This is a genomic window from Janibacter indicus (assembly GCF_900176385.1).
GTDB classification, from domain to species: domain Bacteria; phylum Actinomycetota; class Actinomycetes; order Actinomycetales; family Dermatophilaceae; genus Janibacter; species Janibacter indicus.
The window spans coordinates 57672-114676 of the sequence record NZ_FWXN01000005.1; the positions used below are offsets into that span (position 1 = coordinate 57672).

At 71.9% G+C, this 57005-nt stretch carries 55 protein-coding genes (2 of these 55 cut by a window edge); 26 read left to right on the forward strand and 29 right to left on the reverse strand.

Annotation, left to right across the window (positions count from 1 at the left end):
- The 5 genes in view from B9B60_RS06940 to B9B60_RS06960 are tightly spaced (at most 10 nt apart) and all read right to left on the reverse strand, a layout consistent with a single transcriptional unit that may run on beyond the window.
- Positions 1–59, reverse strand: partial view of an ROK family glucokinase gene (locus tag B9B60_RS06940; protein ID WP_084450465.1) — the 5' portion only. The gene continues 901 nt to the left of window position 1, outside the view; the window shows 59 of its 960 coding nt (coding positions 1–59); the start codon lies at positions 57–59; the stop codon falls past the left edge of the window.
- Positions 56–376, reverse strand: coding sequence for a hypothetical protein (locus B9B60_RS06945; protein ID WP_084450466.1), 321 nt, complete (start codon positions 374–376; stop codon positions 56–58). The genes B9B60_RS06940 and B9B60_RS06945 overlap by 4 nt, the downstream gene beginning before the upstream one ends.
- Positions 369–1289 (reverse strand): ArsA family ATPase, encoded by a 921-nt coding sequence (locus tag B9B60_RS06950; RefSeq protein ID WP_084450467.1) that lies wholly within the window; start codon positions 1287–1289, stop codon positions 369–371. Before B9B60_RS06950 ends, B9B60_RS06945 begins: the two co-directional genes overlap by 8 nt.
- Before the next feature lie 7 nt (positions 1290–1296).
- Positions 1297–1743, reverse strand: a complete 447-nt coding sequence (locus B9B60_RS06955; RefSeq protein WP_084450468.1) for an SRPBCC family protein — start codon at positions 1741–1743, stop codon at positions 1297–1299.
- A 10-nt stretch (positions 1744–1753) separates the two neighbouring features.
- Positions 1754–2113: a hypothetical protein gene (locus B9B60_RS06960; RefSeq protein WP_084450469.1), complete on the reverse strand. Its 360-nt coding sequence runs from the start codon at positions 2111–2113 to the stop codon at positions 1754–1756.
- A gap of 159 nt (positions 2114–2272) precedes the next feature.
- Between B9B60_RS06960 and B9B60_RS06965 the strand changes: the two genes are divergently transcribed.
- Positions 2273–4063, forward strand: a complete 1791-nt coding sequence (locus tag B9B60_RS06965) for an AMP-dependent synthetase/ligase (protein WP_084450470.1) — start codon at positions 2273–2275, stop codon at positions 4061–4063.
- Between the two features lie 24 nt (positions 4064–4087).
- Here the strand turns inward: B9B60_RS06965 and B9B60_RS06970 are convergent, their stop codons facing one another.
- Together B9B60_RS06970 and B9B60_RS06975 are read right to left on the reverse strand one after the other, a co-directional pair.
- Positions 4088–4357, reverse strand: a complete 270-nt coding sequence (locus B9B60_RS06970; RefSeq protein ID WP_223277815.1) for a hypothetical protein — start codon at positions 4355–4357, stop codon at positions 4088–4090.
- 252 nt (positions 4358–4609) lie between these two features.
- The gene (locus tag B9B60_RS06975) at positions 4610–5647 is read right to left on the reverse strand and encodes a DUF2332 domain-containing protein (protein WP_200811176.1); all 1038 of its coding nucleotides are present in this window, start codon (positions 5645–5647) and stop codon (positions 4610–4612) included.
- A gap of 63 nt (positions 5648–5710) precedes the next feature.
- Between B9B60_RS06975 and B9B60_RS06980 the strand changes: the two genes are divergently transcribed.
- Positions 5711–7402 carry a DEDD exonuclease domain-containing protein gene (locus tag B9B60_RS06980; protein ID WP_084450471.1) on the forward strand — a complete coding sequence of 564 codons (1692 nt, stop codon included), beginning with the start codon at positions 5711–5713 and terminating at the stop codon, positions 7400–7402.
- On the forward strand, positions 7399–7677 hold the full coding sequence (locus B9B60_RS06985) for an Lrp/AsnC family transcriptional regulator (protein ID WP_072626174.1): 279 nt from the start codon (positions 7399–7401) through the stop codon (positions 7675–7677). The genes B9B60_RS06980 and B9B60_RS06985 overlap by 4 nt, the downstream gene beginning before the upstream one ends.
- 60 nt (positions 7678–7737) lie before the next feature.
- Here the strand turns inward: B9B60_RS06985 and trpD are convergent, their stop codons facing one another.
- Together trpD and B9B60_RS06995 are read right to left on the reverse strand one after the other, a co-directional pair.
- Positions 7738–8802: an anthranilate phosphoribosyltransferase gene (gene trpD, locus B9B60_RS06990; RefSeq protein WP_072624410.1), complete on the reverse strand. Its 1065-nt coding sequence runs from the start codon at positions 8800–8802 to the stop codon at positions 7738–7740.
- Positions 8799–9251: a response regulator gene (locus B9B60_RS06995; protein ID WP_084450472.1), complete on the reverse strand. Its 453-nt coding sequence runs from the start codon at positions 9249–9251 to the stop codon at positions 8799–8801. The genes trpD and B9B60_RS06995 overlap by 4 nt, the downstream gene beginning before the upstream one ends.
- Before the next feature lie 147 nt (positions 9252–9398).
- Here B9B60_RS06995 and ctaE point away from each other — a divergent pair, with 147 nt between their 5' ends.
- The 6 genes from ctaE (at position 9399) to B9B60_RS07025 (ending at position 15476) form a co-directional block, all read left to right on the forward strand.
- The gene (gene ctaE, locus B9B60_RS07000; protein WP_185222309.1) at positions 9399–10004 is read left to right on the forward strand and encodes an aa3-type cytochrome oxidase subunit III; all 606 of its coding nucleotides are present in this window, start codon (positions 9399–9401) and stop codon (positions 10002–10004) included.
- A 56-nt stretch (positions 10005–10060) separates the two neighbouring features.
- Positions 10061–10843, forward strand: coding sequence for a cytochrome bc1 complex diheme cytochrome c subunit (gene qcrC / locus B9B60_RS07005; protein ID WP_084450474.1), 783 nt, complete (start codon positions 10061–10063; stop codon positions 10841–10843).
- 40 nt (positions 10844–10883) lie between these two features.
- Positions 10884–12005, forward strand: a complete 1122-nt coding sequence (gene qcrA / locus B9B60_RS07010) for a cytochrome bc1 complex Rieske iron-sulfur subunit (protein WP_084450475.1) — start codon at positions 10884–10886, stop codon at positions 12003–12005.
- A gap of 2 nt (positions 12006–12007) precedes the next feature.
- Positions 12008–13711: a cytochrome bc1 complex cytochrome b subunit gene (qcrB, locus tag B9B60_RS07015; protein WP_084450476.1), complete on the forward strand. Its 1704-nt coding sequence runs from the start codon at positions 12008–12010 to the stop codon at positions 13709–13711.
- A 116-nt stretch (positions 13712–13827) separates the two neighbouring features.
- A complete protein-coding gene (locus B9B60_RS07020) occupies positions 13828–15093 on the forward strand; it encodes a multidrug effflux MFS transporter (RefSeq protein WP_084450477.1) in 1266 nt (421 codons plus the stop codon).
- Positions 15094–15095: 2 nt separating this feature from the next.
- Positions 15096–15476, forward strand: a complete 381-nt coding sequence (locus B9B60_RS07025; RefSeq protein WP_084450478.1) for a metallopeptidase family protein — start codon at positions 15096–15098, stop codon at positions 15474–15476.
- A 22-nt stretch (positions 15477–15498) separates the two neighbouring features.
- Here B9B60_RS07025 and B9B60_RS07030 read toward each other — a convergent pair whose 3' ends face one another.
- The 4 genes from B9B60_RS07030 to ctaC form a co-directional block, all read right to left on the reverse strand.
- Entirely contained in the window at positions 15499–16707 is a 1209-nt protein-coding gene (locus B9B60_RS07030) for a L,D-transpeptidase (RefSeq protein ID WP_223277813.1), read from the reverse strand.
- A gap of 121 nt (positions 16708–16828) precedes the next feature.
- Positions 16829–17230 carry a cytochrome c oxidase subunit 4 gene (locus tag B9B60_RS07035; protein ID WP_084450479.1) on the reverse strand — a complete coding sequence of 134 codons (402 nt, stop codon included), beginning with the start codon at positions 17228–17230 and terminating at the stop codon, positions 16829–16831.
- Positions 17227–18999 carry an aa3-type cytochrome oxidase subunit I gene (gene ctaD / locus B9B60_RS07040; RefSeq protein WP_084450480.1) on the reverse strand — a complete coding sequence of 591 codons (1773 nt, stop codon included), beginning with the start codon at positions 18997–18999 and terminating at the stop codon, positions 17227–17229. The genes B9B60_RS07035 and ctaD overlap by 4 nt, the downstream gene beginning before the upstream one ends.
- A complete protein-coding gene (gene ctaC, locus B9B60_RS07045) occupies positions 18999–19904 on the reverse strand; it encodes an aa3-type cytochrome oxidase subunit II (protein WP_434966851.1) in 906 nt (301 codons plus the stop codon). Before ctaC ends, ctaD begins: the two co-directional genes overlap by 1 nt.
- Positions 19905–20007: 103 nt before the next feature.
- On the opposite strand from ctaC, the gene B9B60_RS07050 reads away from it, so the two are divergent.
- Positions 20008–21201 (forward strand): cysteine desulfurase family protein, encoded by a 1194-nt coding sequence (locus tag B9B60_RS07050; RefSeq protein WP_223277812.1) that lies wholly within the window; start codon positions 20008–20010, stop codon positions 21199–21201.
- Between the two features lies 1 nt (position 21202).
- On the opposite strand, the gene aat is transcribed toward B9B60_RS07050, so the two are convergent.
- From aat to B9B60_RS07070, 4 genes are all read right to left on the reverse strand, one after another.
- Positions 21203–21946, reverse strand: coding sequence for a leucyl/phenylalanyl-tRNA--protein transferase (aat, locus tag B9B60_RS07055; protein WP_084450481.1), 744 nt, complete (start codon positions 21944–21946; stop codon positions 21203–21205).
- Between the two features lie 17 nt (positions 21947–21963).
- Entirely contained in the window at positions 21964–22953 is a 990-nt protein-coding gene (locus tag B9B60_RS07060) for a carbohydrate kinase family protein (RefSeq protein ID WP_084450482.1), read from the reverse strand.
- 71 nt (positions 22954–23024) lie between these two features.
- Positions 23025–23405: a HesB/IscA family protein gene (locus B9B60_RS07065; RefSeq protein WP_072624396.1), complete on the reverse strand. Its 381-nt coding sequence runs from the start codon at positions 23403–23405 to the stop codon at positions 23025–23027.
- A gap of 117 nt (positions 23406–23522) precedes the next feature.
- A complete protein-coding gene (locus B9B60_RS07070; RefSeq protein WP_084450483.1) occupies positions 23523–24689 on the reverse strand; it encodes a glycerate kinase family protein in 1167 nt (388 codons plus the stop codon).
- Positions 24690–24729: 40 nt separating this feature from the next.
- Between B9B60_RS07070 and nadA the strand changes: the two genes are divergently transcribed.
- The gene (nadA, locus tag B9B60_RS07075; protein WP_143445476.1) at positions 24730–25941 is read left to right on the forward strand and encodes a quinolinate synthase NadA; all 1212 of its coding nucleotides are present in this window, start codon (positions 24730–24732) and stop codon (positions 25939–25941) included.
- Between the two features lie 126 nt (positions 25942–26067).
- Entirely contained in the window at positions 26068–26730 is a 663-nt protein-coding gene (locus B9B60_RS07080) for a maleylpyruvate isomerase mycothiol-dependent enzyme family protein (RefSeq protein ID WP_084450484.1), read from the forward strand.
- A 28-nt stretch (positions 26731–26758) separates the two neighbouring features.
- Here B9B60_RS07080 and B9B60_RS07085 read toward each other — a convergent pair whose 3' ends face one another.
- Complete coding sequence (locus B9B60_RS07085; protein WP_084450485.1) at positions 26759–27799, reverse strand: glutathione S-transferase family protein; 1041 nt, start codon at positions 27797–27799, stop codon at positions 26759–26761.
- A gap of 97 nt (positions 27800–27896) precedes the next feature.
- Here B9B60_RS07085 and B9B60_RS07090 point away from each other — a divergent pair, with 97 nt between their 5' ends.
- Both B9B60_RS07090 and B9B60_RS07095 read left to right on the forward strand, forming a co-directional pair.
- Positions 27897–28265, forward strand: a complete 369-nt coding sequence (locus B9B60_RS07090; RefSeq protein ID WP_084450486.1) for a quinone oxidoreductase family protein — start codon at positions 27897–27899, stop codon at positions 28263–28265.
- Positions 28234–28401: a zinc-binding dehydrogenase gene (locus B9B60_RS07095; RefSeq protein ID WP_159451168.1), complete on the forward strand. Its 168-nt coding sequence runs from the start codon at positions 28234–28236 to the stop codon at positions 28399–28401. The genes B9B60_RS07090 and B9B60_RS07095 overlap by 32 nt, the downstream gene beginning before the upstream one ends.
- On the opposite strand, the gene B9B60_RS07100 is transcribed toward B9B60_RS07095, so the two are convergent.
- On the reverse strand, positions 28377–28874 hold the full coding sequence (locus B9B60_RS07100) for an O-acetyl-ADP-ribose deacetylase (protein WP_084450488.1): 498 nt from the start codon (positions 28872–28874) through the stop codon (positions 28377–28379). The two genes, B9B60_RS07095 and B9B60_RS07100, sit on opposite strands and share 25 nt — an antisense overlap.
- 565 nt (positions 28875–29439) lie before the next feature.
- Between B9B60_RS07100 and B9B60_RS16850 the strand changes: the two genes are divergently transcribed.
- Positions 29440–29706: a hypothetical protein gene (locus tag B9B60_RS16850; protein ID WP_143445478.1), complete on the forward strand. Its 267-nt coding sequence runs from the start codon at positions 29440–29442 to the stop codon at positions 29704–29706.
- Positions 29703–30425 (forward strand): hypothetical protein, encoded by a 723-nt coding sequence (locus tag B9B60_RS07110; RefSeq protein ID WP_084450490.1) that lies wholly within the window; start codon positions 29703–29705, stop codon positions 30423–30425. Before B9B60_RS16850 ends, B9B60_RS07110 begins: the two co-directional genes overlap by 4 nt.
- A 27-nt stretch (positions 30426–30452) precedes the next feature.
- Here the strand turns inward: B9B60_RS07110 and B9B60_RS07115 are convergent, their stop codons facing one another.
- Together B9B60_RS07115 and B9B60_RS07120 are read right to left on the reverse strand one after the other, a co-directional pair.
- Positions 30453–31049, reverse strand: coding sequence for a hypothetical protein (locus B9B60_RS07115; RefSeq protein ID WP_084450491.1), 597 nt, complete (start codon positions 31047–31049; stop codon positions 30453–30455).
- Between the two features lie 12 nt (positions 31050–31061).
- The gene (locus B9B60_RS07120; RefSeq protein WP_143445479.1) at positions 31062–32426 is read right to left on the reverse strand and encodes a dipeptidase; all 1365 of its coding nucleotides are present in this window, start codon (positions 32424–32426) and stop codon (positions 31062–31064) included.
- A 65-nt stretch (positions 32427–32491) separates the two neighbouring features.
- Between B9B60_RS07120 and B9B60_RS07125 the strand changes: the two genes are divergently transcribed.
- The gene (locus B9B60_RS07125; protein WP_084450493.1) at positions 32492–33064 is read left to right on the forward strand and encodes a DUF3043 domain-containing protein; all 573 of its coding nucleotides are present in this window, start codon (positions 32492–32494) and stop codon (positions 33062–33064) included.
- A gap of 9 nt (positions 33065–33073) precedes the next feature.
- Here the strand turns inward: B9B60_RS07125 and B9B60_RS07130 are convergent, their stop codons facing one another.
- The gene (locus B9B60_RS07130) at positions 33074–33292 is read right to left on the reverse strand and encodes a hypothetical protein (RefSeq protein ID WP_072624385.1); all 219 of its coding nucleotides are present in this window, start codon (positions 33290–33292) and stop codon (positions 33074–33076) included.
- A complete protein-coding gene (gene gcvT / locus B9B60_RS07135) occupies positions 33289–34395 on the reverse strand; it encodes a glycine cleavage system aminomethyltransferase GcvT (RefSeq protein WP_084450494.1) in 1107 nt (368 codons plus the stop codon). The genes B9B60_RS07130 and gcvT overlap by 4 nt, the downstream gene beginning before the upstream one ends.
- An 83-nt stretch (positions 34396–34478) precedes the next feature.
- Here gcvT and B9B60_RS07140 point away from each other — a divergent pair, with 83 nt between their 5' ends.
- The 5 genes from B9B60_RS07140 to B9B60_RS07160 all read left to right on the forward strand — a co-directional run bounded on the left by B9B60_RS07140 (position 34479) and on the right by B9B60_RS07160 (position 43535).
- Complete coding sequence (locus B9B60_RS07140; RefSeq protein ID WP_084450495.1) at positions 34479–35966, forward strand: leucyl aminopeptidase; 1488 nt, start codon at positions 34479–34481, stop codon at positions 35964–35966.
- A gap of 430 nt (positions 35967–36396) precedes the next feature.
- Positions 36397–37791, forward strand: a complete 1395-nt coding sequence (gene lpdA, locus B9B60_RS07145; RefSeq protein ID WP_084450496.1) for a dihydrolipoyl dehydrogenase — start codon at positions 36397–36399, stop codon at positions 37789–37791.
- Positions 37792–37878: 87 nt separating this feature from the next.
- Entirely contained in the window at positions 37879–40779 is a 2901-nt protein-coding gene (locus B9B60_RS07150) for a glycosyltransferase (protein WP_084450497.1), read from the forward strand.
- Between the two features lie 43 nt (positions 40780–40822).
- A complete protein-coding gene (gene sucB, locus B9B60_RS07155) occupies positions 40823–42631 on the forward strand; it encodes a 2-oxoglutarate dehydrogenase, E2 component, dihydrolipoamide succinyltransferase (RefSeq protein ID WP_084450498.1) in 1809 nt (602 codons plus the stop codon).
- A 1-nt stretch (position 42632) separates the two neighbouring features.
- Entirely contained in the window at positions 42633–43535 is a 903-nt protein-coding gene (locus tag B9B60_RS07160) for a TIGR01777 family oxidoreductase (protein WP_084450499.1), read from the forward strand.
- A 15-nt stretch (positions 43536–43550) separates the two neighbouring features.
- On the opposite strand, the gene B9B60_RS07165 is transcribed toward B9B60_RS07160, so the two are convergent.
- Positions 43551–45179, reverse strand: a complete 1629-nt coding sequence (locus B9B60_RS07165) for a serine/threonine-protein kinase (RefSeq protein WP_159451169.1) — start codon at positions 45177–45179, stop codon at positions 43551–43553.
- 75 nt (positions 45180–45254) lie between these two features.
- Here B9B60_RS07165 and lipB point away from each other — a divergent pair, with 75 nt between their 5' ends.
- From lipB to B9B60_RS07185, 4 genes are read left to right on the forward strand one after another with little or no spacing between them, the layout of a single operon-like run.
- Positions 45255–45935, forward strand: a complete 681-nt coding sequence (gene lipB / locus B9B60_RS07170) for a lipoyl(octanoyl) transferase LipB (protein ID WP_084450746.1) — start codon at positions 45255–45257, stop codon at positions 45933–45935.
- Between the two features lie 53 nt (positions 45936–45988).
- Positions 45989–47044 (forward strand): lipoyl synthase, encoded by a 1056-nt coding sequence (lipA, locus tag B9B60_RS07175; RefSeq protein WP_084450501.1) that lies wholly within the window; start codon positions 45989–45991, stop codon positions 47042–47044.
- Between the two features lie 37 nt (positions 47045–47081).
- Positions 47082–47804 (forward strand): DUF4191 domain-containing protein, encoded by a 723-nt coding sequence (locus B9B60_RS07180; protein ID WP_084450502.1) that lies wholly within the window; start codon positions 47082–47084, stop codon positions 47802–47804.
- A gap of 56 nt (positions 47805–47860) precedes the next feature.
- Positions 47861–49138, forward strand: a complete 1278-nt coding sequence (locus tag B9B60_RS07185; protein ID WP_084450503.1) for a M18 family aminopeptidase — start codon at positions 47861–47863, stop codon at positions 49136–49138.
- Positions 49139–49162: 24 nt separating this feature from the next.
- Here B9B60_RS07185 and B9B60_RS07190 read toward each other — a convergent pair whose 3' ends face one another.
- The 5 genes in view from B9B60_RS07190 to B9B60_RS07215 are tightly spaced (each overlapping or abutting the next) and all read right to left on the reverse strand, a layout consistent with a single transcriptional unit that may run on beyond the window.
- Positions 49163–50287 carry a phosphotransferase gene (locus B9B60_RS07190; protein WP_143445481.1) on the reverse strand — a complete coding sequence of 375 codons (1125 nt, stop codon included), beginning with the start codon at positions 50285–50287 and terminating at the stop codon, positions 49163–49165.
- Positions 50284–53259, reverse strand: coding sequence for an ABC transporter transmembrane domain-containing protein (locus B9B60_RS17300; RefSeq protein WP_200811177.1), 2976 nt, complete (start codon positions 53257–53259; stop codon positions 50284–50286). Before B9B60_RS17300 ends, B9B60_RS07190 begins: the two co-directional genes overlap by 4 nt.
- Positions 53256–54545: a glycosyltransferase family 4 protein gene (locus B9B60_RS07205; RefSeq protein WP_159451170.1), complete on the reverse strand. Its 1290-nt coding sequence runs from the start codon at positions 54543–54545 to the stop codon at positions 53256–53258. Before B9B60_RS07205 ends, B9B60_RS17300 begins: the two co-directional genes overlap by 4 nt.
- Positions 54542–55831: a glycosyltransferase gene (locus B9B60_RS07210; RefSeq protein WP_084450507.1), complete on the reverse strand. Its 1290-nt coding sequence runs from the start codon at positions 55829–55831 to the stop codon at positions 54542–54544. Before B9B60_RS07210 ends, B9B60_RS07205 begins: the two co-directional genes overlap by 4 nt.
- Positions 55831–57005, reverse strand: the 3' portion of a protein-coding gene (locus tag B9B60_RS07215; protein WP_084450508.1) for a glycosyltransferase family protein. It continues 61 nt past the right edge of the window; the window shows 1175 of its 1236 coding nt (coding positions 62–1236); the start codon falls outside the window, past its right edge; its stop codon occupies positions 55831–55833. Before B9B60_RS07215 ends, B9B60_RS07210 begins: the two co-directional genes overlap by 1 nt.

Here is a 57005-nt window from a genome sequence, read left to right on the forward strand (position 1 = left end):
ACGAGCGCCCCGGCGATCTTGGTCCCGCCGATGTCGATGCCGATGGCCGTCGTGCTCATGCCCCGCTCACTCCTTCGTCGGCCGCACCGGCCTCGTCGTCGTGGACCTCGACCCGCTCCCCGCGGGAGCGCAGGGGGACGTGCGGGGGCGCCTCGTCGAGCTCGACCCCGAGCGCTCCGCTCACGGCCGCCGAGCCGAAGGCCGCCCGGGTGAGCGCCTCGGCGAGCAGGCTGGCACCGGTCATGGCGCGCCGGGTCGTCGCGTCGTCGAGCCGGCGCAGGTCCTCGCCGAGGCCCTCGAGGTCGACCTCGGAGAGCACCCGCAGCAGCTGCACGACGACGTCCTCGGCGTCCGGTGTCTGCTCCTGGTCAGCCACGGGGCCACACCGCCTCGTCGGGGGTCATCGTCACGGTGAGGACCCCGCCGGCGACGCCCGCACGCGCGATCTCGCAGCGCCGCAGGACCGAGGGCAGCAGCACCCGTCGGCTGCGCCCGGCGCACCCGAGGACGAGCTCGTCGTCGTGCCGGACGAGGTCGAGGTCGGCCGCCCGCACGCCCGGCAGGTCGATCACCAGGTGCCAGGCGCCGCTGCCGTCGTCGAGCCGCTCGACGCGCAGCCCGTGGTCGGGGGCCGGGTCGGGCAGGTGCTCGACGCCCGCACCCCCGGGTGGGTGGACCGCGGTGAGGCGACGCCCCATGAGCGCGAGGAAGACCTCGGCGTCGGCTCGCCGGGCCGCGCCGACGGGGCCGGCGGGTGCGGCGAGGTGCAGGGCGGTCTGCGCCGGGTCGGCGAGCGCCGTGTCGAGAGCGTCGAGCAGGGCGGCTCCCTCGCGCAGCGCCGCGAGCACGGGGGCGTCGGGCTGCGGGAGCGTGCCGATGCCGTCGGGTGCCACGAGCACCTCCCAGCGCGCGATGACGGGGACGAAGGCGCTCATCGCTCGAGCCACCCGCTGGGGTGCGTCGAGCAGTCGGGCGACCTCGACGTCGACCTCGACGACGATCTCATGGTCGTCGGCCGCGGCCTGCTCGAGCTGGCGAGCCAGCCGCAGCAGCGCCGGCAGCTCGGCCGGCAGGATCCGCGCGATGAGGTCGGCGACGACGGGCGAAGGGAGGTCCAGTGCCGTGAGCAGCCGGTCGAGGAGGTCCTCGACCGCCACGACGACCGGGTCGGGCGCGCCGTGCTGGGGCGCGGGCCGCACGACCGCGTGGTGCGGGGTCAGTGCGGCGAGCACCCGGGAGGCGACGTCGGGTCCGTGGTCACCGCCACCGACGACGAGGTGGGCGCGCACGGTCCTCTCAGGCCTCGGCGCGCTTCTTGAGGTCACGCAGCGCGGTGTCGACGATGACCTTCTCGGCCTTGCGCTTGAGCATGCCGAGCATCGGCACCTTGAGGTCGACGGTCAGCTCGTAGACGACCTCGGTACCGCCGTCGGCCGTGGCGCTCAGCGTGTAGGAGCCGTCCATCGCCTTGAGCATCGTCGCCTCGACGAGGGTCCACGAGGCGACACCCTGACCGTCCTCGGCGACGTCCCACGTGTAGTCGAGGGTGTAGGTGTCCTGGATCGGGCCGGCGTCGAGGCTGAAGGAGGCGGTGTCGGGCCAGCCGTCGCCGTCCTCGGTGAGGATCTCGACCTGTCGGATCTCCTTGGCCCACTCCGGGTAGGCCTCGAGGTCGGCGATGATGTCGAGGACCTCGCCGGGCGAGGCGTCGACGACGGTGCTGGAGCGGGTGCTGTCGGCCATGCGGGCGAGACTATCGCGTGCGACCCTCGAGCCGGTCCTTGATGTGGTTGAGCCCGCTCTTCCACCGGCGCCGGTGCTCCCGAGACCACCGCGCGGCGCCGCGACCGTGCTCACCGTGGACGAAGTGGTGGACGATCGTGCCGCCGTGCCCGGCCTCCAGCCAGATCTCCATCCGCCCGACGACGTCGCCCTGCACGCGCCAGCGCACCCCCTTCGCCCCGCGGTCCTGCACGACCTCCCGGTGCAGCCCCGGCCACAGCCCGTCGAGCACCCCGGGGGCATCGAGCTCGGCCCGCACCACGTGCGGCGCGGCGCGGACGTAGGTCTCGTCGACGATGTCGACGAGGGGTACCTGACGACGCAGGAGCACGGAGAGTCCTTCCGGTGGCTCGGTCGTGGACGGGGGCGAGGAGAACAGTATGGCCACCATCACGGGCACGACCTCCTGACGCACCCCGTCGCGCGGGTAGGCTCCACGCGAGCCAGCCTCCCCGCAGGTGCAGCCGGACGGCGAACGAAGGAGATCCCCGTGAACGACAGCACGATGCCCCGCCTCATCGAGGGCAACCCCACCGACTCCCTGGCAGACCTGCCGGGCCGCAACGCGGACAAGGACCCGCAGCGGGTCGCCTTCAGCGTCAAGGAGTCGGGCGCGTGGCGTGACGTGACCGCCGCGCAGTTCAACCTCGAGGTGCGCGCCCTCGCCAAGGGCCTCATCGCCCAGGGCCTCGAGCCCGGCGACCGCCTCTCGATCATGGCCCGCACCCGCTACGAGTGGACCGTCCTCGACTTCGCGACCTGGGTCGCCGGCGGTGTGCCGGTGCCGATCTACGAGACGAGCTCCGCCGAGCAGGTCGAGTGGATCGTCAAGGACTCCGGCACCCGCTTCCTCGTCGTCGAGACGACCAAGCACGCCGCGGTCGCCGACGAGGCCCGCGCCAACCTCACCGGTCTCGACCAGGTCTTCATCATCGACAACGGCGACCTCGACACGATCGTCGCCGCCGGCGCGGACGTCACCGACGAGCAGCTCGAGGAGCGCATCGCCGGGCAGGACCGCGCGACCATCGCGACGATCATCTACACCTCGGGCACGACCGGTCGCCCCAAGGGCTGCGAGCTGACCCACGACAACTTCCTCGGCCTCACCGAGAACACCATCGCCAAGCTCGGCGACGTGCTCAACAAGGACGACGCGTCGACGCTGCTCTTCCTCCCCCTCGCGCACGTCTTCGCCCGCTTCATCGAGGTCCTCGCGGTCACCGCCGGCCGCCGGATGGGCCACAGCGCCGACATCGCCAACATCCTCGACGACTTCCAGGCCTTCCGGCCCACCTTCATCCTCGCCGTGCCGCGCGTCTTCGAGAAGATCTACAACAAGGCCAACGAGACCGCCGTTGCCGGAGGCAAGGGCAAGATCTTCGCCCGCGCCTCCGATGTCGCCATCGCCTGGTCCGAGGCCCAGGACACCGGCTCGGTCCCGCTGAAGATCAAGGTGCAGCACGCGGTCTTCGACAAGCTGGTCTACAGCACGCTACGGGCCAAGATGGGCGACAAGGTCGAGTACGCCGTCTCCGGCGGCGCCCCGCTCGGCACCCGTCTGGGGCACTTCTTCCGCGGCATCGGCGTGACGATCCTCGAGGGCTACGGCCTCACCGAGACGACCGCCCCCGCGACGGTCAACATCCCGGGCAAGGTCAAGATCGGCACCGTCGGCCCGCCGCTGCCCGGCGTCTCGCTGCGCATCGCCGACGACGGCGAGGTCCTCATCAAGGGCGTCAACGTCCTGCACGGCTACCACGACAACGAGAAGGCCACCCTCGAGGCGCTTCAGGACGGGTGGTTCAGCACCGGTGACCTCGGCGAGCTCGACTCCGACGGCTACCTGAAGATCACCGGCCGCAAGAAGGAGATCCTCGTGACCGCGGGCGGCAAGAACGTCGCCCCTGGTGTCCTCGAGGACCGCCTGCGCGCGCACCCGCTCATCAGCCAGTGCCTCGTCGTCGGCGACGGCAAGCCCTTCATCGCCGCGCTCGTGACGATCGACGAGGAGATGCTGCCGGGCTGGGCCGCCAACAACGGCCTCGGCGCGCTGACCGTCGAGCAGGCCCGCACCAACGAGACCGTCCTGGCCGAGATCCAGGGCGCCGTCGACGAGGCCAACAAGGCCGTCTCCAAGGCCGAGTCGATCCGCAAGTTCTCGGTGCTGTCCGAGGACTTCACCGAGGACAACGGCACCCTCACCCCGTCGATGAAGCTCAAGCGCAACATCATCATGCGCGACTTCGAGGACGAGGTGGAGGCGCTCTACGGCAGCTGACCGCCCGGCTGACCGGTGCGCGGGTCAGCCCGCGTGCCGGCGCAGGTCGTCGTAGTCCGAACGAGGCTCGTGCACCGCACGGGCCTCGTTTGCCGTCTCGGCGCTCACCAGGCCCGCGGCGATGAGCCGCGAGACCACCTCGCGCTCGCGCCGGTCGAGCGGCAGCAGCTGTGGGTCCGGGTCAGCGAGGGTGGCCGGGCTCCCCAGCGCCGTCACCATGCAGTCGGCGCAGCCGACGTCCCGGACCGGGCAGGTGCCGCAGTCGATCGTCAGCGGCAGTGGTCGACGGGTCATGTCCGTCACCTCCTCGTCGTCGCCGGGTCCCTCCCGACACCGACCACGCTAGGAGCGACCCCCGACAGCCCTCCCGACGCGGGTGGTGAGTGGGACCGACGCGGGAGCGGGCGAAGGGTGGGGCGGCGACGTCAAGCCGAAGTCCGGCACGACAACAGGCGGCCGCAGGAGGACGAAGGGACTTCGGCAGTGTCGCCCCACCCTTCGTCCGCGACCAACCCGCCTCCCTTCGTCCGCTCGCGTGTCTCCGCGTCAGCAGACGGTGAGGCGGCGGCCGTGACCGTGGGTCCAGCCGACGGCCGAGCCGTCGAGGCCGAGGCAGAAGTCGCTGCCCTCCCCCGCGCAGGTGGCGGTCGCGGTGACGTCGGGCAGCACGGAGGCGCCCTCGTTGGAGACCCAGTGGGCACGGCCGCCCGCGGCGCGGACGCGGGCGACGACGTCGTGGGCCAGCTGCTGCCACTGCCTCCGGCCCGCGTCGTCGAGGTAGGCGATGACCGCCGAGTGGAAGAGGACGAGGGTCGCGTCGGGTGCCTGGGACCGCGCCCGGTCGACGACCGCGTCGAGGTCGGCGAGCAGGTCGCCGCGGGTGATGTCGACGGGCGCGTCGGCGACCACCCGGCAGGCCGCGGCCAGCCGGGCCCGGCGGTCCTCGTGCTCCGGCCACACGAGCGTCTCGAGCCAGCGTGCCGTGTCCGGCACGGACAGGTCGAGCGGGTTGAGGTCGATGCCGCCGCGCCAGACGACCTCCGGGAGCGAAGGGGGGATCGCCGCCGGTCCACGCACGGTGCAGTCGAGGACGACCGGTGAGGGACCCGACGACGGGTCGACCCGGGCGACCTGCGCCCCGGCGTCGTCGAGGTAGCGGTAGGACCAGCGGTCCGGGTGCAGGCACAGGCCGGCGCTGGCACCGACCTCGAGGAGGGCCAGCGGGCCCTCGAGGCCTCCGAGCACCGGCAGCAGCGTCGCGCACCGAGCGACCTCGTTGGTCTGGGTGGACCGGGCGAGGATCGTCTCGCGCACCTGCGGCCACCGCGTCAGGAGGGTCTCGCGCAGGGCGCCCGGGTCGGCGTAGCCGGACGGCGTCACCGCACGGTGCCACCGGGCGGCCCCGAAGACGAGATTGGGCTGGCGCTTGGCGCTCGGCAGCTGCTCGAGCAGGGCGAGGACCTCAGGGTCGTCGGCGACGCCGGCGGCCCACAGCTCGAAGGTGCGCGACTCCCCCTTCGCCTCCTGCTGGGCGAAGTGCCGGTAGAAGTCGACCACGTCCGCCAGGTCATCCATCGCACGCATGCGGGCACCCTCCCACGCCGCGCCTCACGGACGTTGTCGGGGGCGGCACCTACGGTCGTCGGCATGGAGGTCGTCCAGGACAGGCTCGGTGATCTCGGCACACCGCTGGCCGAGGTCACCTTCGTCGTCGTCGACCTCGAGACGACGGGCGGGTCGGCCCGCGACTGCGGCATCACCGAGATCGGTGCGGTCAAGGTGCGCGGCGGCGAGGAGCTCGGCGAGCTGCAGACCTTCGTCAACCCCGGCGAGCCCATCCCGGCCTTCATCCAGTCGCTCACCGGCATCACCGACGCGATGGTCGCCGACGCACCCCGGGCCGGTGAGGCGGTCGCGAGCTTCCTCGAGTTCGCCCGCGGTGCGGTGCTCGTCGCGCACAACGCCGGCTTCGACATCGGCTTCCTCAAGGCGGCCTGCGCCGCCCACGACCTGCGCTGGCCCGGCCACACCGTCCTCGACACCGTGCGGCTGGCGCGGCAGGTCGTCTCCCGCGACGAGGTGGCCAACCACAAGCTGGGCACCCTCGCCCGTCACTTCGGCGCGAGCACGACACCCGACCACCGTGCCCTGCACGACGCCCGCGCGACCGTCGACGTGCTGCACGGCCTCATCGGGCGCCTCGGCTCGGTCGGGGTGCACACGCTCGAGGAGCTGAGCTCCTACACCTCCCGGGTCAGCGACGAGCTGCGCCGCAAGCGCCACCTCGCCGACGGGCTCCCGTCGGCACCCGGCGTCTACGTCTTCAAGGACGAGCGCGGCGAGCCGCTCTACGTCGGCACCTCCGTCGACATCCGCGCGCGGGCCCGCAGCTACTTCACCGCCTCCGAGCAGCGTCGGCGCATGGGCGAGATGGTGCGCCTGGCCACCGAGATCACCCCCATCGTGTGCGCGACGACGCTCGAGGCCCAGGTGCGCGAGCTGCGCCTCATCGCCGCCCACAAGCCGCGCTACAACCGCCGCTCGCGCCACCCCGAGCGGGCCTGGTGGCTCAAGCTCACCGACGAGACCTTCCCCCGGCTGTCGATCGTGCGCTCGGTCGGCCCCGACGACCTCGCCCATGCCGGTCCCTTCGGCACCCGCGGCTCGGCCGAAGAGGCCATGGCCGCGCTCCACGACGCCGTCCCCCTGCGCCAGTGCCTGACCCGGCTCTCCCCACGACGTCCGACCTCGGCCTGCGCTCTCGCCGACATGGGCCGGTGCTCGGCGCCGTGCACCGGCGAGGTGCCCGTCGAGGACTACGCGGTGACCGTCGCCGAGGCCGCCGCCGTGCTCGTCGGCGACTCCCGAGCCGCGGTCGCCGCGCTGCGCGAGCGGATGGCTGCGCTCTCCTCCCAGGAGCGCTTCGAGGAGGCCGGGGCCCTGCGCGATCGCCTGGCCGACCTCGTGCGCGCGGCCTCCCGCAGCCAGCGGGCCGCCCCGCTCGCCTCGACCGCCGAGCTGGTGGCCGCGCGGCGGACCGCCCGCGGCGGGTGGGACCTCGTGTGCGTGCGCCACGGCCGCCTCGCCGGCAGCTCCCACTCCCCCGTCGGCGCCGACCCGATGCCCTACGTCGCCGCGCTGCGGGCCAGCGCCGAGGTCGTTGCCCCGCCGACCGGCCCGGGCACCAGCGCACTGCCCGAGGAGACCGAGCTCGTCCTGCGCTGGCTCGAGGCCGAGGGCACCCGGCTGGTCGACATCGACGGCGAGTGGACCTGCCCGGTCGGGGGTGCCGCCGCGGCCCATCGCGAGCTGGCCCCTGCTCTAGGGTGGGCCTCGTGATCACCGCCATCGTCCTCATCCACGCCGACACCGCCCGCATCCCCGAGGTGGCCGAGACCGTCGCCGACCTCGACGGCGTGAGCGAGGTCTACTCCGTGGCGGGCGACGCCGACCTCATCGCGATGGTCCGCGTGCACGAGCACGAGGAGCTCGACGACGTCATCGCCGGCCGCCTCAACAAGGTCCCCGGCATCGTCGACACCTCGACACACATCGCCTTCCGCGCCTACAGCCGACACGACCTCGACGCCGCCTTCAGCATCGGCCTCGAGTAGTCAGGGACCGCAGCAGTCAGCCTGCGAGCAGTCGGGACCTCGAGCGATCCGGCAGGGGTGTCAGGCGCCCTGGCCCTCCGTGCGCGTGGCGCTCACCCAGCGCTGCAGCTGTTCGGCGGCCCGACCCGAGTCGAGGACGGCCTCGACCGTGTCCATGCCCGCCCGGATCGCAGCCACCGGGTCGCCGGGCTGCTCGTCGCCCTGCTGGGCCAGGCCGACCGCGGCCCCGGCGTTGAGCACGACGGCGTCACGGACCGGCCCCCGCTCCCCGGCGAGGAGCCGCCGCGCCACCTCGGCGTTGACGTCGGCGTCGCCACCGCGCAGGGACTCCAGCGGGCTGCGGGTCAGGCCCAGCTCCTCGGGTGTCACGTGCACCTCGCGGACCTCGCCGCCGGCGACCCACCAGACGTGGGAGCCGTCGGCGACCGTCAGCTCGTCGAGCCCGTCGTCGCCGCGGAAGACCAGCGCCCGGGTGCCGCGCTCGGCGAAAACCCCGGCCATGAGCGGTGCGATCCGGGCGTCGGCCACGCCCACGACGGAGTAGGTCGGCCGGGACGGGTTGGTCATCGGGCCGAGGACGTTGAGGGCGGTGCCGATGCCCAGGTCACGACGCGGGACGGCGGTGTGGCGGAAGGACGGGTGGAAGGTCTGGGCGAAGCAGAAGGTGATGCCGGCCTCGTCGGCCACCCGGCCGACGTCTTGGGGGCTCAACGTCAGGTTGACCCCGAGGGACTCGAGCACGTCGGCGGAACCGGACTTGGACGACGCGGCGCGGTTGCCGTGCTTGACGACCCGCACCCCCGTCGCGGCGATGCAGATCGACGACATCGTCGAGATGTTGACCGTGCCGGCCATGTCGCCGCCGGTGCCGACGATGTCGAGGGTCGGGCCCGAGACCTCGATCGGCAGCGCGTGCTCCAACATGACGTCGGCCAGCGCCCGCAGCTCGGTGACGGTCTCCCCCTTCGCCCGCAGGGCCACGAGGAAGCCGGCGATCTGCGCCGGGGCGGCGTCGCCCGACATCATCTCGCGCATAGCCCACGAGGTCTCGTCGGACCCGAGGTCACGCCCCGACAGCAGCTGGGTGAGGACGCCCGACCAGGTGGGGGTGTCCGCCGCGCTCATCGGGCGGCCACACCCCGGGCGAGATCGGCCACCGCGTCGGCGAGGGCGATCGCGTCGATGGGGTGGGAGACGGCAGCGTCGGCCATCGACCAGGTGGCGAGCCACCCGTCCTGGGGCCGCCCGGTGACGACGAGGACCGGGGGGCAGTCGTGGATCTCGGACTTGAGCTGACGGCACAGGCCCAGCCCGCCGAGCTTGGCCGCCTCGCCGTCGAGCACGAGCACGTCGACCTCACCGGCCTCGACGGCCTCGATGACGGCAGCCGGTGTGGCGCACTCGCGCCACGCGCTCACCTCGACGTCACGGGCCGGCCGGCGGCCCACCGCGGCGCGCACGGCGTCACGGGTGGTGATGTTGTCGCTGTGCAGGAGCACCCGCACGGAGACGGAGGGGCCCTCTCCGGCCGAGGCTGCCGGGGCGGAGGGGGTCGCTGACGAGGTACCGGTCATGCCCCAGAGCGTAGCGGTGACCCACCCCACGAGACTCGCGGAGGGGGGTGGCGCACATGCGCTCGCAGTTGAGGACATAATGGGCCCGTGGCCACTGCAACCTCCCTGCCTTCAAACGTGTCCGGGCACACCGCCGCCGACCCTGCGATGGGTCCGGTCAGCCGCCCCAACATGGTGTCCGTCGGCACCATCGTCTGGCTGTCCAGCGAGCTGATGTTCTTCGCCGCGCTCTTCGCGATCTTCTTCACGGTCCGGTCGCTGCGTCCGGACCTGTGGGAGCACAACATCGAGCTGCTCAACGTGCCCTTCGCGGCCGCCAACACCCTGATCCTCGTGATCTCGTCGGTGTGGTGCCAGCTCGGTGTCCTCAAGGCGGAGCACGGGCAGAAGTCGCGGACCGGGTCGCTGCTCAACATCGCCGGCTGGGGCATGCGTGAGTGGTACGTCCTCACCTACATCTTCGGTGCGGTCTTCGTCTCCGGTCAGGTCCTCGAGTACGCCACCCTCGTCTCCGAGGGCGTGACGATCTCGACCGACTCCTGGTCCTCGATCTTCTACCTGACGACGGGCCTGCACGGCATCCACGTCACCGGTGGCCTCATCGCCTTCCTGCTGATCATCGGGCGGACCTACACGACGCGCACCTACAGCCACGCGCAGCAGACCGGTGCGGTCGTCACGTCCTACTACTGGCACTTCGTCGACGTCGTGTGGATCGCCCTCTTCGCCGCCATCTACCTCCTCGGCGCGTGATCGACGTGCGCCTCCCCCTGCCCCGTACCCGTCGTTCCCAGAGGAGCGGACCCTCCATGCCCACCCTCTCTCGCCGTCACCCCGCGGCGATCGCCCTGCTGATCATGCTCGGCCTCTTCGTCACCGGCACGGCCTATGCCGCCGTCGCCCCCCAGCAGACCGAGGCCACGGTCACCAGCTCCGACAGCGTCGCCAACGGCAAGAAGCTCTTCGTGGCCAACTGCGCGACCTGCCACGGCGCCAACGGCCTGGGCATCAAGGACGCCGGCCCGAGCCTCGCCGGTGTCGGTGCGGCGTCGGTCGACTTCCAGATGGGCACCGGCCGCATGCCGATGGCCGCCCCCGGCGTGCAGGCCCCCTCCAACATCAAGGTGAAGTTCACCGACGAGGAGATTTCGGACATCGCCGCCTACGTCTCCACCCTCGGCGCCGGCCCGTCCGTGCCCGACGCGGAGTACACCGACGGCTCGAAGGGCGACCCGGGCAAGGGTGGCCAGATCTTCCGCGTCAACTGCGCCATGTGCCACAACAGCGCCGGCGCCGGTGGCGCCCTCACCCGCGGCAAGGACGCCCCCAAGGTCAGCGACGTCTCCGGCAAGCACATCTACGAGGCCATGGTGACCGGCCCGCAGAGCATGCCGGTCTTCAACGACACCAACATCTCCCCCGAGGGCAAGCGCGACGTCATCGCCTACATCGAGGCGCAGCAGGAGGCCGGCAACCCCGGCGGCAACCCGCTCGGCAGCCTCGGCCCGGTGCCCGAGGGCCTCTTCGCCTGGACCATCGGCTTGGGGCTCCTCGTGGGCTTCGCCGTCTGGCTCGGCCAGAAGTCCGCCTGACAGACCTGACAACTCGCCACACAGACAGGACCGACAACAGATGAGTGAGCACACCCCGACAGGGGCAACGCCGCAGGAGCCCTCCGGCTCCGAGCCGGCGCGCCTCGACCAGGGCCACGTGCAGGGCTCCGGTGGTATCCCGGAGCGGTTCAGCAACCCCGGGCTGCCGCCCCACGTGCTGCGCAACGCCGACCGTGACGACAAGGCGGCCAAGCGGGCCGAGCGTCAGGTGGCTGCGCTCTTCACGCTGTCGATCCTCGGCACGCTGCTCTTCGTCGTCTCGTACTTCATCGTCGACGTCGACGACACCGTGTGGGTGCCCTTCACCAACGAGATGAGCCTGGCCAACCTGCTCCTCGGCCTCGGACTGGCCTTCTCCCTCCTCGGCATCGGCCTCGGCGCGGTCCACTGGGCCAAGACGCTCATGCCCGACACCGAGGTCGTCGAGATGCGTCACCCGATGCGCTCCGCGGAGGCCGACCGTCAGGCCTTCGTCGACACGATGCTCGACGGCGCCGAGTCCTCGCAGCTGACGCGTCGTCCGCTGCTCAAGGCGACCTTCGCCGGGGCCATGGGCCTCTTCGCGCTCCCCCTCGTCGTCCAGCTCGTCGGCTCGCTCGGCCCGCTGCCCAAGAACGACCTCTCGGTCACCTTCTGGAACGGCGAGAAGGGCGAGGACGGCACCTACACGCCGAAGAAGCGGCGCCTGCACAGGGACCCCGAGGACACCCCGATCAAGCCGGGCGACGTCACCATCGGATCGGTCTTCCACATCCAGCCCGAGGGCCTGCTCGAGCGTCCCGACTTCCTCGACGAGATGAGCAAGGCCTCCGTCCTGCTCATGCGCCTGAACCCCGAGGACTTCCAGGACACCGACAAGGGCCGCAAGGCCCGCGAGTGGGGCTACCAGGGCATCGTCGCCTACTCCAAGGTGTGCACCCACGTCGGCTGCCCGGTCGGCCTCTACGAGCAGACGACGCACCACCTGCTCTGCCCCTGTCACCAGTCCACCTTCGACGTGACCAACGACTGCGAGGTGATCTTCGGTCCCGCCGGGCGCCCCCTGCCGCAGCTGAAGATCACCGTCGACAGCGAGGGTTACCTCATCGCTGACCAGCCCTTCCAAGAGCCGGTCGGCCCGAGCTTCTGGGAGCGTGGTTGATCGTGACCGCCAATGCCCGTCCCGCAGACGGCCTGCGCACCGGTGACGCACCGGCAGGGCCCTCCTACTCTCCCGGGGTGAAGAAGGTCGGCGGCGTCGCCGGCTGGATCGACGACCGCACCGGTGCCGCCAAGGGCATCGGCTACCTCATGAAGAAGGTCTTCCCCGACCACTGGTCCTTCATGCTCGGCGAGATCGCCATGTACTCGATGATCGTGTGCATGCTGACCGGGGTCTTCCTGACCTTCTGGTTCGACCCGTCGATGGCGCACACCACCTACGAGGGCAGCTACGCGCCGCTCAAGGGTGTCGGCATGTCCCGCGCCTACGCGTCGACCCTCGACATCTCCTTCGACGTCAAGGGCGGCCTGCTGATCCGCCAGATCCACCACTGGTCGGCGCTGCTGTTCATCGTCGCCCTGTCGGTGCACATGCTGCGCGTGTTCTTCACCGGCGCCTTCCGCAAGCCCCGTGAGCTCAACTGGGTCATCGGCTGCGTCCTGTCCCTCCTCGCGCTCGTCGAGGGCTTCGCCGGCTACTCCCTCCCCGACGACCTGCTCTCGGGCACCGGACTTCGCGCCGCCCAGGGCTTCATGGTCGCGGCGCCGGTCATCGGCAGCTACCTGAGCTACGCCCTCTTCGGTGGCACCTTCCCCGGTGACGACATCATCCCGCGCCTGTACTCCGTGCACATCCTGCTGCTGCCGGCGCTGCTCATCGCACTCTTCACGGTGCACATCGTCCTGGTCGCGCTGCAGAAGCACACGCAGTACCCCGGCCCCGGCAAGACCAACGACAACGTCGTCGGTTTCCCGGTCATGCCGGTCTACGCGGCCAAGGCCGGTGGCTTCTTCTTCATCGTCTTCGGTGGCATCGCCCTGATCTCGGCGCTGGTCCAGATCAACGCCGTGTGGGTCCACGGCCCCTACGAGCCCAACGCCACCACGGCCGGCGCCCAGCCGGACTGGTACATGGGCTTCCCCGACGGCGCGCTGCGTCTGCTGCCGGGCGGCATGGAGTTCGAGACCTTCGGCTTCACGTGGGCCTGGCCGGTCATCGTCGGTGCCCTGCTGGTCATCCCCGCCTTCTACGGCGGCATGATCGCCTACCCCTTCATCGAGGCGTGGATCACCGGTGACAAGCGCGAGCACCACCTGCTCGACCGCCCGCGCAATGCCCCGACCCGCACCGCCTTCGGCATGGCCGCGCTGACGCTCTACGGCGTGCTGATGTTCGCCGCGAGCAACGACATCATCGCGATCAAGTTCGGGATGTCGATCAACGACATCACCCAGATCCTGCGTGTGCTCACCTTCGTGGGGCCGGTCATCGCCTTCTGGGCGACCCGCCGGATCTGCCTGAGCCTGCAGCGGCACGACCGTGACCTCGTCCTCCACGGACGCGAGACCGGGCGCATCCAGCGCGGTGCCGGCGGTGACTTCCACGAGGTGCACGAGCCCCTCGACGAGTACACCCGGTGGACCCTCGTCCAGCACGAGGCGCCGGTCCCGCTCGAGCTGGAGTCGGCCACCGACGCCAACGGCGTCGACAAGAAGGGTGCCCGCAAGCGCAAGCTGCGCGCCAAGCTGCACGACTTCTACTTCGGCGGTGCGGTCCAGCCGGTCACGCCCGCCGAGCTCGAGGCCGCGCACCACGACCACGGCCACGAGGCCATCGAGTCGGGAGACAAGGTCTCCACGCACTGACCTCGGTCAGCGACGACGAAGGGCCCCGGAGGATCATCCCTCCGGGGCCCTTCGTCGTTCCCGCACCGTGACCCGGGACGAAGGGAGGATCCCCCCGGTGCGAGGATGGCCCGGAGATGCTCACCCGACCCGCCGCCGGTGCCCGACACCCGCGCCCCGCCCCGCTCGCCGTGACGACCGTCCTGCTGGCGCTCCTGGGCATGTTCGGTCCCTTCTCCATCGACACCCCCTTCCCCGCCTTCCAGGAGATGGGCGCCGACCTCGACGTCTCCGAGGCGTCGATGCAGCTCGTCGTCAGCGCCTACCTCGGCGCCTTCGCCGTGATGAGCCTCTTCCACGGACCGCTGAGCGACGCCGTCGGACGCAAGCCCGTCATGGTCACCGGTGCCGCCGTCTACGCCCTCGCGTCGATCGGGTGTGCCCTGGCGCCGTCCCTGCCGGTCCTGCTGGGCTTCCGGGTCCTGCAGGGCATGTCCGCCGGAGCCGGCACGATCGTCTCGCGCACCGTCGTGCGCGATCTCTTCGAGGGGGCACGGGCCCAACGGCTGATGAGCACCATCGCGATGATCTTCGGCATCGGTCCGGCCCTGGCGCCGATCGTCGGGGGCTGGCTGCTCCTCCTCGGGCCCTGGCCCCTCGTCTTCTGGTTCCTCAGCCTCTTCGGCACGGTGATCGCGCTGTCGGTGCTCGTGCTGCTCCCCGAGAGCCACCCGCGTGAGCGACGCACTCCGCTCGACGTGCGGTCGATCGTCTCGGGTGTCGTCGACGTGGCGCGCATGCGGCACTTCCAGGTCCTGTCCGCTGCCTCGGCCTTCTCCTTCGCCGGGCAGTTCCTCTACATCGGTGCCGCGCCGATCTTCGTCGTCACGCTGCTCGGCCAGGGACCGCAGGACTTCTGGGTCTTCTTCGTGCCGATGGTCGTCGGCATGGTGCTCGGCTCCTTCACCAACGGGCGGCTCGCGGAGCGGGTCAGCGGGGACCGGCTCATCGTCGGCGGTCAGACCGTGGCCCTGACCGGTGCCGTGGCCGGCGTGGCCCTCGCCGCCGTCCCCGCCACCGCCGCACTCCCCTGGGCCGTCGTCGGCGCGACGGCCATCGCCTTCGGCACCGGCATCTCGATGCCGGTCTACCAGCTCGCCCTGCTCGACGCCGTGCCGCACGCCCGGGGCACGGCCGCCTCGGTCTCGACCTTCCTCATGCTGATGCTCAATGCCACGCTCACCGGGCTCGTCGTCCCCGTCGCCGCGTCCTCGCTGCTGAGCCTGGCGCTGACGAGCCTGGGCCTGCTCTGCCTGGGGATCGTGCTCTTCCACGTGCACCGCCGGCACAGTCGCCCGGTGCGTGCCCAGCCCGTCATCCCACCCACACCGGAGGTGACCTGACCATGGTCGAGATCAGCGAGCACGACTTCGAGCTGGCCGTGCGCGACGCGCTCGACGAGGTCCCGCCCCAGCTGCTGGACCTGCTCGACAACGTGGCCTTCTTCGTCGAGGACGAGCCGGGCCCGGAGCACGCCGACCCGGGGCTGTCCGACGAGGACAACGCCGAGCTGCTCGGCATCTACCTCGGCACCCCGCTCACCGAGCGCGACGGTGGCTGGGCCGGCTCCCTGCCGGACCGCATCGTGCTCTTCCGCGGGCCCCTGACCAGGATGTGCGATGACCTCGACGACCTGCGCGAGGAGATCGCCGTCACCATCGTCCACGAGGCCGGCCACCACGTCGGCATCGACGAGCAGCGCCTGCACGAGCTCGGCTGGGGTTGAGCCTCGCTCACCTGCCGCGAGGTCAGGCCGTGGCGCTCTGCTCCTGCCACTGGGCGTAGGAGTACTGCCACACCCCGATGCCCTCGGTGGGCAGGAACTCACGACTCGAGCCGGTGAAGTCGACGGGGTCACCGGGCAGCGAGTTGTCGTAGAACCACTCGGCATTGCCCGGGGCCATGTTGACGCACCCGTGGGAGACGTTGGAGCTGCCCTGGGAGCCGACCGACCACGGGGCGGAGTGGACGAACTCGCCGGTCCAGGTCACCCGGACGTTGAAGGCGGTGTCGACCTTGTAGTAGCCCGGCTCGCCCTTGTCGATCCCGATGGTCGAGGAGTCCATCGTCATCTCGCGCTGCTTGTTGATGACGACCTTCATCCCCGAGCGCGTCTCGGTGTCCTTGCCCGGCTTGCCGCTGCTCACCGGGAAGGACTTGACCTGCTGGCCGCCCCGGCTGACCGTCATCCGGTGGTTGGCGATGTCGACCTTGGCCATCTGCTCACGACCGATGGTCATCGTGCCGGAGTGGTCCTCGGCAACCCACTTGTCCTTGCCCGTCTGGAATCCGGTGAGCGGCGCGTCGACGGTGACCTTGGTTCCGGGGGCCCAGAAGTCCTTGGGGCGCCACATCAGCTGTCGGTTGTCGAGCCACCCCCACGAGCCCTCGACCTGCGGGGTCGTCTTCACCGACACCGCCTCCTCGATGGCCTTGCGGTAGGAGGCCTCGGTGACCTCGGAGTCGAACTGGATGCTCACCGGCATGGCCACACCGACCGTCTGACCGTCATAGACGATGCCGTAGGTCGCCGTGACCTCCGGCTCGTGCGTGGTGAAGGTCGACTTCTGCGTGGAGGTGCCACCCTCGGGGCCCTCGGCGGTCACCGCCACCGTGTAGGTCGTGCCGGGCTTCATCCGCGAGCTCGACGTCCAGGTCTGCCCCTGGACCTCGCCTTCGACACTCGCCTCGCCCGGTGCGCTCACCCGCACCTCGTCGAGCGTGCCGCGCATGACCTGCACGCTGATCTCGTCGTCGGGCATGACGCCCTTGGCGCCTTGGCCGGGGTTGACCTTGACCTCGGCGGGGGGCAGGTCACGGGTCGTCGAGCTCGACGAGCTGCTCCGACCATCACTCGCCGACGGCGTGGCCGCGTCTCCCCCGGCGCAGGCGGCGAGGGCGAGAAGGGCGATGAGAGTGAGTGCGCAGATGCGCAGCGGTCGGATGATTCGACTCACGAGACGGTGCACCCCCAGTGCATGACGCGGGTATCGGCCCGGTGCCGGTCACCCGACCCCGGACGTGCTGAAGGGGCCCCGGACCGATGTCCGTGGCCCCTTCGGCCGAGTGTACGCCCCGTCAGTGGGCGTGCTCACCCTTGTAGTACTCGAAGACCCAGCCGCACAGGGCCCAGACGCCGACGAGCGCACCGAAGGCCGAGACCCACAGGCCGACCGCGACACCGAGGAAGACCAGGGAGCCGGCGAGGGAGAGCCACAGCGGCCACCACGAGTAGGGCGCGAAGGTCCCGTAGGGGCCCTCGGCCTGCTCGATCTCGCCGTCCTCGTCGTCATCGGGACGGAAGGGCAGCTTGCGGGCGGTGTTCCACAGGAAGAAGGCGATCATGAAGCCCAGGCCCGCGGAGAGGAAGAGCGTCACCCAGCCGACCGGCTCGACCCAGTCGGTGACGATGCCGTAGCCGACGGCCACGACGGCGAAGAAGGCGCCGACGACGGCGAAGAGCTGGATCTCGGACTTCATCGGGTGCCCTCACCGTCGGTCGTGGAGGTCGTGGAGGTCGTGGAGGTCGCCGACGTCACGGCCGCCGCACTCTGCTGGACGCGCGAGCGGATCGCGGCCGGGGCGTACTCGGGGTGGTTCATGTCGAAGGTCGGCCGCTCCGAGCGGATCGGCGGGATCGACGTGAAGTTGTGCCGCGGCGGCGGGCAGGAGGTCGCCCACTCGAGGCTGTTGCCGTATCCCCACGGGTCGTCGACCTCGACGAGCTTGCCCGTCGTCTGCGTCTTCCAGACGTTGTAGAAGAAGGGCAGGAAGCTCACCGCGAGGATCAGCGAGCCGACCGTGGAGATCTGGTTGGCCAGCTGGAAGCGGTCCTCGGGCATGTAGTCGGCGTAGCGGCGAGGCATGCCCTGGACGCCCAGCCAGTGCTGGATGAGGAAGGTCATGTGGAAGCCGATGAACAGCAGCCAGAAGTGGATCTTGCCCAGGCCCTCGTCGAGCATCTTGCCGGTGAACTTGGGCCACCAGAAGTACATGCCGGCGAAGAAGGAGAAGACGATCGTGCCGAAGAGCACGTAGTGGAAGTGCGCCACGATGAAGTAGGTGTCGGTGATCTGGAAGTCCAGCGCCGGGCTGGCCATGATCACACCGGTCAGACCACCGAAGAGGAAGGTCACGAGGAAGCCGATCGTCCAGATCATCGGCGTGTCGAAGACGAGCTTGCCGCCCCACATCGTGCCGATCCAGTTGAAGAACTTCACACCGGTCGGCACCGAGATCGCCATCGTCATGATCGCGAAGAAGGGCAGGAAGATCTGACCAGTGCCGTACATGTGGTGGGCCCAGACCGAGACGGACAGCGCCGCGATGGCGATCGTCGCGAAGACGAGCGTCTTGTAGCCGAAGATCGGCTTGCGGGAGAAGACCGGCAGGATCTCGGAGGCGACGCCGAAGAAGGGCAGCGCCAGGACGTAGACCTCGGGGTGGCCGAAGAACCAGAAGAGGTGCTGCCAGAGCAGTGCTCCACCGCTCTCCGCAGCGAAGATCTGACCGCCCCAGGCACGGTCGACGCCGAGGCCGATGAGGGCCGCCGCGAGGACCGGGAAGGCCATGAGGATCAGGATCGAGGTGATCAGGACGGTCCAGGTGAAGATCGGCATCCGGAACATCGTCATGCCGGGCGCGCGCATGCAGATGATCGTGGTGATGAAGTTGACGCCACCGAGGATCGTGCCGAAGCCGCTGAGGGCCAGACCCCAGACCCACAGGTCGCCACCGACGCCGGGGCTGTAGGTCGGGTCGGACAGCGGGGTGTAGGCGGTCCAGCCGAAGGAGGCCGCGCCACCGGGGGTGAACAGGCCCGCACCGGCGATGAGGCCGCCGAAGAGGTAGAGCCAGTAGGCGAACATGTTCAGTCGCGGGAAGGCGACGTCAGGGGCACCGATCTGCAGCGGCATGAGCGCGTTGGCGAAGCCGGCGAAGGCGGGCGTCGCGAACAGCAGCAGCATGATCGTGCCGTGCATGGTGAACATCTCGTTGAACTGCTCGGGGTTGTCCACCACCTGCAGGCCGGGGGCCCACAGCTCGAGCCGGATGACGAGCGCCATGAGGCCTCCGAGGAGGAACCAGATGAAGCTCGTGATCATGTAGAGGTTGCCGATGACCTTGTGGTCGGTCGTCGTGATGTGCCGGAAGAACTGGGATCCGGCCTTTTCACGGCGGGCGATGGTGCGCTCGGAGAGCTCGGTCTCCGAGGTGTTCCTGGCGAGTGCGCCGGATGCGGTTGACATCAGTTCTCCTCGGAGGTGCGGGCGGCGTCGTCCTCGGGCAGCAGGTCGCGGTCGCGCTCGAGGATCTCCTCGCGGTTGAGGCCGTTGTCGAGCAGACCGGTCTGGCCCTTGTCCTCGAGCTCCTGCATGTGGGCGTCGTACTCGTCGCGCTCGACGACCTTGACGTTGAAGAGCATCTGCGAGTGGTAGGCGCCGCACAGCTCGGCGCACTTGCCCTGGAAGGTCCCGGTCTGGTTGGGGGTGACCTGGAAGCGGTTGACCATGCCCGGGTTGACGTCCATCTTCTCGAGGAAGGCGGGCACCCAGAAGGAGTGGATGACGTCGCGGGAGGTCAGGACGAACTCGACGCGCTCACCGACCGGCAGGTAGAGGGTCGGCAGCTTTTCTTCAGCGCCCTCCTTGCCGTCGAGCTCGGCCATCTGGCCGGCCTCGTGGACGTCGTCGTCGACGTAGTTGAAGTCCCAGCTCCACTGCTTGGCCGCGATGTTGATCGTGGTGTCGGGCTCCTGGGAGACGTCCTGCAGCTTGGTCGTGGCGTCCTGGGTGTAGTAGAAGAGCGCACCCACCATCAGCATGGGGACCACGGTGTAGAGGATCTCCAGCGGGACGTTGTACTGCAGCTGGACCGGCAGCGAGCCGTCGTCGTCCTTGCGGCGACGGTAGGCGGCCATGCACCACAGGATCAGGCCCCAGACGAGGACGCCGACGGCGAGTGCCGCGACCCAGGCCCAGATCCAGAGGTTCTCGACGAGCGCGGCCTCCTCGGTGATCCCCTCAGGGAGGTAACCGTTCTTGGGGTCGGTGTTGACACCGACCGCGCTGCACGCGGACAGGGCCACGACGGCAATGACGAGTCCGATGGCACCGATTCCGCGGCGTGTACGCCGGGAGGGGCTCGAAGACACAGGCAAGGGGCACCTACTACTGGTCCGAAGTTTTCAGAAGACGTGGATCACGTTACCGCAGGACACCAGCCCGATAGTCGAAGGGGGGCACTAGTCTCATCGCGTGGCGCGAGAGGGAGATTCGGTCCAGCAGGACCCCGCTGACCCGACTCCCCCGACGGGGGTCGGCGGGCTGCTCGACGGGGTCCCCGGACCGCTCCTCCCCGAGGCCCTCCAAACCCTCCTCGCGGCACATGACCTCGCGTGGGCGGACAGCACGTCCCGCCACTCCGCAGGCCGTCGTAGCCGTGCCCTGCTCGACCGGGCGCGCGCGGTCCTCGCCGAGGGTCTCGGGGTGCGTCCTGACGAGGTCACGCTCCACGCGAGCGGCGACCAGGCGGCGCGCGCGGCGCTGGCGGCACTGGCACGCGGTCGCAGACGGTTCACCGCTCCCCCGGTCACCTCCGCCGTGGAGCACTCCGCACTCCTGCGCTGGCTGCGCGCCGGCGAGCCACCGCCCACCGAGGTCCCTGTCGGACCGACCGGCTCGGTCGACCTCGACGACTGGAGCGCGGCGGTCACCCAGGACACCCCCTTCGCCGTCCTCCAGTCCGCAAACCAGGAGGTCGGCACCCGGCAACCGCTGGCCGCGGCCCGCGCTGTGACCCTCGAGCACGGTGTTCCGCTGCTCGTCGACGCCCGGGCGAGTCTGGGCCGCGACGACGTGCCGAGCGACTTCGACGTGCTCGTCGGCGACGCGACCTCGTGGGGCGGCCCACGCCTCGGCGTGCTCGTCGTGCGCACCGGCACCCGGGTGGCCCCGCACCACCCCCCGAGCCCCCACGAGGGCGGCCTCGCGCTCGACCCGGTCCACGTCCCCACGGCCCTCGCGGCCGCCGAGGCCTGGCAGCAGACCGCTGCCGCCCGGCCGGCCGAGGAGGCGTCGGCGCGTCACCTCGTCGCCCGCATCCGGGAGGTGGCCGGGGCGATCCCCCAGGTCGACGTCGTCGGCGACCCCGACGACCGGCTGCCGCACGTGTGCACCTTCAGCGTCCTCTACGTCGCCGGCGAGACGATCGTCGACGAGCTGGCCCGGCGCGACCTGTCGGTGGCCTCCGGCTCCGCGTGCACGGCCGACACGCTCGAGCCGAGCCACGTCCTCGCGGCGATGGGTGCCCTGACCCAGGGCAATGTGCGCATCACCCTCCCGCTCGCTGCGGTCTCCCCCGCCCGCGAGGCGGCCGTCGAGCGGCTCTGCGCCGCCCTGCCCGAGGTCGTGGCCGACTGCCGCGCGCGACTCGGCATCACCGACCTGTGACTCAGATGCTGCCCCGGACCATCGCCGCGAGGTCGAGCGCCGGCGCCTGCAGGGCGTGCTCGAGCCGCGTGAGGTACTCGCGGCGGTGGACCTCGACGACCCCGAGCGTGCCGAGGTGGGGCGTGCGCCACTGGACGTCGATGATCCGGCGGGGGTCCCCGTCGGCGCCGACGAGCCGGTCGAGCCCGACGAGCGCCGCCTTGGAGGCATCGGTGACGTGGTGGAACATCGACTCCCCCGCGAAGAGTCCGCCGATCGCCACGCCGTAGAGGCCACCGACGAGCGCCCCGTCGTCGTCGCGCACCTCGACGCTGTGCGCCCACCCGAGGGCGTGCAGCTCGGTGTAGGCGCTGCGGATCGCGTCGGTGATCCAGAAGCCGTCCCGGTCCGGGTCGGCGCAGGCGGCGAGCACACCGGCGAAGTCCTCGTCGACGGTCACGGTGAACCGGCGCAGCGAGCGGCGCAGCGACCGGCTCACGTGGACGGTGCCGGGCTCGAGCACGCCGCGCCACCGGGGGCACCACCACCCCATCGGCGGGGTCCCCCCTTCGCCCAGACCCATGGGGAAGATCCCGTGACGGTAGGCGGCGAGGAGGGACGCCGGGTCGAGCCGACCGCCGACGCCGACGACCTCACCCACGTCACCGGGGGCGGTCTCGGCAGCCTGCAGCCCGGCGCGCAGGTACCCCTCCCACAGGGCCGAGGAGCCCGGCGGCTCGATCGGCGGGAAAGGGGCGGGGCTCATCGGCGCGACGGGTCGCGTCAGGGGCGCGGGCAGGTGATGTGCCCGGCGATGAGGTCGGCGCTCTCCTGCCCGTAGGCCTCGGCCAGGCGCTCGAGGAAGCGGCCGGTGCCGATCTCGTACTCCTGGGTGCCGACGGTCTCGATGACATAGGTCGCGAGCATCGAGCCGAGCTCGGCCGACTCCCGCAGGGGCAGACCCTCGGAGACCCCGGTGAGGAAGCCGGCGCGGAAGGCGTCGCCGACGCCCGTCGGGTCGGCCTTGGTCACCTCGCGCGCGGCCGCGACGACGATCGGCTCGTCGAGGCCGCGCCCGGTGATGCGCACGCCGTCCTTGCCCAGGGTCGTCACGCGGTAGCCGACGCGGGAGGTGATCTCCTCGTCGCTCCACCCGGTCTTGCGCTCGGTGAGGTGCGACTCGTACTCGTTGGTGATGAGGTACTCGGCGCCGTCGATGAGGTCGCGGATCAGCTCGCCGTCGCCGAAGGCCAGCTGCTGGCTGGGGTCGGCGACGAAGGGGATGCCGCGGGTACGGCACTCGGCGGTGTGGCGGCGCATCGCCTCGGGGTCGTCGGCGCCCACGAGGACGAGGTCGAGCGCGCCGACCCGGGCGGCGATGGGCGCCAGCTCGATCTCGCGGGCCTCGGACATCGCCCCGGCGTAGAAGGTCGCGATCTGCGCCATGTCGTCGTCGGTCGTGCAGACGAAGCGCGCGGTGTGCTGGGTCTCGGAGACGTGGACCGAGTCGCAGTCGACACCGTGGCGCTCGAGCCAGCTGCGGTAGTCGGCGAAGTCCTCACCGACGGCGCCGACGAGCACCGGCCGCTGGCCGAGGTTGGCCATGCCGAAGCAGATGTTGGCGGCGACCCCGCCGCGGCGGATCTCGAGCTTGTGCGCGAGGAAGCTGACCGAGATCTTGTCGAGCTGGTCGACGACCAGCGAGTCGGCGAAGCGACCCGAGAAGGTCATCAGGTGGTCGGTGGCGATGGATCCGGCGATGGCGATGGGCACCCGGCCACCCTACGACGAAGGGCCTCCCCGCCGGTCCGGCGGGAAGGCCCTGTGCGTCGCGAGAGCGTCGGTCAGCTGAAGCTGTCGCCGCAGGCGCAGGAGGAGCCGGCGTTGGGGTTGTCGATCGTGAAGCCCTGCTTTTCGATCGTGTCGGCGAAGTCGATGGTCGCGCCACCGAGGTAGGGGGCGCTCATCCGGTCGACGACGACCTCGACACCGCCGAAGTCGCGCACGAGGTCACCGTCGAGGGCGCGCTCGTCGAAGTAGAGCTGGTAGATCAGACCGGAGCAACCACCCGGCTGGACGCCGATGCGCAGGCGCAGGTCGTCGCGACCCTCCTGCTCGAGCAGCGACTTGACCTTGCCGGCGGCGACGTCGGTGAGGATGACGCCGTGGCTCTCGGCGGCGTCGGTGGTCTCGGGGGTGGTGGCCTGGGTGTCCTGGACGCTCATGCGATGTCCTCACGGCTCGGGGTCTCGATGGGTGACGGGGTCCGCCACGACGGGGTCAACACGGCTGGTGGGCTGGTTGTTCCCGCACGTCCACCATACGTCAGGGGCGAAGGGGGGTCACCGTCGCGGTGACCACGTGGCGGCCACCCGCTCGGCCCGGTCGGCGAGGGTGCCCACCGGGTCGGCCATGACCGGGGCGAGGTCGGCGTGCTTGTCCGCCACGGCGTAGCTACCCGCCAGGCCCATGGCCATGGCCTCGCGCCGCCCGATGAGGACCTGGCCGGCGAGCGCGACCGCGGGGGTGGCGTGGGCCGAGGCGAGCTCGGCGACCCCGGCGACGACCTTGCCCTGCAGGCTCTGCCAGTCGAGGCACCCCTCGCCGGTGATGACGAGGTCGGCGGCGGCGACGAGCCGCTCGAGACCGACGGCCGACAGCACGGTCTCGACCCCGCTCACCCGGCGACCGCCGAGGAGCAGCAGGGCGTAACCGACCCCGCCGGCGGCGCCGGCGCCGGGCTCTCGGTCGAGACGGCGCTCGCGTCCGGTGAGCAGGTCGGTGCCCGGGGGCAGCACCCGCCGGACGACGTCGGCGAAGTGCCCCAGCGCGCCCTCGAGGACCTGCGCCTCCTCGGGCGTGGCGCCCTTCTGCTCGGAGAAGACTGCGCTCGCGCCCTGCAGGCCGAGCAGCGGGGAGGCGACATCGGTCGCGGCGACGAGCTCGACCCCGGCGAAGCGCTCGCGCGCGGCGGCCAGCCCGGCGAGGTCCGGCTCACGGACGGCGATGAGACCCGCTCCCCCGCCACCCAGCGCCTCGCGCGGCCCGGCGCCGAGCGCCGCGAGCATGCCCGCGCCCGCGTCGTTGGTGCCCGACCCGCCGAGGCCGACGACGATGCGCTGCACGTCCTGGGCCAGGGCGGCGTCGAGCAGCTCGCCCAGCCCGTGCGTCGTGGTGACCCGAGGGTCACGCTCGGTCGCGTCGAGCAGGTGCAGGCCGATCGCCTGGGCCGACTCCACCCAGGCCGTGCGGGTCCCCCCTTCGTCGGTGGTGATGTGCAGGACCGCCGGCACGGAGCCGCCGCGGGGGCCGCTCACCGTGACGATCGTCGAGTCACCGGGGCGGCTGGTGGCGATGACGTCGAGGAAGCCGGGGCCACCGTCGGAGAGGGGCACGAGGGTCAGCAGGTCGTCGGGGGCACGCCGGCGCCAGCCGGTGGCCATCGCCTCGGCCGCCTGCGTGGCGGTGAGGGTGCCGGTGAAGCAGTCGGGCGCGATGAGCACGTGCACGCGTGGACTCTACCGAGGCGCTCGGCGCCGCTGTGGGATCATGCCTGCCGTGAGCGCCCCGACGCAGTCCTCGCCGAAGCCCCTCTCCCTGCTCGTCCTCGGGCAGGGCACCGACCCGCACTCCGAGCGGGGCGTCGAGTGCCCGGGCGACCTGCCCGCGCCCTCCGACCCCGACCTCGTGGCGCGCGCCCGCGCGGCCAAGGAGGCACTGGGCGACCGGGTCTTCGTCCTCGGGCACCACTACCAGCGTGACGAGGTCATCGAGTTCGCCGACACGACCGGCGACTCCTTCAAGCTGGCCAAGGAGGCGGCAGCGCGGCCCGACGCGCCCTACATCGTCTTCTGCGGCGTGCACTTCATGGCCGAGTCGGCCGACATCCTCACCAGCGACGAGCAGACCGTCGTGCTGCCGGACCTCGCCGCCGGGTGCTCGATGGCCGACATGGCCGCACTGCACCAGGTGCAGGAGTGCTGGGACGAGCTCGTCGAGGCCGGCGTCGCCGAGTCGACGATCCCGGTGACCTACATGAACTCCTCGGCGGCGATCAAGAGCTTCACCGGGCGCCACGGCGGGACCATCTGCACCTCCTCCAACGCGCAGACCGCCCTGACCTGGGCCTTCGACCAGACGGGCGGGGTCGACGGCACCGGCAAGGTGCTCTTCCTGCCCGACCAGCACCTCGGCCGCAACACCTGGGCGCGCGACCTCGGCCGCGACCTCGACGACTGCGTCGTGTGGAACCCCCACCTGCCGATGGGCGGCCTGACGCCCGAGCAGATCCGCGACGCGCGGATGATCCTGTGGCGCGGGCACTGCTCGGTGCACGGGCGCTTCACGGTCGACGCCGTCGAGACGGCCCGGCGCGAGATCCCGGACGTCAAGGTCATCGTCCACCCCGAGTGCCGTCACGAGGTCGTCGAGCTGGCCGACGAGGTCGGCTCGACCGAGCGGATCATCAAGGTGGTCTCGCAGGCGCCGGCCGGCACGAAGTGGGTCGTCGGCACCGAGCTCAACCTCGTCCAGCGCCTGGGCCAGATGTTCCCCGACCAGCAGATCAGCTTCCTCGAGAAGAACGTCTGCTACTGCTCGACGATGAACCGCATCGACCTGCCCCACCTCGTCTGGGCGCTCGAGTCGCTCGTCGAGGGCCGCGTCGTCAACCCGATCACCGTCGACCCCGACGTCGCCCACTGGGCCAAGGTCGCGCTCGACCAGATGCTCGCGCTGCCGGGCGAGACGTCGAAGGACTGAGGCGGCTCCGGCGTCACATCGGCCCCACGATTTCCGGGTCACCCGAGAAACCCTCTCCTCGCAGGAGTTCCAAACCCTTGCGAAGGGAGGGTTTCTCTTGTCGAGTGCCCCTGACAGGCTGGGCCGGTGGACGACACCCAGCTGCTCGCCCGGACCGCCGACAACCGGCGGCTCTTCGCCGATGTCCTCGACTCCCTAGGTGAGGGCCACGCTCGCGACGCCACGCTGTGCACTGACTGGGACGTGCGCACCCTCGCCGGCCACATGCTGCAGCCGGTGCACGTGCCGTCGTGGCGTTTCCTGCTGACGGCCGCCCGGCACCGGTCGATGGCCCGCGCCTGCGACGTGCACGCGGCCCGGCTCGGTGACCGTCCGCTCGCGCAGATCGCGGCCGAGCTGCGGCACCCCGCCCGCACCGGGTCGAAGCCCTGGTACATCGGCTGGGCCGGCCCCTTCACCGACTCGTGCATCCACCTGCGTGACCTCGCCGAGCCGCAGGGGCTGGACGCCACCGTCCCCCTGGAGCACTGGCAGGCGGCTCTGGAGATCATCGTCTCCCCGCGCGGCCACGAGTCCTTCGTCCCGACGCCGGGGCTCCTCGACGGCCTGCGGTGGGAGGCCACCGACACCGACTGGGTCCACGACCCCACGGACGAAGGGGGCGACCCCGGCCCCACGGCCACCGGCACCTCCGAGGCGCTCGCCATGGTCATGAGCGGCCGGCCGGCCTACCTCGACCGGATCGGCGGGGACGGGGCCGCGACGGTACGCGAGCGCCTGGGCGGCTGACCTCCCCTTCGCCCGCGCCGGCACGCGGTCAGACGGAGCGGACCATCCCGGTCTCGTCGAGCAGGGGGTTGTGCGCGACGGGAACCCGCTCCCCTTCGCTCGGCGGGCCGGGGGGCGTGGCCCCCGGGGCGAAGGGGGATCCGCCCAGCTCCTCGCGACCGTGCGGCTCCAGCCAGTTGGCCAGGTCCGGGCCCGCGGGCACGATACCCGTCGGGTTGATGTCCCGGTGGACCTCGTAGTAGTGGCTCTTGATGTGCACGAAGTCGGTCGTGTCACCGAAGCCGGGCGTCGTGAAGAGGTCGCGGGCATAGGCCCACAGGACCGGCATCTCCGACAGCTTGGAGCGATTGGCCTTGAAGTGGCCGTGGTAGACGGGGTCGAAGCGCGCCAGGGTCGTGAAGAGGCGCACGTCGGCCTCGGTGATGTGCTCGCCCATGAGGTAGCGGCGGGTCGACAGCCGCTCCTCGAGCCAGTCCATCGCGGTCCACAGCCGGTCGTAGGCGGCTTCGTAGGCGGCCTGGTCGCCGGAGAAGCCGCAGCGGTACACGCCGTTGTTGACCTCGGTGTAGACCCGCTTGTTGACGACCGCCATCTCCTCGCGCAGGTGCTCGGGCCACAGGTCGGGAGCCCCCTCGCGGTGGTGCTCGCGCCACTGGGTCGACAAGTCCTCGGTGATCTGCGGGAAGTTGTTGGTCACGACCTGGCCGCTCGGCACGTCGACCATCGCGGGGACGGTGATCCCCTTCGGGTAGTCGGGGAAGCGCGCGAGGTAGGCGTCCTTGATCCGCGGGATCTGCAGGACCGGGTCGAGGTGGCCGGGGTCGAGGTCGAAGGTCCAGCTGTCGGCGTCGTGCGTCGGGCCGGTGATCCCCATCGAGATGACGTCCTCGAGGCCGAGGAGGCGGCGGACGATGATCGCCCGGTTGGCCCACGGGCAGGCCCGGGAGACGACGAGGCGGTAGCGCCCCGGCTCCACCGGCCAGCCGCTCGACCCGTCCGAGGTGATCCGGTCCTCGATGTAGGTCGTGTCGCGGGTGAATTCCTTCTCGACGTAGCTGCCCTGTGTCATGCCACCACTTTAGTTGAAAGTTGAACTTATTTCCAGTGGTGACACCGGGGGCCTCCCCCCATGGCGCACCTCCCCCGTCGCTCGCCATGGTGGTTCCGTGCGAGCAGCGACCCGTTCACGGTACGGCGGACCCGACGTCCTCCGCCACAAGACGATCCCCGACCCCACCCCCGGCCCGGGCGAGCTGCTCGTCCGGGTCCACGCGACGACGGTCAACCGGACGGACACCGCCTACCGCTCCGGCCGGCCGTGGATCAACCGGCTCGTCTGCGGGTGGCCGCGACCGCGGGTGACGGTGCTCGGATCCGAGTACTCCGGGGTGGTCGAGGCCCTCGGCGAGGGCGTCCCGGTCCTGCACCTCGCGGCCGCCTCCCCCGTCACGCGGCGGCTGGGTCGGCGGCACGTGCGCTTCCCCTATCCCCGCGACGACAGAGGTGGCCGCCGACCTCGAGCGACTCCTCGCTAGCAGCGCGTACCGGCCGGTCGTCGATCGCACCTACGGCTTCGACGAGCTGTGCGCGGCCCACACCCACGTCGACACCGGTCGCAAGGTCGGCTCGGTCGTCGTCAGGGCACCTCAGGCCAAGCGCGCTGCCACCTGATCGAAGGTGGCCTCGTCGAAGGCGACGACCCGCACCTCCTCGACCGTGGTCCGCGCGGCCCTGATCGTCGCGACGGCAGCCGCGATCGCGTCGTCCTTGGGCCAGCCGTAGACACCGGCGCTGATGAGCGGGAAGGCCACCGAGCGCGCGCCCAGCTCGTCGGCAACCTCGAGGCTGCGCCGGTAGCAGGAGGTGAGGAGGGACCGGTCGCGTTGTCCCGCTGCGTGGTTGGGCCCGACCGTGTGGATGACCCAGCGCGAAGGGAGGTTCCCCGCGGTCGTCCACCCGGCGTCACCCGTCGCCAGGCCGTCGGGGAAGCGGGAGATGCAGTCCTCGAGGATCGCCGGGCCTCCCGCACGATGGATCGCACCGTCGACTCCCCCGCCCCCGCGCATGGCGGTGTTGGCGGCGTTGACGATCGCGTCGACCTGCTGGGTCGTGATGTCTCCCTGCACTGCGGTGAGCGTCGGCATGGGGCCAGTCTCCACCCGCTGAAGACCCGTGGAGATGTGGCGAGGTACGGGCGGAGGAGCGGGGACGAACTGCTTGGTCCCACCAGCGGGGACGAACGCATCCTTGCCATAACCCTTCCCTAGCCGGAATACTTGTGGCATGGAGTTGGATGACTACGTCCCGGTGGCCATGGCGGCGCGGCACCTCGGCCTGTCCGACCGTCGCGTCCGGCAGCTCATCGAGTCCGGCGCCCTGCCCGCCCGGAGGATGGGACACGCGCTCCTCGTCCCCGCGTCGGCCGTGGCGTCGATGAAGGTCCACCAGTCTCGTCGCCGCAGGCCCCTGTCCCCACGGTCGGCCGCGACCCTCCTTGGCGCTCTCGACGAGCTCCTCGGAGCTCCCTCTCCGTTTCTCGACGCTGCCACCGATCGCGATCGCTCACGGGCGCGGGCCCGCGCCCGCCAACTCGTCGACGATCCTGAAGCCATGGCGCTCCTGCGCGCTTGGATCCCACCTGGGGGTCGGCGTCTGGCTCTGGTCCACCTCGGATCCCCGGAAGCAGTTGCCGATGATCCGGGAGTGGCCGTGACGGGCATCAGTCACCCGTTGTCGGGGATGGCACCCGCAGGTGAGTTCGAGGGCCACGTCGCCCCCACCGAGGTCGACGACGTCGTGGCACGCCACCGGCTGGTGCCACCACCGACCGGTCAGCCGGCCAACGTCGTCCTCCATGTCGATGAGGCACCCGTGACCCCCGCCCGAGTGCTCCTCGCCCTGGCCGACTGGGCCTCGCCGCGAGAGGACGAACAAGCACTCCGGATGCTCCGCGGTGCGGCTGGCAGCGACTCATGACCGCCCTCGTCGTCGCGCCCACCCTCCTGCGCGCGCATGAGCAGTCGTGGCACGCCCTGCTGGAGCTGGCGCGGCGAGTTCCCGGCGGCTGGACGGTGATCGGAGGACAGATGATCCACCTCCACGTGTGGGAGCGAGGCGGCATCACGGCGAGGCCCACCGACGACGGCGACGCCGGGTTGGATGTGCGTGCCGATCCGGGTGTGGCTCGAAGAGTGACCGGTGCCCTCGCCGACATGGGTTTTTCTCCCCGCACCACGTCCCCCGACGGGCCACAAGTTCGGTGGACCAGGGGCGAAGCCACTGTCGACGTACTCGTCCCCGCCGCGACAGGAGCCGAGCGGCTGGATGTCGCTGGACGTCCCATCCTCGCGTCCCACGGGGTCCAGCAGGCCCTGGACCGCACGACCACTGTGACGCTTCGCGTGGGCACCGTCGAGGGCGCCGTTCCTCGACCGAGACTGGTGGGTTGCTTGGTCGCCAAGGCCGCGGCACTCGCCAACGACGACCCGCGACCAGCGCGACACCTCCACGACCTCGCCGTGCTGTTGCATCTGCTGCGGTCTCGCGATCTTGACCTCGACCCCCTGACACCACGCGACGTGCATCATCTGCACCCGGCTCTTCGGCGCTTGGACGATCCCTTCTCGGGCGTCAGCCTCACGCCAGATGCACGCGTGGCGATCGCGGTGCTCCGACAGGCTGCGCCCGGACCGTAGGGGCACTCCGTCGGACGATCCGGCGACTCACCCCCAGGCCTCCGCGTTGGCCATCACCGCGACGACCTCGTCGACCTCCCGCTGCCAGACGTCTTCGGGGACCTTGGGCAGGATGTCGTCCCACTCGACGGCGAAGGAGCCGATGACCTGGGGCAGTCGCGCCGGCCGGACCATCGCGAGGGTGTGCAGGTGGGCACTCCCGTCGCCCCACTTGCCGAGGTGGACGCGACCGGCGTTGGGCAGGGCGAGCATCGCGTTGTGCAGGCGGTGCACGAGCCGCCCCCACTCCCCCGCGAGGTCCTCGTCCATGTCGCCGAAGTCCATGTGCTCGCGGGTCTGCAACCACAACGCCAGCAGACCGCCGCGCCCCTCGCGATCGGCCGAGAGCACCCAGCGCTCGTTGCTCCAGACCACCCCCTCGTCGGGGTGGTCGCAGCGCCAGCAGTCGCCACCCCCTTCGCCGTCGCGGACGCGGTCGGCCACGGCCGGTGGGAGCAGGTCCTTGGCGACCACGCGACCACCATCGGCCACCCAGGGGAAGGCGGGCCACTCGACGAAGTCCAGCGAGGGCGCGTCGGTGCGCGTCCTCGCCAGCTCGAAGATCTCCTCGGCGCTCTGGGGCACGTCAGCTCCTCGTCAGCCGCGCATCGCGCCGAGGCGGGCCAGCAGCAGCGCCTCCGCGGTGCACACCTTTTCGAACTCGCCCAGGTGCAGCGACTCGTTGGCCCCGTGGGCGCGGGTGTCGGGGTCCTCGACGCCGGTCACGAGGATCGCGGCGTCGGGGAACTTCTCCGCAAATGCCTGGACGAAGGGGATGGACCCACCGATCCCGACGTCGACCGGGTCGTTGCCCCACGCGTCGGCGAAGGCCGCCCGCGCCTGGTCGTAGACCGGGCCCTGCGCATCGGCCGCGAAGCCCCAGCCCTGCTCGTCGAGCTCGACCTCGACGGTCGCACCCCACGGGGCGTGCTCCTGCAGGTGGCGCTGCAGCGCCTCCCACGCCTCGGCCGGGTCCTGGGTCGGGTTGAGCCGCAGGTTGATCTTGGCGCGGGCGCTCGCGGCGAGGACATTGCCCGCCTCGTCGACGGCGGGCGCGTCGATGCCGATGACCACGGCGGCCGGCTTGGTCCACAGCCGCGAGGGGATCGAGCCGGTGCCGATGAGCTCGGTGGCGTCGAGCAGCCCCGACTCCTCGCGCAGCCGCGCCTCGTCGTAGTCGATCTCGGTCGCGTCCTCGTGGACGAGCCCCTCGATCGCGACGTCACCCTGGTCGTCGTGCAGGGTCGCCATGAGCCGGCACAGCGTGGTGATCGCGTCGGGGCAGGCGCCGCCGAACATGCCGGAGTGCACGCCGTGGTCGAGGGTGCGCACGGTGACGACGGCGCGAAGGGAGCCGCGCAGGGTCGTCGTGAGCGCGGGCGTGCCGATGGCCCAGTTGAGCGAGTCCGCGAGGACGATCGCATCAGAGGTCAGGCGGTCGCCATGACGCTCGAGCAGCCGCGGCAGCGACTCGCTGGCGATCTCCTCCTCGCCCTCGACGAAGATCGTCACACCGACCGGCAGGTTGCCCGAGTGGGCGCGCAGCGCGGCGACGTGCGCCATGACGCCTGCCTTGTCGTCGGCGGCGCCGCGGCCGTAGAGGCGACCATCGCGCTCGACCGGCTCGAAGGGGTCGGAGTCCCAGTCGTCGAGGTCACCGGGCGGCTGCACGTCGTGGTGCGCGTAGAGCAGCACGGTCGGCGCGCCCTCGGGGCCGTCGACGTGCCCGATGACGGCGGGGCGTCCCCCTTCGCTCACGATCTCGACGTCGAGGCCCTCCGCGCGCAACAGCTCGGCGGTGCGCTCGGCGGAGGCCTGGACGTGGGCCTGGTCGAAGGAGTCGAGGCTGACGCTCGGGATCCGGGTGAGGTCCTCGAGGTCGGCGCGCACCTGCGGCATCAGCTCGCGCACGCGGGCGCGCAGGGTCTCGATCTGGTCTGCGGTAAGGGTGGTGTCGGTCACGCGGCAGACGCTATCGCGGACGACCGGCTCCGACCGACCGGCGCGGTGCACCTAGAGTTCTCCTCGTGTTCGGACGCAAGAAGGACGAGAAGCCCGCCTCCCCGGTGCAGGAGCGCCCCCACCGCGAGGGCGCCAAGAACCGGCCCACGCCCAAGCGGCGTGACCAGGAGGCGGCACGCAAGCGTCCCCTCGTCACCAACGACCGCAAGGCGGCCAAGAGCGCCGACCGCGAGGCCCGTCGTGAGGCCTCGATGAAGATGCGCGAGGCCATGGTCACCGGCGACGACCGGCACCTGCCCGCGCGCGACAAGGGTCCCGTGCGGCGCTTCGTCCGCGACAGCGTCGATGTGCGCTTCAACCTCGGCGAGTTGCTCCTGCCGCTCATGCTCGCGGTGCTCGTGCTCAGCCTCTTCGCCGGGACCTGGGCGACCTACGTCTTCCTCGGCGTCTACGTCCTCATCCTCATCGCCGTCGTCGACGTGTGGCTGCTGTGGCGCCGCACCAAGGTCAAGATCCTCGAGCGCTTCGGCGCCGACACCCCGCTGCGCGGCCTGGGCATGTACCAGAGCATGCGGGCCTTCCAGATGCGCCGCACGCGCATGCCCAAGCCGCAGGTCGAGCGCGGCGCGAGCCTCTGAGGCCCTCGCTCAGCCGGCCGACAGCGGCATCGGGCCGTAGACGACCTCGGCCTCGCGCAGCAGGCTGACCTGGGCCACGCCGGCGTCGGCGAGGTCCTGCCAGGACTCGGTGAACCACGCCTCGGCGTCGGCCTGCGTCGGGAAGGGCACCGAGTGCTCGGACGCCAGCGGCTGCCCCGCCTCGTCCTCGAGGCGCCAGCGGTAGGTCTCGGTGAACTCCTCGCTCATGCCTTGACCTGCACCTCGACGAAGGGGGGCTTGGTCACCGTGGCAGCGACCTCGCGGCCGCGCACGTCGATGACGACCTCGTCGCCCTCGGCGACCGACCGCTCGAGCAGCGCGAGCGCGATGCCCTGCTTGAGCGTCGGACTGAAGGTGCCGGAGGTGACCTCACCGACCTCGGCGCCGTCGACGAGCACCGCGCAGTGGCTGCGCGGGATCCCGCGGCCGGTGACGAGCAGGCCGCGCAGCAGGCGCGAGGACTTGGCCACGCGCTGGGCGACGAGCGCGTCCTTGCCCCAGAAGGACTCCTTGTCCCACCCGACGGCCCACGCCGAGCGCGCCATGACCGGCGTGATCTCGGGCGACAGGTCGTTGCCGTGGAGCGGGTAGCCCATCTCGGTGCGCAGGGTGTCGCGGGCACCGAGGCCGCAGGGCAGCCCGTCGAAGGGAGCCATGGCCTCGACGAGCGCGTCCCACAGCTCCAGGCCGGCGGCGGCCGGGGCGACGAGCTCGTAGCCGCGCTCTCCGGTGTAGCCGGTGCGGCAGACGGTGATGTCGTGCCCCTGCCACTGGGCGTCGTCGTAGGACATGTAGTCGTGGTCGACGGGCAGCCCCATCGACGTGAGCACCTCGTCGCTCTGGGGCCCCTGGACGGCGAGCACGACGTAGTCCTCGTGCAGGTCGGTGACCTCGACGCCTTCGGGCGCGGCCTCCTGGAGCATCGCGACGACGGTCGCGGTGTTGGCGGCGTTGGGGATGAGGAAGACGTCGTCGTCGCTGCGCAGGTAGGCGATGAGGTCGTCGACGACACCACCGGACTCGTTGCAGCACAACGTGTACTGCGCCTTGCCCGGGCCGATCCGGCCGAGGTCGTTGGTCAGCGTGGAGTTGACCAGCTCGGCCGCGCCGGTGCCGGAGACCCGGGCCTTGCCCAGGTGGCTGACGTCGAAGATGCCGACCCGCTCGCGCACGGCCGTGTGCTCGGCGACGACCCCGCCGCCGGGGTACTCGATGGGCATCTCCCAGCCCCCGAAGTCGGCCATCTTGGCGTTGAGCGCGACGTGGCGCTCGTGGATCGGCGAGGTGCGCAGGGCGTCACTGGCGGTCATGACCCAGACGCTACCGTCTCGGCATCCGGGATAGCCTGCCCGTGGTACATCCACCGTCCTCCCGCCCGAAAGGTGCCCTTCACGTGCCCTCGCTGATCCTCGGTTCCCGTTCCCTCGCCGCCTGGTCCGGCCGCACCCTCGTCCTGGGTGTCACCGGCTCGCAGCCGACCGCCGTCGCGAGCGCGGACCTGCCGAAGTCCGCCGCAGCGCACCTGGAGGCGGTCCTGCCGGCTCTCGAGGTGAGCACCACGGTCGGCGCCACCACCACCATCCCCGCGGTCCCCGGCCTCAAGGCCACCAAGGTCGTGCTCGTCGGGCTGGGCGAGGAGCAGGGCGAAGGGGGGACCGACTCCCTTCGTCGTGCCGCCGGCTCCGCCGTCCGCGCCGCGGGCAAGGGCTCCGTCGCCATCGCCCTCCCCCACGACGACGACGCCGACCTGGCCGCCATCGGCGAGGGCGCGCTGGCCGGTGACTACACCTTCACCGCGCACAAGTCCGCTGCGGGCGAGCAGGAGGAGCGGGAGGTCACCGTCTTCTCCTCGCTCGACCGCAAGGCCGCCCCCAAGGAGGTCCTCGAGACGGCCGCGACCATCGCGCGCAACGTCGCTTGGGCCCGCGACCTCGTCAACACCGCGCCCAACCTGCTCTACCCGCAGTCCTTCACCGAGCAGGTGCAGCAGGTGGCCAAGGCCTCCTCCGGCAAGCTCAAGGTCGAGGTGCTCGACGACAAGGCGCTCGTCGAGGGCGGCTTCGGCGGCATCGTCGGCGTCGGCCAGGGCAGCAGCCGCCCGCCGCGCATCGTCACCCTCTCCTACAGCCCGCGCGGCAAGAAGCCGCACGTCGCGCTCGTCGGCAAGGGCATCACCTTCGACACCGGCGGCGTGTGCATCAAGCCCTCCGCCAGCATGGCGACGATGAAGTCCGACATGGCCGGCGCCGCCGCCGTGGCCGCGACCGTCGTCGCCGCCGCCGAGCTCGAGCTCGACGTCGCGGTCACCGGCTACCTCTGCCTCGCCGAGAACATGCCCGGCGGCAACGCACAGCGCCCCGGTGACGTCGTCACCATGCGCAACGGCATGACCGTCGAGATCCTCGACACCGACGCCGAGGGCCGCATGGTCCTCGCCGACGGCATGTCCCTGGCCGCCGAGTCCGGCCCCGACCAGATCCTCGACGTCGCCACCCTCACCGGAGCCTGCGTCGTCGCCCTCGGCCCGCACATCTTCGGCGTCATGGGCAACGACGAGGAGCTGCGCACGGCGATCACCGAGGCCGCCGACCGCGCCGACGAGCCGAGCTGGCCGCTCCCGCTCCCGACGGCCCTGCGCGCCGGCCTCGACTCCCCCACCGCCGACATCGCCCACAAGGGCGACCGCATGGGCGGCGCCCTCACCGCGGGCCTGTTCCTGCAGGAGTTCGCCAAGGACGCCGACGGCGAGCTGATCCCCTGGGCCCACCTCGACATCGCCGGCCCCTCCTTCAACGAGGGCGGCGCCACCGGCCACCTGCCCAAGGGGGCCACCGGCGTCGCCGTCGGCACCCTCCTGGAGCACCTCGCCAACCTCGCCTGACACCCGGTCCCTGAGGAGGTCGCCCCGCGACCGTCTCGAAGGGCACCTCCGCGGGCACAGGGCTGGGGGTGGCCCTAAGAAGAAGTCCGGCCGCTGAGCATGACACGTCACGTCATGCGGGCAGCCGGACTTCTTCATGAGTCGGGCCGACCCCCACCCTGTGCCCGCTCCTCGGAGCCCTCACCTCGGGCCCGGGGCGGACCACGCCGAGCAGATACGGGGGTGGGGGTCGGCCCGACTCATGGGAAAGTCCCGACCCTGCTACGCCTCGTGAGATGCGTGCGGCAGGAGTCGGGACTTTTCCTTAGGGCCACCCCCAGCCCCCGTGTCTGCGGGCCCAGGCCCCGCGGCTGCCGACGTGGCCATGCGGACCCCTTACGCTGGGGCCGGTCCGTGACCCCGGACACACCCCCGTGCAAAGGAGCATCTCGTGGCAGACCCCGCGACCTCGACCCCCTTCGACCTCGTGATCCTCGGAGCCGGCAGCGGCGGCTATGCCTGCGCCCTGCGCGCCGCCCAGCTCGGGATGAAGGTTGCGCTCGTCGAGGAGGACAAGATCGGCGGGACCTGCCTGCACCGCGGGTGCATCCCGACCAAGGCGCTGCTGCACGCGGCCGAGCTGGCCGACGGCGCCCGCGCCGGGGCGGCGCACGGGGTTCTCACGAGCTTCGAGGGCATCGACACCGCGGCCCTGCACGCCCGCAAGGACAAGGTCGTCGGTCAGCTGTACAAGGGCCTGACGGGTCTCATCGGGCAGGCCGGCATCGAGGTCGTCGCCGGTCGTGGCCGACTCGTCGACGCCTCCACGATCTCGGTCCAGACCGCCGAGGGCGTCCGGACGGTCAGCGCGAAGACCGTGGTGCTGGCGACCGGTTCGTACGCTCGCACCCTCCCGGGCGTCGAGCTCGGCCCCCGCGTGATGACGAGCGACCAGGCGATGAACCTCGAGACGATCCCGCAGCGCGTCGCGGTCCTCGGCGGTGGCGTCATCGGCGTCGAGTTCGCGTCGATGCTGCGCAGCTTCGGCGCGGAGGTGACGGTCGTCGAGGCGCTCGACCGGATCGTCGCTGCCGAGGAGCCGTCGATCTCCAAGCACCTGACGCGTGAGTTCAAGAAGCGGGGCATCACGGCGAAGACGTCCACCCGGGTCGCCTCCGTCGAGGCCGACGACGAGCGCGCCGTGGTCCACCTCGAGGGTGGCGACGCGCTCGAGGTCGACCTCGTCCTCGTCGCCGTGGGGCGGGGCCCGCGCAGCGAGGGCCTCGGCCTCGAGGAGGCGGGGGTGACCGTCGACCGTGGCTTCGTGCCGACGGACGAACGGCTGCGGACCAGCGTCGAGGGCGTGCGTGCCGTCGGCGACCTCGTGCCCGGCCTGCAACTGGCCCACCGCGGCTTCGCCCACGGCATCTTCGTCGCCGAGGACCTCGCCGGGCTCGACCCGGCGCCGGTCGACGACGTGACGATCCCCAAGGTGACCTACTGCGACCCCGAGATCGCCTCCGTCGGGCTGGGGACGGACGCGGCGAAGGGGGCCGGTCACGACGTCGAGACCGTCACCTGTCCCTTGGGCGGCAACGGCCGCAGCATCATCCGGGGCACGACCGGGTCCGTGACCCTCGTGCGGGCCAAGGACGGTCCGGTGCTCGGCGTGCACATGGTCGGGCTCGGTGTGAGCGAGCTGATCAGCGAGGCCCAGCTGGCCGTCGGGTGGGAGGCCCACCCCGAGGACATCGCCCCCCTGGTCCACGCCCACCCGAGCCAGGGCGAGGCCTTCGGCGAGGCGGCCATGCTCGCCGCCGGGCGGCCGCTGCACGCGCACGCCTGATCCCGCGAGGGCGGCGGCGCGTCGGACGCATCCCGACGCCCGCCGTCCTAGTCTGGTCCGCACACCCTTCAGCGACCCCGGAGAGACATGAGCCCCGACCCTCGTTCACTGCCCCGCGCCGCCAAGCGCCTCACCAAGCAGACCGCAGCCAAGGTCGGCGGGGTCGACGAGGTCCGTGGCCGCCTCGACGAGACCAAGGAGCGACTGGAGCGTGCCCGTCAGGAGCGTGATCGGGCCCGTGAGCAGCGCGACGAGGCGCGCGAGCAGGTCTCCTCGCTCAAGGCCGAGGTGCGCCGGGCCGAGCAGCGTCGTGACGCCGCGAGCGAGCGTGCCAGCGGCCTCGGCTACGCCCACCGCGGGCTCCTCGCCGCCGCGGGCGGCCACCGCCTGCCGAGCGAGCTTGGTCCGGCGCCCGGCAAGGCACCCGAGGCCGAGGTCCGCAGGGAGCAGGAGCGCGAGCTGAAGTGGCTCAATACGCGCGCCAGGTTCGCCACGACGCTGGCGACCGGGCGCGGGTTCGAGGCCGCGGTGACCGACCTCGTGCGCGGCGCCCAGGGCTCGCCCCAGGTGACCGTCGCCCGGCAGATCGCCCAGTGGCTCTACGACAACGAGCCCACCCGGCAGGCGGGCGCGCTCGCGACCGGTCTCATCGCGCACCAGATGGGTCTGCCGAAGTTCGCCTGGGAGCGGCTGTCGACGCTGCCCGACGAGGTGTGGCTCGAGCACGCGCCGAGCGAGTACGTCCTCCTCGCGGGTCAGCACGACGCCACACTCGCCCGCTCGGCCGTGGAGCGCGCCCTGGCGCACACCGGGCCGCTGAGCGCGCACACGTGGCTCACCCTCACCCGGCGCGCCATGGGCCTGGGGCTGGGTGACCTGTGCACCCGTCTGGCCGAGCGCTTCGACACGGCCGCCGCCGAGGACCTCGCCGGCGGCGAGCTCTCCGAGGACGAAGCGACGGTGCTCGAGATCGACCGCACCTGGATGGCGCGCTGGGCGCCCCGCATCGCTGCCGGACCGGCCTCCCCTTCGCCCGCCGCCGAGGGCAATGTCTCGATCGGCGTCATCGGCTACGACCAGCCCGACCCGCGCAACACCTCGAGCAACATCGGGGACTACGTCCAGACCATCGCGTCGATGTCGCACCTCGTGCGGCACACCGGGGCGCGCTTCGACGACAGCGACCTCGGGCGCTTCGCCCGGGACCTGCAGGCGCGGGTCCCGGCGGACCTGCGGGTCGACTCGCCGGAGGCGCAGGTGAGCGTGCACCAGGTCGACCGCGACGCCTCGAGCTACTCACAGGTGCCCGAGGGCACCTGGATGATCGCCTTCGGCTGGTACGCCCACAAGCTCGGCGGCGTGCGCCACGACTTCCCCTTCCCGGAGCACCTGCGGCCGATCTACGTCTCCTTCCACCTCAACAAGCGGGCACTGCTCACCGACGAGACCATCGAGCACCTCAAGGCCCACGCACCGATCGGCTGCCGCGACCACTCGACCGTCGACCTGCTGCTCGGCCAGGGCATCCCGGCCTTCTTCTCCGGGTGCCTGACGACGACGGTGCGCTACGTGCGCCCCGACGAGACGCCCGCGCGGCCGGCCGATGCCCCGACCGTGTGGATCGACCTGCCCGCTCCCAAGGGGGCCCTGCGCGTGCGCAACGAGCGCCCCGACGTGCGCGCTGCCGGCATGGTCGACAACCTGCGCACGGCGCTGTCGAGCCTCGACGACTACGCGAGTGCCTACGGCAAGGTCGTCACCGGGCGACTGCACGCCTACCTGCCGGCCCGCAGCCTCGGGTGCGCCGTCGACTTCTCGCCGCGCAACCCCTCCGACATCCGCTTCGCCGGTCTGGCGCCGCTCACCGACGACGAGGTCTTCGAGATGGGCAAGGGCATCGCCGACCTGCTCGAGCCCGTCATGGCCGCGATCCTGCGCGGCGAGGACGAGGCCACCGTCCGGGAGGCGTGGACCGAGGTGACTGCCGAGCGCGTCGCCGCCGCCCGAGCTCGCCACGAGCAGGAGGTGGAGCTCCCTTCGCTCGTGGACATCGACGAGGCAGTCGCCACGATCCGCGCCGGCCGTGTCGACGTGCCGCGCACCCAGGACGCACCGGCCGGTGACGAGATGGAGATCGTCCTGGCCCTCGACGGCAACCTCAAGGACCAGTTCCTCGTCGTCGTCGACGGGCTCGTCGAGCACGCGAGCCGGCCGATCCACCTCAACGTCCTGGTCCGTGAGCACGAGCAGGCCGACTTCGACCGGGCGGCCGCGCTCTTCCCGACGGTGTCCTTCACGTGGTGGCCGTGCGACGAGGTGACCTACGGCGACATCCACGCGATGATCCCGCACATCACCGTCTCGACCATGGACCGCCTGGTGCTGCCCGAGCTGCTGACCGACGTTGACCGGGTCGTCTACCACGACATCGACGCACTGCCCGTGGCCGACATCGCCGAGCTCTACGAGACGGACCTGCAGGGCACGGCGATCGCCGCCCGCGACTCCGAGGCCAGCTCGATGCAGAGCGGCTACACCAACATCTTCAACCCCGCCTCGCTCAAGGAGCTGGCTCCGGGCATGGGGTCGGAGCTCATCCGCCGCGAGACCCGTCGGCACCGCTTCGACTTCGTCGGCTTCAACGCCGGGATCATGGTGCTCGACCTCGCCCGGATGCGCGCGGACAACTTCTGCGAGCGCTTCCTGCCGTATGCCAACAACTTCGGCATGCACGACCAGCACATCCTCAACGTCTACGTCGGCGCCGACCGGCTGAGCCTGGCCCCCGGGTGGAATGCCCGCCCCTCCCAGGAAGACGTCGTGGACCCCAAGATCATCCACTGGGCCGGCGGCCAGAAGCCGTGGGTCGACGGCTATGTCTCCTACCAGTCGTCGTGGCGCCGCCACGAGGACGAGCTGCGTCGTCGCGAGGCGGAGATCTCTGCCTCGCGACGCGGGCCCCGTGGACAACAGCACACCGACTCGTGAGAGTCTGTGACGAATCCCATCTCGATAGAAGGAGCAGAGGCGCATGTCTGAGCGGGTTGCCATGCCGGCACTGGGTGAGTCCGTGACCGAGGGCACCGTGACGCGATGGCTCAAGAACGTGGGCGACACGGTTGAGGTCGACGAGCCGCTGCTCGAGGTCTCGACCGACAAGGTCGACACCGAGATCCCGTCGCCCGTCGCGGGCACGATCCAGGAGATCCTCGTCGAGGAGGACGAGACCGTCGAGGTCGGTGCCGACCTCGCCGTCATCGGTGACGGTGACGCCCCGGCCTCCTCCGACTCGGGCGACGACTCCGCACAGGAGCCGGCCGCCGAGGAGTCTCCTGCCGAGGAGTCCGCCACCGAAGAGGCCCCTGCCGAGGAGCCCGCCACCGAGGAGCCCGCCGAGCAGGAGGCACCGGCCGCCGAGGCCTCGTCCTCGGGCGACGGCGAGGGCACCACGGTGGCCATGCCGGCCCTCGGCGAGTCCGTCACCGAGGGCACCGTCTCGCGCTGGCTCAAGGCTGAGGGTGACACGGTCGAGGTCGACGAGCCGCTGCTCGAGGTCTCGACCGACAAGGTCGACACCGAGATCCCCTCCCCCGTCGCCGGCACCCTGACCAAGATCCTCGTCCAGGAGGACGAGACCGTCGAGGTCGGCGCCGACTTGGCGATCGTCGGTGGCTCCGGTGGCGGTTCCGCCCCGGCTGCCGAGGAGCCGAAGGAGGAGCCGAAGGCCGAGGAGCCCAAGGCCGAGGAGTCGAAGGCCGAGGCCCCCAAGGAGGAGCCGAAGCAGGAGGCGCCCAAGGAGGAGCCCAAGGCCGAGGCCCCCAAGGAGGAGCCGAAGCAGGAGGCGCCCAAGGAGGCCCCGAAGCAGGAGGCGCCCGCCGCCTCCGGTGGTGACGCCGCCGCCTACGTGACCCCGCTGGTGCGCAAGCTCGCCGCCGACAACGGCATCGACCTCTCGCAGGTCGAGGGCACCGGCATCGGCGGCCGCATCCGCAAGCAGGACGTGCTCGACGCCGCCAAGGCGAAGAACCAGCCGCAGGAGGCTGCTGCTCCGGCCGCTGCCGCTCCGGCTGCGGCTCCCGCTGCTGCGGCTCCCGCGGGCGTCCCGGCCGGTCTGGAGTCCAACGTCCCGCAGTCCAAGCGCGGCACCCGCGAGAAGATGACCCGCCTGCGCAAGGTCATCGCCGAGCGGATGGTCGAGTCGCTGCAGGTCTCCGCCCAGCTGACGACGGTCGTCGAGGTCGACATGACCAAGGTGGCTCGCGTGCGCGACGCCGCGAAGGCCGACTTCGCCCAGCGGGAGGGCACCAAGCTCTCCTTCCTGCCCTTCATCGCCCAGGCCACGGCCGAGGCCCTGAAGGCGCACCCGGGCATCAACGCCAGCGTCGAGGGCGATGAGATCGTCTACCACGGTCAGGAGAACCTCTCGATCGCGGTCGACACCGAGCGCGGCCTGCTCACGCCGGTCGTCAAGAACGCCGGTGACCTCAACGTCGCCGGTCTCGCCCGGGCGATCGCCGACGTCGCCGACCGCACACGCAACAACAAGATCACGCCGGACGACCTGTCGGGCGGGACCTTCACCATCACCAACACCGGCAGCCGGGGTGCGCTCTTCGACACCCCGATCCTCAACCAGCCGCAGGTCGCGATGCTCGGCACCGGCGCCATCGTGCGTCGCCCGGTCGTCATCACGACCGACGACGGTGGGGAGACGCTGGCGATCCGGTCGATGATGTACCTGGCCCTCACCTACGACCACCGGGTCGTCGACGGCGCCGACGCGGCCCGCTTCCTCGGGACCGTCAAGGCCCGTCTGGAGGAAGGCCGCTTCGAGGCCTGAGATGACCTCACGACAACAGCGCGTCGCCATCACCGGAGCATCCGGGCTGATCGGCGGCGCGCTGTCGTCGTCTCTGGAGGCTGACGGCCACGAGGTGGTCCACCTCGTGCGACGCCTGCCGAAGGGGGACCACGAACGTCCGTGGGACCCGTCGCGTCGGCAGCTGGACCCGGCGGTCCTCGCCGACGTCGACACCGTCGTGCACCTCGCGGGCGCCGGTGTCGGCGACCGACGCTGGACCCCGACCTACAAGATGCTCATCCGCACCTCACGGGTGCACGGGACGGACCTCGTCGCCCGCGTCGTGGCCGCCGGCGCCGGACCGACCCGGCTCGTGACCGCGTCGGCCGTCGGCTTCTACGGCGACCGGGGCGACGAGGTGCTGACCGAGGCCTCTGCCCCCGGCCGCTCCTACCTCGCCGGTGTCGTGCGCGACTGGGAGGCGGCGGCCGCCCCGGCCCGCGCAGCCGGGGTCCCCGTGGCCCACGCGCGCACCGGCATCGTCCTGGCGACACATGGCGGGGCGTTCGTGCCCATGCTGCGCGTCGGCCGGCTGGGGCTCGGCGGGCCACTGGGCTCGGGCCGTCAGTGGACGCCGTGGATCTCGCTCGACGACGTCGTGGGTGCCTACACGCGCCTCGTCGAGGACGCCTCGATCGTCGGCCCGGTCAACCTCGCCGCGCCCCACCCCGTCCGCCAGCGCCACCTGGCGCGTGAGATCGGGCGGCGGCTGCACCGGCCCGCGATCGTGCCGGCCCCCCGGGCCGCGATGCGGGTGGCGCTCGGCCAGTTCGCCGACGAGGCGCTGGCCTCAGCCCGTGTGCTGCCGCAGCGGTTGCAGGAGCTCGGCTTCGAGCATCGGCACCGGGTCGTCGAGGACGCTCTCGACGACCTCATCGCCTGACCCGGGTCGCACCGCTCACGGCCCGTCGGGTGCCCGCACGTCGCGCACCCGCCACCGCTGACCGTCCCAGGCCAGGACGAGGTCAGCCTGCTGACCCCGCCGGGCCGGGCGCTGCTGCCGCGACCCGTCGCGGGCCACGACCTCGTAGGCGCTCTCGTCGACGACGGTGCTCAGCACCGCGGTCGAGCCGCTCGTGCGCTGCAGGCTGGCCGTGCGCACGGTCATCTCGACGCCGCGGTAGCGGTGCCCGCTCGACTCGAGGCTCTCGATGAGCTCGTGGTCGCGCACGGCGGCCGGCGACCCCGGCTCGTCGAGCGCTCGGAGCACCACGGGGTCGAGGTCGGTGACGACGGACTGGCGCATCGAGGTCAGCTCCTGGGCCAGACGCACCGGTGCCTCGCGCGGTGCGCCGCGGTCGGTGAGCACCTGCTGGCCCGAGGGAGAGGTGACGGCGGCGGTCGACGGGGCGGCACCCCCTTCGTCATCGGCGGCAGCCAGCTGGCGCCACGGGACGACGACCGCGAGGGCCAGCGTCAGCGCGACCACGACGGCAGCGGCGACCCGGCGACCACCCGGCGTCTCGGCCGCCGATCGGGCGATCGCCCGGGTCTGCGAGGCCTCGTGGTCGACGGTGAGGTCCACTGGCTCGTCACGGCGACGTGGCGCCGCGTGACGACCCCGACGCGAGGACGCCGGCGGGACCTCGACATCGCTGTCGACGGGCGGTCGTCGCTGCCACCACCGGCGGCGGGGCTCGGGCTCGCCGGCGGAGGCCAGCTCGAGCTGCCACCGCGGTGTCTCGACCGCGTCCTGGGCGGCGGCCTCGCGGATGCGCCGTGTCAGACCCGAGGCGACGTCGCCGGGAGAGGTCATGCGCAGGGGTTGGGCGACGGCCGCGTCGAAGACCGCGACCGCCACCTCGTCGGCCTCCGGTCGGGCCGCCGGGTCACCGGCAAGGCAGGACTCGACGGCCTCGACCAGCTCGGCGTCGCCGGCCAGGTGCGAGCGCAGGTCGAGCCGGTCGGCGACGTGCCCGGGAGGAGCCCCGACGAGGCAGAGCCAGGCGAGCGCCCCGAGCGCGTGGACGTCACTCGCCCGGGTGGGCTCCTCGCCGTCGAGGACCTCTGGGGCGACGTAGCCGTCGGTGCCGTGCACGTCGCCGGGGGCTTCCCCGGTGAGGCGGGAGAAGCCCAGGTCCGCGAGGACGGGACGACCGGTGCTGTCGAGCAGGACATTGCCCGGGCTGAGGTCACCGTGGACGACACCGAGATCGTGCAGGCCCGCGAGGGCGCGCGCGATCGGGGCGATGACGGTGACCGTCTCCCCCGGCGTCAGGTGCCCGCGCTGGGCCACGACCTGACCGAGGCTGCCGCCCGAGAGCAGCTCGAGGACGAGCGCGGTCGCTGGACCGTCGTCAGTGTCGACGTCGAGGACCTCGTGGAGGGTGACGACGTGCTCGTCAGCCGCGTGCTGGAGCAGCGTCCACTCACGCAGCGCGTCGTCGTCGGCCCCACCCCGCAGCAGCTTGACCGCCACCAGCTCGTCGTCGACCTCGCGCCGGGCCCGCCAAACCGTCGACGTCGAGCCGGTCCCGAGCAGGCGGGTCAGGCGGTAGCCGGGGACCTGGGGCGGGATCTCGTCCATGCGCCCCAGCCTGTCCCAGATCGCCGGTCCGGCCGCCGAGATATCCACAGGGTGCCGCGGCGTAGGCTGGCGGCCATGCGTTTCGAGGAGCTCGGCTTCGCGCCAGACACCGTCGACTACCTGACCGCGTGGGAGCACCAGAAGCGGGTCCATGCGGCCGTCGTCGCCGGCGAGCTCGAGGACACGACCCTGCTGCTCGAGCACACGGCCGTCTACACCGCCGGCAAGCGCACCGAGCCCCGCGAGCGACCGATGGACGGCACGCCCGTCATCGACGTCGACCGCGGCGGCAAGATCACCTGGCACGGCCCAGGCCAGCTCGTCGGCTACCCGATCGCCCACCTGCCGGGCCGACGTGACGTCATCGCCCACGTGCGCCGTCTCGAGGAGATGATGATCCGGGTCGCCGCCGACGTCGGCGTCACCGCGACCCGGGTACCGGGGCGCTCGGGCATCTGGGTGCCCGGCATCGACGGTGCCCGCGACCGCAAGCTCGGCCAGATCGGCATCCGCGTCTCGCGCGACGTCGCCATGCACGGCTTCAGCCTCAACGTCGACTGCGACCTGTCGTGGACGCAGACGATCGTCCCCTGCGGCATCCCCGATGCCGACGTCTCCACACTGGCCCTCGAAACCGGTCGCGAGATCACGGTGGCCGACATCCTCCCTTCGGCCAGAGCCCACCTGCTCGAGGTGATGACCGAGGACCTGCCCCTGACCACGGGGGCTGCATCGGCACAGCGGGTGGAGGCGTAGTCTGGAGTGACTCCGGACACCACCGGGGTCACCGAGATTGCCAGGAGAGCTGCGTGACCGTCGCACCCGAAGGACGTCGTCTGCTGCGCGTCGAGGCGCGCAACGCCGAGACCCCGATCGAGCGCAAGCCGGAGTGGATCCGGACCACCGCCAAAATGGGCCCCGAGTACAACCAGATGCGTGGCCGCGTCAGTGGCGCCGGCCTGCACACGGTCTGCCAGGAGGCCGGCTGCCCCAACATCTTCGAATGCTGGGAGGACCGCGAGGCGACCTTCCTCATCGGCGGTGACGTGTGCACCCGCCGCTGCGACTTCTGCGACATCGCGACCGGCCGCCCGACGAGCCTCGACATGGACGAGCCGCGCCGCGTCGCCGAGTCCGTCCAGGAGATGGGCCTGCGCTACTCCACCGTCACGGGCGTCGCCCGCGACGACCAGCCCGACGGTGCCGCCGCGCTCTACGCCGAGACGATCCGACAGATCCACGCCCTCAACCCCCACACCGGCGTGGAGATCCTCCCGCCCGACTTCGGCGCCAAGCCGGAGCTCGTCGGCCAGGTCTTCGACGCCCGCCCCGAGGTCTTCGCCCACAACCTCGAGACCGTGCCGCGCATCTTCCGCAAGATCCGGCCCGCCTTCACCTACGAGAAGTCGCTCAAGGTGCTGTCCATGGCCCGCGAGGCCGAGCTGGTCACCAAGTCCAACCTCATCCTCGGGATGGGCGAGGAGGACCACGAGATCGAGGAGGCGATCCGCGACCTGCACGAGGCGGGCTGCGACATCCTCACGATCACCCAGTACCTGCGCCCCTCCAAGCTGCACCACCCGATCGACCGGTGGGTCAAGCCCGAGGAGTTCGTCCACTGGAGCGAGCTCGCCGAGGGGATCGGCTTCAAGGGCGTCATGGCCGGGCCGCTCGTGCGCTCGAGCTACCGTGCCGGACGGCTCTACGCGACCGCGATGCGCAAGTGGGGTCGGCCGATCCCCGAGCACCTCTCGCACCTCTCCGAGGCCATCGACGAGCCGGCCCGCCAGGAGGCGGCCACGCTCGTCGCCACGTCGCGCGCCCAGGCGATCCTCGACCAGCCGGCCACCGGCACCGAGGGCTGACCGGGGCACCCAGCGAGAGCAACTAGACTCTCTCCTCATGGCCAAGAAGAGCGACCAGCCCGCCAAGCCGAAGCGCGAGAACCCCTTCAAGCGGATCGCCTCGGTCTACAGGACGATCAAGGCGATCGACCCCCAGGTCACCCTGTGGATGCTCCTCGCCTTCGTCGTCGTGCTCGGCGTCGGCACGCTCATCGGCCTGCTCGTCGGCCACGTCATCCTCGCCCTGATCGTGGCGATCCCCTTCGCGCTGCTCGCGGCGATGATCGTGCTCTCCCGTCGCGGTGAGCGCGCGGCCTTCGCCCAGATGGAGGGCCAGCGTGGCGCCTCCATCGGCGGCCTGTCGGCGCTGCGTCGCGGCTGGTACTACGACCAGGAGCCGGTCGCCGCCGACGCGACAAAGCCCAGCGAGATCAACACCGCCGCCGTGGTCTTCCGCGCCCTCGGTCGCCCGGGCATCGTCCTGCTCGGCGAGGGGCCCAAGCACCGGGTCGACAAGCTCTTCGTCAAGGAGACCAAGAAGGTCTCGCGGGTCGCCCCCGGTGTCCCCGTGCACACCTTCATCGTCGGCACCGGTGAGGGCGAGCTGCCCCCGCGCAAGATCCGCATGACGCTGACCAAACTGCGCCCGGCGCTGTCCAAGGAGGAGATGTCGGTCGTCAACAAGCGGCTGAAGTCCCTCCCCGGCATCCGTCAGGGCGTCCCGGCCGGCGTCGACCCGAGCCGTGCCCGGATGAACCGCAGCGCCCTGCGCGGCCGCTGACCCACCCGCGGCGCCGGCCCGCGGCGCCACCACCGTCGACCCTCGGGAGACCGCTCGTGACCGCTGCCGCCACCGCCCACGCCGAGGACCTCGCCGCCTTCGTCGACGCCTCCCCGTCGAGCTACCACGCGGCCGCCGAGGTGGCCCGACGCCTCGAGGACGCCGGCTTCACCGCTCTCCTCGAGACGGATGCGTGGCCGCAGGCCCCCGGGCGCTACCTCGTCGTGCGCGAGGGGGCGGTCATCGCCTGGGTCGTGCCGACCTCAGCGACGGAGACGACACCGGTGCGCATCTTCGGCGCCCACAGCGACTCCCCCGGCTTCAAGCTCAAGCCGCAGCCCACGACCGGGCGCCTCGGGTGGCTGCAGGCGGGCGTCGAGGTCTACGGCGGCCCCCTGCTCAATTCGTGGCTTGACCGTGAGCTGCGCCTGGCCGGCCGGCTCGTCCTCGACGACGGCACCGTCGTGCTCGCCGACTCCGGCCCGCTGCTGCGGCTGCCACAGCTGGCGATCCACCTCGACCGCCAGGCCAACGAGCGCTTTGCGCTCGACAAGCAGACGCAGACCCAGCCGGTGTGGGGCGTGGGTGCCACGGAGTCCGCCGACCTGCTCGCCGAGCTGTCCGCCACCGCCGGTGTCGACGCCTCGCGGGTCCGCGGCTACGACCTCGTGACGGCCGACAGCGCCCGCGGCGCCGTCTTCGGCAAGGACGACGTCTTCTTCGCCGCGGGTCGACTCGACGACCTGGCGAGCGTCCACGCCGGCACGGTCGCGATGGCCCGGATCGGCGACGACCTCACGGCCGACCACATCCCGATGCTCGCGGTCTTCGACCACGAGGAGGTCGGCTCCGCGACCCGCTCCGGTGCGGGCGGTCCCTTCCTCGAGGAGGTCCTCGAGCGCATCGGTCTCGCCCTGGGTGCCGACCGCGGTGAGCGGATGCAGGCGCTGGCCTCCTCGTGGTGCGTCTCCAGCGACGTGGGCCACTCGGTGCACCCCAACTACCCCGAGAAGCACGACCCGCAGGTGCGTCCGGTCCTCGGCTCCGGGCCGATCCTCAAGCTCAACGCCAACCAGCGCTACGCGAGCGACGGCGTCGGCTCCGCGGCGTGGCGCGGCTGGTGCGCCGACGCCGGTGTGACGAGCCAGGACTTCGTCTCCAACAACACCGTCCCGTGCGGGTCGACCATCGGCCCCATCACCGCGACCCGACTGGGCATCCGCACGGTCGACGTCGGCATCCCGATCCTGTCGATGCACTCGGCGCGCGAGCTCGCCGGCACGAGCGACCTGCTCGACCTGTCGCGGGTGGCGCAGACCTACTTCGGCGGCTGATCCCCTCGACGGGTCACCGGCGGGTCACCAGCCGGTCGGCAGGTCCGCCGGCCGGAAGGCGTAGAGCGCCCGCAGCCGTGCTCGGGTGAGTGCGCGATAGCCGGCCGCCGCCTGCGTGGTGCGCTCGTCGGGTCGATAGCCGGCGAGCACGCCCGCCTCGACGTCACGGGCACTCCCCTGGTCGGTCCAGCCCTGCTCGACCCGCAGGTCGAGGTGGGCCAGCAGGTTGCCCAGGTCGAGCGCCGGGTCCCCGAGCCCGAGGGTGTCGACGTCGAGCATCCCGACCTCGAGCCCCCCGTCGGTGCCGACGCCGACGAGCAGCTGCTTGTCGTGCAGGTCGCGGTGCAGCAGGCTGCGGCGGCCGACCCGTCCCGCCCCGACGACGACGGCGGCAGCGCGGGCCGCGTCCTGGTGGAGGACCTCGAGTCGACCTGCCGGCAGGGCGCGATAGCGACGGGCGAGATCGAGCAGACCACGGGTGGCGTCGACCTCCGCGCCGAGGTCGTGCCCGGCGACCCCGTCGACCTCGCCGGCGTCGTGCAGCCGGCGCACGGACTCACCGACCGCCACGCCCACCGCCTCGCCGACCGGCTCGGCCACGTCGGCGGCCGGCCCGTCGACCACCGGCCCGTGCAGCAGGTCGTGCAGGGTGCGTCCCGGCAGGTGGCTCAGCGTGATCGTGCCGCACCCCTCGTCCCAGCCGGTGACGACCGGGGCACGCAGTCCCGGCACGTCGGCGGCCACCTGCATGCGCCGCACGAGATCACCGGACCGCCGCGGACGCACCGCCTTGGTCCACAACGGACCCGCGGCCGACTCCCCCCGCACCACGGCCCGCCGCTCCGGCCGGTGCACGACGAGCTCGGCGCCGCCGGCGACGAGCCGGGCGAGCGAGACCAGACGAGCGTCCGCGCCCCCGTGCTGCAGGACGAGGTGCTCGCCCCGCCTCTCGACCAGGCCGGGCGCCACCGCCTGCGTCGCTCCAGCCGTGCGCGCGGCCGCAGCGCCGTCGGGCAGCCACTGACCGATCACCCGTCGACCTGCCTCACGCAGATCGAGGTGCAGCCGGTCGGGCCGCGGGTGGGCCCGCTCGAGCTCCAGCCCGAGGTCGGCGCAGCCAGCGACGACCTCGTCGAAGTCCGTGCTCACCACCGCCACCTCCCCAGCTCCTCCGCGGCCCCCAGCACCTGCGCGGTCAGCTCCGGCCACATCGGGTGACCGGCGCGGAAGGGCTCCAGCGCTCGAGCCAGCAGCTGCAGGGCGATCCGCGGCCCGAGGTCGTCGCCGAGGCCGGTCGGCCCCGTCGCCGAGTGTCCGGCGACAAGGGGTGAGGCGGCCTCGGTCACCACACCCGGTGCCGCCTGCGCGCAGAGTCCGTCCGACAGGCGGTCGAGGACGAGCACGGCGAGCAGGCTCGCGATGTCGTCGAGCGGGTTGCCCCGGCCGGCCCGGTCGAGGTCGATGAGCCCGAGGTCGTGACCGTCGGCCACCACCTGGTCGAGCGAGAGGTCTCCGTGGACGAGTCCCACCGGCCCCGGGCGAAGGGAGCCGCGCGCGGTCGACTCGATGTCGGCAGCGGCGTCGGCGGCACCCGGCAGGACGGGCTCCAGCGCACGCAGCGCACGATGGGTGCCCACCGGCGGCTCGACGCACGGAGCCGCGCGGTCCACCCCCTTCGTGTGGAAGGCGCCGAGGCAGGCACCGAGGCGACGCAGCGCCGGCTCGCCCACCGGCGCGCCGAGAGTGCTGCCGGGCAGGTGCCGCAGCACGATCAGACCGGCGTCGTCGCTTTCGAGCACCTGCGGCAGGCGAAACCCCGAGCCGCCGCCACCGTCGGCGAGCACGGCGGCGTGGCCGGCAAGCGCCCGCGCGTACCCGCTCCTGGCGTAGACCCGCAGGACGTGGGGACCGCTGCGCCCGACCCAGCGACGGGCCGGCTTGTGGGACAGCGTGTGGGTACCGCCCGGCCAGGCACGGACGCGGGTGGTCAGGGCCTTGAGGTGGCGGTCGGTGCGCGCGTCGACGACGAGCAGCCCGGCGTCGGGATCGTCGAGGAGCACGTCCTCGGCGCTGACCCGGCGGATCGCCTTGTGCCGCTTCTCCTCACGCGCCGGGCCCCACGCATAGCCGATGGCCGACCGGCCGTCGACGTCGAGCAGCGCGGTCGCGCTCGTCCCCGGCTTGTACCGCAGGTACCCCCGGGTCACCGGCGTCCCGAGACGCTCTGCCAGCTCGTCGGTCCCCAGCAGCAGGCGAAGGGAGCCCACCGCCGGGTCGTGCGCAGCCAGCCGCGCGTGGGCGTCATGGGCGGGCACCGCTCGCCACCTCCTCCAGCTCGTCGGCGTGCCGCGCGAGGACCTCGTCGGGGCGACCCGGCCGCCGTCGATCCACAGCACCCGATCGGCGGCGCGGGCCGCGTCGAGGTCGTGGGTGATGACGATCGTCGTGCGCCCTGCGGTGAGCCGGTCGAGGGCGGCGGTGACCTCCTCCTCGGTGGCACCGTCGAGGCCGGTCGTCGCCTCGTCGAGGACGACGACGGGCGCGTCCCTGACGACGGCCCGGGCGATGGCGATCCGCTGTCGCTGACCGCCCGAGAGGGTCGTGCCGCGCTCGGCGACGACGGTGTCGTAGCCCTGCGGCAGCGCGATGATGAACTCGTGCGCACCAGCGACCCGCGCCGCCTCGACGACCTGCTCGTCGGTCACCGACACCGCCCCGCCGGGGGCGCCCATGGCGATGTTGTCGCGGATGCTCGTGGCGAAGAGCAGGCTCTCCTGCAGGACCATCGCGACCTGGCTGCGCACGTCGTGGACCTTGAGGTCGCGCAGGTCCCAGCCGTCGAGTCGCACCGTGCCCGAGTCGGGGTCCTGCATGCGCAACAGCAGGCCGGCGAGCGAGGACTTGCCGGCGCCCGACGGACCGACGATCGCCACCCGCTCCCCCGCGGCCACCCGCAGGTCGACCCCGCGCAGCACGGGGTGACCGGGCACGTAGGACAGCCAGACGTCCTCGAGCTCGACGTGGCCGCGCAGCCGGCGTCCGGAGCGGGCCCAGGAGGCGTCGCGCACGCGGGGCTCCTGCTCGAGCAGGTCGACGACCCGCTCCGCGGACGCGGCCGCCTGGGCGATGCGCCCGGTGTACTTCGCGAGGTCCCGCATCGGCTTGAAGGCCGCCTTGAGGTAGGTGACGAAGACGACGAGCTCGCCGGGGGTGAGCGCCCCCGCGAGGACGCGTTGGGCGCCGACGTAGAGCACGAGCGCGGTCGCCACGCCGACGAGCACGTCGGTGGAGCGCTCGAGGCCGGCCGACAACTTCTTGGCCTTGACCCCGTCCTTGAGCGTCTTGACGTTGTCCGAGGCGAAGCGCGACTGCATCTCGGGCTCGAGCGTGTAGGCCTGCACGACCTTCATCGACGAGAGGGTCTCGGTCGCGAGCGTCGCCAGGTGACCCTCCGCCTTGCGCTGCTTGCGCGAGACGGTGTGGATGCGGCTGGTCGCGGTGCGGCCCGTGAGCAGGAAGACCGGGAAGACGACGAGCATGCACAGCGCGAGCTGCCAGTCGAGCACGAGGACGACGACGAGCATCGCGGCGAGGGTCGCGAGATTGCCGACGAGCGGCAGGGCCGCGGTGACGGCCACCTCCTTGAGCCGGCCGACGTCGCTGGTGATCCGCTGCACGAGGTCACCGGTGCGGGCCCGGTCGTGGAACCCCAGGGAGAGCCGCTGCAGGTGGGCGAAGGCGTCGGCGCGCACCGAGGTGAGCAGCCGGTTGCCGGCGAGCGCGAAGCAGACCGTCATCGCATAGCTGGCGAGGGCGCGCAGCAGCACGACGACGAGCAGCCCGAGGCAGGCGAGCACGAGGACCTGCTGGAGGTTGTCGGGCTGGTCCTGCGACAGGTCGGCACCGAGGTGGCCGATGACGCCGTCGATGACGAACTTCATCGGCCACGGCTCGAGCAGCCGCATGACGACCTCGAGGGCCATCGCGACGCCGCCGCCGGCGATGAGCGTGCGCTGGCGCCGCAGGTGGGCTCGCACGTGGGGGACGAGCCGACGCAGCCCGGGGACCGCCTCGCGGATGCCCTGCGGCTTGCGCGGCTTGGGCAGGACGGGAGCGGTCATGCGCTCCGCCCGAGCAGGTCGTCGGCGAGCGAAGGGGGTCGCACCGGCACCGTGGTGAGGATCCGGGAGACGACGAGGCTCCAGTCGTGCCGGCTGACGGCCGCCCGACGTCCGAGGTCGCCCAGCTCGGCGCGGAGCGCGGCGTCGCTGCGTAGCCCGGCGAGCGCGGCGGCGAGCTCGGTCACGTCCCCGGGCGTGACGAGCACCCCGAGGTGGCCTCCGTCGAGGACCTCGCCGACGGGGCCGATGTCGCTGGCGACGACGGGCAGGCCGGCCGCGAGGTACTCGTAGAGCTTGAGCGGGGAGAAGTAGAAGTCCGGCAGCTGCGGGTAGGGCGCGACGGCCAGGTCCATCCGGGCGAGCTCCTCGGGCATCCGCTCGGGGGCGACGGCGCCGACGAGGTCGACCCGGTCGGCGACACCCAGGCGCTCGGCCTGCGCCTCGATCGCCGCCCGCTGCGGGCCGTCGCCGACGAGCCGCAGCCGCGTGCCGTCGTCGGTGGGGGCGAGCCGCGCGAAGGACTCGACGAGCACCTCGACCCCGTGCCACGGCTTGAGCGTGCCGACGAAGCCGATGACGAAGGGGGTCTGCTGGTCGAGGTGGGAGGCCGCCTGCGGCTCCCCACGCTGGTCGAGGTGGGAGGCCGCCCGCGGCTCCCCGCGCTGGTCGAGGTGGGAGGCCGCCTGCGGCCGACCCTCGAGACCCGGCCGGATGTAGCGGGTGTCGACGCCGTTGGGCACGACGGTGACGTTGCGGTTGTCGGTGCGGTCGAGCACCCAGCGGGCGACCGGCTCGGACACCGCGACGACGGAGTCGGCCGCGTCGAAGGCCCGCCGGGCGATGGCCTCGGCGCCGACCCGGTCGGCGAGCACCCGGTGCTGCGCCTGCTCGTCGACGAGCGGCGAGTTGACCTCGAGGACACCGGGGACGTCGCAGGCCCGGGCCCAGGTCATCGCGGCGTCGGACCACAGCGAGTAGCGCTCCATGACGAGGTCGAGTGGGGTGTCGGAGTGCACCCGGGCGAGGACGTCGGCAGCGGCGCGTGCGGACCGTCGGGCGGACTCCTCACGCTCGCGGCCAGGGGTGCCGGTGATCCGGGGCAGCTCGTGGACGACGACACCGCCCAGCCCCCGGGGCAGGTCGCCACCGAGGCGTGCGGTGACCAGGTGCACCTCGGTGCCGCGACGGAGGAGCTCGCGCACGACCGCCTGGACGTGGACCGAGGCGCCCTTGCTCCCGAAGACGGGGACGCCCGGGTCGGTGGAGACGTATGCGACGCGCTTCATGCCACGGCCCTCCCGCCCTCGTTTCCGCATTGCCGTAGGGCAATGCGGTCTCCCTCGGTCGTGCGGTCTCCCTGGGAGGCGATGGCGGCGGCGAAGAGCGCCTGCAGCTCACGCGCGTGGTCGCGGAAGTCGAAGTCGGCCTCGAGCAGAGCGCGAGCGGCGCGGGCGCGCTCGGCGGCCGCGTCGGGGTCGTCGAGGGTCGCGGCGATGGCATCGGCGAGGGCCGCGGCGTCGGCCTCGGGCACGAGCAGCCCGGTCTCCTCGTGTCGGACGATCTCGGGGATGCCCGTGACGGGCGTCGAGACCGCCGGCGTGCCCAGGGCGAGCGCTTCGAGGAGGACGGTCGGCAGGCCGTCGCGGTTGCCGTCCTCGCCGATGACGCAGGGCGCGGCGAAGACGTCTGCGGCAGCGACGATCTCGCGCACCCGCGACTGCGGCAGCGCCCCGTGCATCGTCACCACCTCGTCGAGTCCGAGGTCGCCGACCTGCTGGCGCAGGGTGGCCTCGAGCGGGCCCGTACCGACGAGGTCCACGCGGACGTCGCGGCCCGCCGCGACGAGCCTGGCCACGGCGGTGAGCAGGTCGCCGAAGCCCTTCTTCTCGACGAGGCGACCCACCGCGGCGATGCGGGTGGGGCCGGGGGTCTCCCCCTTCGCTGCGAAGGGGAAGGCCGTCAGGTCGACGCTGTTGTACAGCCGGACCACGCGGTCCGCGTCGGCACCGAAGGTGGAGCGCAGGTGGGTGCGGTTGAACTCGCTGACGGTCACCGTCGTGTGCGCCTCGCGCAACTTCGTCGCCAGCGAGGCGTGGTCGACCTCGTCGTGGAAGATGTCCTTGGCGTGGGCGGTGAAGGACCACGTGACGCCGGTGAGCCGGGCGGCCAGACGGGCGACGTCGGCGGCGATCGAGCCGAAGTGGGCGTGCAGGTGCTCCAGGCGCGAGCGCCGCACCGCACCGGCGAGCTCGACGGCGGCCAGGGCGACGTCCTCGGGCGCGGCGAGCAGCTCGTCGAGGTGGTCGGCGACCGTCGGCACGTCACGCGCGGCCTCCTGCAGCGCGGACCAGAAGAGGCTCGCCTTGTGCTCCCGGGAGAGGTAGGTGACCGGCGCCTGCACGTGCGCGAGGGCCTCGTGGAAGCGACCGTCGATCGGCAGGCGAAGGGAGAAGACCTCGACGTGGGTGCCCGCGGCCTCCTGCTGGAGGATCTCGTGGACGATGAAGGTCTCGGAGAAGCGCGGGTACATCTTCAGCACGTAGCCGACGCGGGGGGCGGGTGTCGTGGTCATCAGCTGGCCATCTCCTGCAGGTCGTCGAGGTGGGGTGCCGTGGCGGGCTGGAGCCCGGCGACGAGGTCGGGGACGCGACGCAGCCCGTCGAGGGCGACCGCGTCGTGGTCGCGGGTGGAGCTCGAGGTCACCGCGGCGGTCAGCCAGGCGCCGAGCTGCTCGGGGGTGACGTCGTCGGGGTGCACGGTGTCGACGAGGCCGAGGTCCTGCAGTCGCTCGGCGCGCACGAGCTGCTCCTGGCGGGGGCGGACACGCGGCACGACGAGGGCAGGCACGTCCTCGGCGAGGACCTCGCAGACGGTGTTGTAGCCGCCCATGGACACGACGGCCTCGGCGCCGCCGATGAGGTCGAGGGTGTTGGTGACGAAGTCACGCACGAGCAGGTCGTCCCGCTCGGCGGCGATCGCAGTGAGCCGGCGGCGCAGCGAGGGCTGCATGTAGGGGCCGGTGACGATGACACCGGTGTGCCCGTCGGGGTAGCCGGCCCGGGCGAAGGCGAGCGCGGTGTCGTAGCCGTCCTGCCCGCCGCCGACCATGCACAGCACGTAGGGCCTGGGGACCGGACGCCGCTTCGGCTCGTCGCGCGGGGCGAGCAGCCCCTCCCCGCGGCCCTCGGCGAGATAGCCGGTGTAGCGGACCTTGGCGGCGACGGCGCGCGGCAGGTCGTAGTCGGCGACGACGTCGACGACCGACCGGTCGCCGTAGACCCAGACCTCGGCGTAGTGGTCGCGGATCGCCTGGGTCGTGCGCGCCTCGCGCCATTCACGGATCGCGGTCAGCGGGTCGTCGAGGACGTCACGCAGGCCGAGGACGATGCGCGGTCGCTCCCCCGTCGTGTGGCCGCGCACGTCGTGCAGCGCCTCGAGCGCCTGCTCGAGCTCCCCGTCGAGGCCGCGGGCCACCTTGTCGACGACGACGACGTCGGGGGCGAAGGCCACGAGCGCCGAGGTGATGAGGTCGGAGCGCAGGGCGAGCACCGCGGACAGGTCCATGGCGAAGGTCCCTGCGGCGTAACCCCCTTCGCCGTCCTTGGCCACGGTCGGGACGGTGACGACCTCGGTGTTGGGCGGCAGCGGCAGCGACGTCGCCTGTGGGGCACCGGTGAGGACGAGGACGTCCGTGCGCGGTTCGGCCGCCACCATGGCGGCGGCGAGGGCGAGGTTGCGCCGGATGT

Bases quoted from the DNA above. Each gene is read 5' to 3' on its own strand.
- B9B60_RS06955 (WP_084450468.1), bottom strand. From the start codon at position 1,743: ATGGCCGACAGCACCCGCTCCAGCACCGTCGTCGACGCCTCGCCCGGC.
- B9B60_RS06970 (WP_223277815.1), bottom strand. From the start codon at position 4,357: ATGACCCGTCGACCACTGCCGCTGACGATCGACTGCGGCACCTGCCCG.
- B9B60_RS06975 (WP_200811176.1), bottom strand. From the start codon at position 5,647: ATGCGTGCGATGGATGACCTGGCGGACGTGGTCGACTTCTACCGGCAC.
- B9B60_RS06980 (WP_084450471.1), top strand. From the start codon at position 5,711: ATGGAGGTCGTCCAGGACAGGCTCGGTGATCTCGGCACACCGCTGGCC.
- trpD (WP_072624410.1), bottom strand. From the start codon at position 8,802: ATGAGCGCGGCGGACACCCCCACCTGGTCGGGCGTCCTCACCCAGCTG.
- B9B60_RS06995 (WP_084450472.1), bottom strand. From the start codon at position 9,251: ATGACCGGTACCTCGTCAGCGACCCCCTCCGCCCCGGCAGCCTCGGCC.
- ctaE (WP_185222309.1), top strand. From the start codon at position 9,399: ATGGGTCCGGTCAGCCGCCCCAACATGGTGTCCGTCGGCACCATCGTC.
- qcrC (WP_084450474.1), top strand. From the start codon at position 10,061: ATGCCCACCCTCTCTCGCCGTCACCCCGCGGCGATCGCCCTGCTGATC.
- qcrA (WP_084450475.1), top strand. From the start codon at position 10,884: ATGAGTGAGCACACCCCGACAGGGGCAACGCCGCAGGAGCCCTCCGGC.
- B9B60_RS07020 (WP_084450477.1), top strand. From the start codon at position 13,828: ATGCTCACCCGACCCGCCGCCGGTGCCCGACACCCGCGCCCCGCCCCG.
- B9B60_RS07025 (WP_084450478.1), top strand. From the start codon at position 15,096: ATGGTCGAGATCAGCGAGCACGACTTCGAGCTGGCCGTGCGCGACGCG.
- B9B60_RS07035 (WP_084450479.1), bottom strand. From the start codon at position 17,230: ATGAAGTCCGAGATCCAGCTCTTCGCCGTCGTCGGCGCCTTCTTCGCC.
- ctaD (WP_084450480.1), bottom strand. From the start codon at position 18,999: ATGTCAACCGCATCCGGCGCACTCGCCAGGAACACCTCGGAGACCGAG.
- aat (WP_084450481.1), bottom strand. From the start codon at position 21,946: ATGAGCCCCGCCCCTTTCCCGCCGATCGAGCCGCCGGGCTCCTCGGCC.
- B9B60_RS07065 (WP_072624396.1), bottom strand. From the start codon at position 23,405: ATGAGCGTCCAGGACACCCAGGCCACCACCCCCGAGACCACCGACGCC.
- nadA (WP_143445476.1), top strand. From the start codon at position 24,730: ATGCCTGCCGTGAGCGCCCCGACGCAGTCCTCGCCGAAGCCCCTCTCC.
- B9B60_RS07085 (WP_084450485.1), bottom strand. From the start codon at position 27,799: ATGACACAGGGCAGCTACGTCGAGAAGGAATTCACCCGCGACACGACC.
- B9B60_RS07100 (WP_084450488.1), bottom strand. From the start codon at position 28,874: ATGCCGACGCTCACCGCAGTGCAGGGAGACATCACGACCCAGCAGGTC.
- B9B60_RS07110 (WP_084450490.1), top strand. From the start codon at position 29,703: ATGACCGCCCTCGTCGTCGCGCCCACCCTCCTGCGCGCGCATGAGCAG.
- B9B60_RS07130 (WP_072624385.1), bottom strand. From the start codon at position 33,292: ATGAGCGAGGAGTTCACCGAGACCTACCGCTGGCGCCTCGAGGACGAG.
- gcvT (WP_084450494.1), bottom strand. From the start codon at position 34,395: ATGACCGCCAGTGACGCCCTGCGCACCTCGCCGATCCACGAGCGCCAC.
- B9B60_RS07150 (WP_084450497.1), top strand. From the start codon at position 37,879: ATGAGCCCCGACCCTCGTTCACTGCCCCGCGCCGCCAAGCGCCTCACC.
- sucB (WP_084450498.1), top strand. From the start codon at position 40,823: ATGTCTGAGCGGGTTGCCATGCCGGCACTGGGTGAGTCCGTGACCGAG.
- B9B60_RS07160 (WP_084450499.1), top strand. From the start codon at position 42,633: ATGACCTCACGACAACAGCGCGTCGCCATCACCGGAGCATCCGGGCTG.
- B9B60_RS07165 (WP_159451169.1), bottom strand. From the start codon at position 45,179: ATGGACGAGATCCCGCCCCAGGTCCCCGGCTACCGCCTGACCCGCCTG.
- lipB (WP_084450746.1), top strand. From the start codon at position 45,255: ATGCGTTTCGAGGAGCTCGGCTTCGCGCCAGACACCGTCGACTACCTG.
- B9B60_RS07180 (WP_084450502.1), top strand. From the start codon at position 47,082: ATGGCCAAGAAGAGCGACCAGCCCGCCAAGCCGAAGCGCGAGAACCCC.
- B9B60_RS17300 (WP_200811177.1), bottom strand. From the start codon at position 53,259: ATGACCGCTCCCGTCCTGCCCAAGCCGCGCAAGCCGCAGGGCATCCGC.
- B9B60_RS07205 (WP_159451170.1), bottom strand. From the start codon at position 54,545: ATGAAGCGCGTCGCATACGTCTCCACCGACCCGGGCGTCCCCGTCTTC.
- B9B60_RS07210 (WP_084450507.1), bottom strand. From the start codon at position 55,831: ATGACCACGACACCCGCCCCCCGCGTCGGCTACGTGCTGAAGATGTAC.